Consider the following 57671-nt stretch of genomic DNA (forward strand, 5'->3'; position numbering starts at 1 on the left):
GTTCATTCGCGGCAAACCCACCGAAGACAACCGAGTGCACAGCTCCGATGCGGGCACATGCCAACATGGCAAATATTGCTTGCGGAATCATGGGCAAGTAAATAATGACGCGGTCTCCTGCCGTTACACCCTGATCGCGGAGTACTCCGGCAAATGTGGACACTTCGTGCAGGAGCTCTGCGTAGGTGAAGCGGTCTTTCATTCCCGTCATGGCCGAGTCATAGATCACCGCGGTTTGGTCACCGCGACCAGCGAGAACGTGACGATCTACCGCGTTGTAGCAGGTATTGAGTTCGGCACCAGGGAACCATCGGTATACAGGTGCTGCAGAATTATCGAGGGCCACTGTGGGTGGAGTAATCCAGTCCACCGCAGTGGCAGCTTCCAGCCAGAATTTTTCGGGGTCCTCTGTGCACTGAGTGTAGGTACGGCGGTATGCACCGGCTTCTGCAGTCATATCTCGCCTCCTCATTGAGTACAGCTCTCACCGTTGAGAGCTGTGTAGAGCTGTGCTGCGAGGACCGTGTTGGGGAAATAACTTCCTCAAATCGGAACCTTAGAGATGACTGTATACACAAATAGGTAAATCACGCAATATTTCGGGAAGTATTGCGTGTTGAAACACCTGTGTGTATACATAGACAGAACGGTCTGTATACAATGAAGTCACGGATCACAGTCAAGGAGGCATCGTGAGAGCTAGCGATAAGGCGTACAACAAGCTTTTTCACGACATCGTTGACGGCGATCTCGCACCGGGAACAATTCTTGCCGAGGTCGAGCAATCTACCCGCCTCGGTGTCTCCCGGACACCGCTTCGTGAAGCATTGTCTCGACTCATTGCTGATGGACTAGTCGAATCGGCACCAGGGCGCGGTGTCATTGTGACAGAGGTTTCTCTCGAGAACATTACAGAGCTGTATGAGGTTCGTGAAGCGCTCGAAGAGCAGGCTGCCCGACTCGCTGCACAACGTCGAGATCCGAAAGTATTCATTCGCATCGCTGAAGAATTTACTCACGCAGATGAGTTGATCGCTGCGGGTGAAGAAGGTGTTCGTCACTACTACGAGCTCAATGAAAAGTTCGACATAGCGGTCGATGACGCCATCAACAACGCATATTTGGTTTCAGCCCTGCAAAACGCCCGCGTTCACCTTTCCCGCATTCGCCGCATTGCCAAGGGCAATCCAGAGCGACTCCATGAAAGCGCTGTTGAAACGCTGCTGATTATCGAGGCCATTATCGATGGCGATGCCGCATTGGCAGCCCACGCAACCCACGTGCACCTCCACAAAAGCTTGACCAACATTCGCGCCTCTGTGAAGGGGCATCTCACTCACGTCAACGTGGCATAGCTGCAGAGACACCCCTGAAGGGAAATCCCATGAAGCTTCACCACGTGCGCGTCTATAAGAGCGAAGAAACTCTCGAGCGCAAAGACCAGCTGGCGTGGAAGATTGCTGAGGTCGCAACCGATCCTGTTGCCGTGACTGCCGAAGTCACCGACATGGTGATTAACCGCATCATTGACAATGCTTCTGTCGCGGTGGCATCCCTCACGCGCAAGCCTGTCGTGTCTGCACGATCTCAGGCATTGGCACATCCCTCATCGGCAGGTGGCAACGGCGCCAACCTGTTCGGTGAGCCTCAGGAATTGCGCGTGTCTCCCGAGTGGGCAGCCTGGGCAAACGGTGTTGCCGTGCGTGAACTGGACTATCACGACACTTTCTTAGCTGCCGAATACTCCCACCCCGGCGACAACATTCCTCCCATCCTGGCGGTTGCGCAGCATGTTGGGGTGACGGGGGCAGACCTTATTCGGGGGATCGCCACCGGCTATGAGATTCAGGTGGATCTGGTGAAATCGATTTGTCTTCACAAGCACAAGATTGACCACGTGGCTCACCTCGGCCCCTCGGCGGCAGCAGGTATCGGGACCATGTTGGGGCTGTCTACCGAGACGATTTATCAAGCAATCGGCCAGGCACTCCACACCACGACGGCAACTCGTCAGTCGCGTAAGGGTGAGATTTCTTCCTGGAAGGCACACGCACCCGCATTCGCAGGGAAGATGGCAGTTGAAGCTGTAGACCGTGCCATGCGGGGGGAAACCAGTCCCACCCCAATCTATGAAGGCGAAGACGGTGTCATTGCGTGGATGCTTGATGGCCCTACCGCGGCATATGAAGTGCCACTTCCGGAAAAGGGCGAAGCCAAGCGCGGCATTCTGGATACGTATACGAAGGAACACTCGGCTGAGTATCAAGCCCAAGCACTTATTGACCTCGCCCGTAAACTCCATACGGAGCACCCAGAGGTGACGAACCCTGAGAATGTGAAGTCTGTCGTTATCCACACGTCGCATCACACGCACTACGTCATTGGTTCGGGAGCAAACGATCCCCAGAAGTATGACCCCACAGCAAGTCGGGAAACTCTGGATCACTCAATTCCTTACATCTTTACTGTCGCATTGCAAGATGGGTCGTGGCATCACGTGGATAGTTATGCGCCATCGCGTGCAGGTCGAGCAGACACTATTGCGCTCTGGAACAAGACCACCACTCTGGAAGATGCCGAGTGGACACGTCGTTATCACTCCGATGATCCTGCAGTGAAAGCTTTTGGTGGACGGGTAGAGATCACCTTGAACGATGGGACCATCATCGTGGATGAACTTGCCGTGGCAGATGCGCACCCGCTCGGTGCTCGCCCCTTCGCGCGTGCGCAGTACATCAACAAATTCCGGATTCTTGCCACCGGCGTTGTGGACGAGGCAGAAATCGAGCGCTTCCTGGCTCTTGTGCAACGACTTCCTGAGCTCGCCGCGGATGAGATTGGCGGCCTGACCGTCACGGCTAAGCCGGGTCTGTTGGCGACTGCACCGATTCCTCAGGGCTTGTTTTAATGCTGTATTCAACCATCACTCCAGCTGAAAAGCGCCGGCTTTTCCGAGAGCGTTTAGCTACGGGGGAGTTGCTTCAGTTCCCTGGTGCGTTTAATCCCCTCTCGGCCAAGCTCATTCAATCCACAGGGTTTGATGGTGTTTATATATCCGGTGCCGTAATAGCTGCCGATTTGGGTCTTCCCGATATTGGCCTCACTACGTTGACCGAAGTGGCAGGTCGGGGACAACAGATTTCTCGGATGACAGATCTTCCATCCCTGATTGATGCAGACACTGGCTTTGGTGAACCCATGAACCTTGCTCGCACTGTGCAAACGCTCGAGGATGCGGGCGTCGCAGGTATTCATATTGAAGACCAGGTCAACCCCAAGCGTTGTGGGCACCTTGACGGCAAGGCTGTCGTGGACAACGACACAGCCATGAAGCGCATCAAGGCGGCAGTTGATGCGCGCCGTGATGAGAACTTGCTCATTATGGCCCGCACCGATATTCGGGCAGCAGACGGCCTCGATGTGGCCATTGACCGCGCTAAAATGTTGGTTGATGCGGGTGCAGACGCTATTTTTCCCGAGGCCATGAAAGACCTCGGTGAATTTGAAGCTATGCGAGCCGCGCTCGATGTTCCCGTTCTGGCTAACATGACTGAGTTTGGCAAGAGTGAACTGTTTACGAAACAGCAGTTAGCCGACATCGGAATAAACATCGTGATATATCCGGTGTCACTCCTGCGTCTTGCGATGGGTGCCGCCATGCGTGGACTGGATTCGCTGCAGGAAACAGGCTCTCTGCAGGCTGTCGTCCCTGAGATGCAAACACGTGCAGAACTCTACGAGACTCTGGATTACGAGGCCTACAACCACTTCGATTCTGGAATCTTCAACTTCGATCTCACTACCCACACGAAGCACTAGCGCAGGCCACAAGCCGGCTCTCAATGGCGAGGACACACTCATGACGGTACAACCACAGATATTCAAGGGGCTGGCAGGCGTTGTGGTGGATGCCACGGCCATTTCAAAAGTCAACCCTGACACCAACTCGTTGCTGTATCGCGGCTATCCTGTGCAGGAGTTGGCCGCCCAGAAAAGCTTTGAAGAAGTCGCCTGGCTACTCTGGCACGGTGAACTTCCCACACCTGCGGAGTTGTCCTCTTTTGAGCAGTCTGAGCGCGCTCAACGCTCTCTTGATGCACATGTGAAGCGCGTCATTGACGAGTTGCCGTTGACCGCACACCCCATGGATGTTGTGCGCACGGCAGTGAGTGTCATCGGAGCGTCAGACCCCCACGCAGATGATTCTTCTGCTACTGGAAACCTTGCCAAGAGCATCACGCTGTTTGCCAAACTTCCGGCCATTGTTTCGTATGATCAGCGTCGTCGTCGCGGCGAAGGGGTTATTGAACCCCGAGCAGATCTGGACTACTCAGCAAACTTCTTGTGGATGACCTTTGGCGAAATTCCCGATGACGTTGTGGTCACGGCATTCCGCGTTTCACTGATTTTGTATGCAGAGCATTCCTTCAATGCCTCCACCTTCACAGCGCGAGTAATCACGTCCACTCTTTCCGACCTCTATTCGGCCGTGACCGGGGCGATCGGTGCACTCAAGGGCCCATTGCACGGAGGAGCGAACGAAGCTGTTCTTCATATTTTTAATGAAATCGGGTTTGGCCCCGAGGCGGCGCAACGCTCTGAGGCTTGGCTCGAGCAGGCACTTGCGGAGAAGCGCAAAATTATGGGCTTTGGGCATCGTGTGTATAAAAAGGGGGACTCTCGAGTTCCCACAATGCGAGCATCGATGGTGGAGCTCATTGAGTATTACAACCGCCCAGATGTTCTCGACCTCTATGAGGGGCTGGAAGTGGCCATGACGCAACGAAAGGGAATTCTTCCTAATCTTGATTACCCGTCAGGTCCTGCGTATCACCTGATGGGCTTTGACACCCTGACCTTCACCCCAATTTTCGTGGCAGCACGAATCACGGGCTGGACTGCTCACATTATGGAGCAACTCCAGGCCAACGCTTTGATCCGTCCGTTGTCGGCCTACAACGGCGTGGATGAGCGCCACCTCTAAATCTGCTGGGGGTAAAAGCACGGCAGCGCGATGACGTCTCCATCGCGCAGCCGTGCTTTCTGGCTGTTGACCAACGGATAGAGTCAAAGGGAAATGACCTCTCCTATTCCTGCACCTTCTCGAGCAATTCGCGCGTGGAGACTCTTTGTTCTCGGTTCGTTGACGATGTTTGGTGCCGTCTGTATTGATCTCTATCTGCCGGCATTTCCTCACATTGCAGATGCGCTCGGGGTTGAAGTCAATGACATGGGGCTCACGCTGACCTCATTCTTACTCGGTATGGGGATAGGCCAGTTGTTCTATGGGCCGGTGAGTGATCGGTTTGGTCGCAAGCGACCACTGTTGGTTGGCATCATTGTGTTCGTCATCGCCAGCGTGATGTGTGCAACCTCAACCACGTTGATGTCCCTGATTATGTGGCGGTTTATTCAGGCATTAGGCGCCTCTGCTGGCATCGTGATTTCACGTGCGATCGTGCGAGACCTCTATTCCGGGATTGAGATGGCAAAAGTCATGACCATTCTGGGAATGGTTTTTGCACTGGGTCCTGCACTTGCCCCGAGCATTGGCGCACTCGTGCTTCTGTCAGGTGTGTGGCAGTGGGCTTTTTATTCGCTCGCAATTTTTGGGGCCTTCATGCTGATTGGCGTCATGACATTGCCCGAGACGCACCATTCTGAATCGCGGAATAATCACGGTTTCATTAAAGCGACGACCTCTTATGGTGAAATCTTGACGAATAAGGTTTTCCTCACTTCTGCGTTGTTGTTTGGCGCAGATTTTGCCGGATTCTTCAGCTATGTGTCATCCTCGCCCGACATCATGATGGGTGTCTACGGGCTGAACTCAACGGTGTATGCACTGGTGTTTGGAGTCATTTCGCTGTCATTGCTGGTTGGTTCCCAGATCAATCTGCGTATCCTGCCCCGTTTTGGCAATGTGAAGCTGCTCAAGGTGTACACCAGCATTCAGATTGTTGGTTCGATTCTTGTGCTGACGGCCGCGTTAGTCCATGCTCCGTTGTTTGTGGTGCTGGTTCCCCTGCTTTTGGTGTCCTCTGTGGCCAGTTCCATTGCGGGTCTGAGTATGACGGCCAGCATGACGCCCTTTGCACATTTGGCCGGTTCTGCCTCTGCCATGAATGGCATGATCCAAATGGCGTCTGCGGGAATCATTACCGCAGTGCTGGCCGTTTTGCCTTTCGATCCGGTTATCCAGATGGCGGCAGTCATGGTTATTGCTATTACAGCTGCCTTCTTCTTAGCTCGATCCAGGGCCATTCCCGACCTGGCCGCTGCAAGAAAGTAAGATTGGGACGTGACCATTTCTGAAAACTCCACTGCGGACGGTGAGCTTGTCTCTGCCTTGTCCGTAGTAGAGGGTCAACCCCTCGAAACTCGAGCTGAGGGATATGCCAAGCTCTATGACGACCTCCGAGCGCAGCTCGAAGGTGGCGACCTTCCTGCGCGTGACTAACTGGTGACCGTGCAACGTCTTGATGCCGCACTTCCTGAACGAGGTTTAGCTCGTTCGCGTACCCACGCGGCCACTCTCATCGCTGAAGGTTTTGTGCGCGTCGGCGGAAAAGTGGTGAACAAACCCGCAACGAAGGTTTCTGAATCAGATGAGATCAGCGTTGATGGGGCAGATCACTACGTCTCCCGCGCCGCACACAAACTGATTGCAGGTCTCGATGGCTTTGGAATTGATGTTGACGGCCGCCGAGCCTTTGATGTGGGGGCCAGTACGGGTGGATTCACGCAGGTGTTGTTAGAACGCGGTGCGAGCCAGGTCGTGGCGTTGGATGTGGGGCACGGTCAACTCTCTCCCCGTATCCGTTCGGATGAACGTGTACTGGTCGTTGAGGGTGTGAATGCGAAATCACTGGATCATTCGCAACTTTCTGGTTTGGTCAAACAGGATTTTGTTGCCGACATTGTCGTTGCAGATCTCTCCTTCATCTCGTTAACCCATGTGATGGCAGCCTTTAAAGCCTGCGCAACAGCAGAGGCAGACTATGTTTTGTTGGTCAAGCCACAGTTTGAAGTTGGTCGCACGGGCGTCAAAGAAGGCATCGTGACCAACCCCGCATTGCGTGAAGATGCAGTCATGAAAGTACTTTGGTCGGCCTTTGACAACGGCTTGGGCGTCTGTGGCTTCCTGTCGTCCCCAATACTCGGAGGCGCGGGTAATCACGAGTATGTTCTGTGGCTCCGCGCGGATAGTCAATCGAATCCGTCAGAATGGACTCAACAGGTCCACACCGTGACGGGAGCATGAGCATGAGTGCAGTAGTACAGCGCTACATCCTTGTTGTCTCTCACGCTGCCCAGCAGGCCACCTTAGAAGCAGCTGTTGAGGTGTGCCAGCAAATACAAGCACAAGGTGCTACTCCCGTTCTTCGCGACTTAGAAGTCGCCGCGGTTATTTCGCATGCTCCTGAACTTGCCAACCTCCTGGTGCTGGATAAAGACGTGTCTGTTTCGAAAATTGAGTGCGCCATCGTTGTCGGTGGAGACGGCACAATTCTTCGAGCAGCGGAACTCCTTCGTGGCGCCGCCGTCCCTATGTTGGGGGTAAACCTCGGGCATGTGGGCTTCTTGGCAGAAACTGAACGCGACACTATTACGGACACGGTCGCACGTGTGCTGGCCAAAGATTACGACGTCGAAGAACGCAGTACGTTAGCTGTTCGCGTCAAAGTGGGCACCGAAGTGGTTTTTGAAACCTGGGCTCTCAACGAAGCAACTGTGGAAAAAGCTAGCCGTGAGCGCATGCTTGAAGTCATCATTGAAGTTGACCGCAGGCCATTGTCGTCCTTTGGGTGTGATGGTGTGGTGATGAGCACTCCTACCGGCTCCACTGCGTACAGCTTCTCCGCTGGGGGCCCCGTTGTGTGGCCCACCGTTGATGCCATGATTCTTGTTCCCCTTTCTGCACATGCTCTGTTTGCGCGTCCTTTGGTCGTGGGGCCTGACTCGATCTTTGCGGTAGAGATTCTCGAACGTCGCAGTGGGCATGGTGTGCTGTGGTGTGATGGTCGTCGCACGCGTAACCTGCCCCCCGGTGCGCGCGTTGTCGTGAACAAGTCAGATACCTCGGTACTTCTGGCTCGTCTGCACCCCGAGGCGTTCACCGATCGCTTGGTGGAGAAGTTTGACCTTCCCGTTACTGGATGGCGGGGACCTGCAGCGTGATAGAAGAGATTCGCATCCGAGACCTCGGAGTGATCTCTGAGGCTGTCTTGCCTTTAGGGCCTGGTTTTACAGCAATCACCGGTGAAACTGGCGCGGGTAAAACCATGGTGGTCACCGCGCTGGGTTTGCTCCGGGGTGAGCGAGCAGATTCTTCTGCTGTGCGCAACGGCAGTGATACGGCGTGGGTGGAGGGGCGCTGGATTCTGGCCGTGCCTGAAACCATCACCGAGACAGTGACCGATGCTGGGGGGCTCATCGAAGGAGATGAGTTGCTTCTGGGGCGATCTGTTTCAGTGGAGGGACGTTCGCGCGCTGTTGTCGGCGGCCGCAGCACCCCTGTCGCCGTCTTGGGGGAGTTGGGGGAACTCCTTGTTGCTGTTCACGGTCAATCTGATCAAGTGCGCCTCCGGTCACCTGCTGCCCAACGAGAGGCCCTAGATCGCTTTGCGGGAGGTCATTTTGGAGAAATTCTCGGCGAGTATGCCCATGCATTCAAGCGCTGGAAAGCAAATGCTGCGGAACTTGCCAGCATCACGGCGGCCCGTGATGCGCGCGTTCGCGAAGCAGAAGAACTTCGTGCCTCTATCTCGGAAATTGAAGCATTAGCTCCACAGCCAGGAGAAGATGAACAGCTCCGAGCGCTGGCAGAACGTTTGACGCACACGGAAGACCTGCGCATTGCTACAGCTCTGGCTCGCGAAGCACTCTCGTCCGAAGTGGGCGATGGGGCTGATGCGCTTGCGCGCGTTGATGCTGCCAAGCGTCAGGTTGAGAAAATGGCCGATGTTGATCCCGTCCTTGCCGTGATTTCAGACACGTTGACCCAGCTCTCACTCCAGTTACATGAGGTTACCGGCCAGCTATCCAGTCATTTGGCCAATCTTGAAGCTGAAGATGAGCGAGACCTGAACACCATTCAGGAACGTCGAGCAGAACTCACCACACTCATGCGCAAGTATGGTCCCAGCCTCGAGGAGGTGATTGCTCTCCTGGATTCCGGAAGTGCACGCCTGTTCGAGTTGGATAACGATGGCGAACGCATCACCGAGCTCGCAGAAGAAGTGGCAGCCGATCACGCCCTCGTCATTCGCGGAGCTGATGCGCTGCATGAACTGCGCGTAGCAGCCGCCGAGCGACTTTCTGGAGCAGTAACGCAGGAGCTTGCCGCATTGGCGATGCCCGATGCGCAGCTGTTTGTGAAGGTCACGCACGGGGAGGACCTCGCTCTCCACGGGCGTGACACTGTGGAGCTTTTACTCCGGCCACACCCGGGTTCAGATCCTCGCCCCATCTCCAAGAGCGCTTCAGGCGGTGAACTTTCACGCATCATGCTTGCGTTGGAGGTTGTCATCGCTGGAGAAGATTCTGTACCCACGTATGTTTTCGATGAAGTTGACTCTGGTGTCGGTGGTGCGTCGGCGATAGAAATCGGACGACGCCTTGCCCGCTTGGCAGAAAAGTCCCAAGTAATTGTGGTGACCCACTTGGCCCAGGTCGCAGCATTTGCGACTAATCATCTCCGCGTAGTCAAGGACACATCCGGAGATGTAACAGAAAGTAGTGTCCAAGTTCTGCGCGGAGAAGCCCGGGAAGCAGAGATGGCCAGATTGCTCTCTGGTCTGCCAGATTCAGAAAATGCTTTAGCTCACGCCCGCGAGTTGATTCAGCTGGCCTCTGGTCGCTGATAAGCTCTAATTCCGTGGTGAATACTTCGGGATTAAACGTAACCAAGCACATTTTTGTCACCGGGGGCGTCGTCTCGTCACTCGGTAAAGGCCTGACGGCGGCTAGCCTCGGCAATCTTCTCACCGCACGCGGTCTTCGCGTTGTGATGCAGAAGTTAGACCCGTATCTCAACGTGGATCCGGGCACCATGAACCCGTTCCAACACGGTGAAGTCTTCGTCACTGATGACGGAGCAGAGACTGACCTTGACATCGGTCACTACGAGCGCTTTCTGGACATCAATCTTTCCCAGGCAGCGAACGTGACCACGGGGCAGATTTATTCCCAGGTCATCGCCAAGGAGCGTCGAGGTGAGTACCTGGGAGACACCGTCCAGGTCATTCCCCACATCACGGACGAAATTAAGCGCCGTATGCGCCTTCAGGCCGAGGATATTCCTCAGCCAGACGTCATTATTACTGAAATTGGTGGCACCGTCGGTGACATCGAATCACAGCCCTTCATCGAGTCTGCACGTCAGGTTCGTCACGAACTCGGACGAAAGAACGTCTTCTTTGTCCACGTTTCCCTCGTTCCATTTATGGGTGCCTCGGGTGAGCAAAAGACCAAGCCCACTCAACATTCTGTTGCAGCTCTGCGCTCGATCGGTATCCAGCCGGATGCGCTCGTATTGCGCTCAGATCGGCCGGTGACTGAAAGCAACAAGCGCAAGATTGCACTGATGTGTGACGTGGATGAAGACGCCGTCGTCAACGCGGTCGATGTGCCCAGCATCTATGACATTCCGACCATGCTTCACAGCCAGGGCCTGGATGCCTACATTGTCGAGCAACTGGGACTGGACTGCAGTGACGTGGACTGGTCACACTGGTCGCCCCTGCTTGAAGCTGTCCATGATCCTGCACACGAAGTCACTATCGGACTCGTGGGTAAGTACATCGACTTGCCTGACGCCTACCTCTCGGTTACCGAAGCATTGCGTGCTGGTGGTTTCCAGAACCGCACCAAAGTCAACCTGCGCTGGATTCCCTCGGACGATTGCGAAACACACGACGGTGCTGCTGAAAACCTCTCCGACCTCGATGGCATTTGTGTCCCGGGTGGTTTCGGCATTCGCGGCATCGAAGGCAAGCTTGGCGCCTTGAAGTTTGCTCGTGAGAACGGTATACCCACACTGGGGCTGTGCTTGGGTCTGCAGTGCATGGTGATTGAATACGCTCGTAACCTTGCGGGACTCCCGGATGCATCTTCCTCAGAGTTTGACCCAGCAACAAAGACTCCTGTGATTGCCACCATGGCTGAGCAGGTCGACATCATTAACGCCGGTGACATGGGCGGAACCATGCGTTTGGGCCTCTACAAGGCCGCACTCGCACCCGGTTCTTTGGCCGCTACTGTCTATGGTTCAGAGCTGATTGAGGAACGTCACCGTCACCGTTACGAAGTGAACAACACCTATCGTCAGCAGATTGCTGATGCAGGTCTGTCTTTCTCGGGAACATCACCTGACGGTCAGTTGGTGGAATTCGTTGAACTTCCTCGTGACGTTCACCCTTATTACATCGCTACTCAGGCTCACCCTGAACTGCGCTCTCGTCCCAACAACGCACACCCTCTGTTCGCAGGTTTGGTGGAAGCCGCCCTGGAACGCCAGAAGGCAACACGCCTGTTCGATCTCGAAAAGGCATAGTCATGACCCCCACCCCACGGGACGGTATTGCTGACCAGCCCACTGAGGTGACGATCACCGAACGATCAACGGTGTTCACCGGACGTGTCTGGAACATCGAGCACGAGCGTTTTGAATACAACGGTCACGAAATTGCCCGTGATTATGTTGATCACACCGGGGCAGTTGCGGTGCTGGCGCTGGATGACAATGATCGGTTTATTGCGATCCAGCAATACCGTCATCCCATTCGAACCCGCGAATGGGAAATTCCGGCAGGGCTGTTGGATATCGCAGGTGAAAGTGCACTTCTGGCTGCCCAGCGTGAACTCGCAGAAGAAGTTGACCTGCACGCAGACTCGTGGTCGGTTCTCACCGATTACTTCACCTCACCGGGCGGGTCGAATGAGATCGTCCGTATTTTCCTTGCTCGAGATCTGCACACCACTCCCGTTCCTTTTGACCGTAGTGACGAAGAAGCGGACATGGAGCTGCGCTGGGTGAGCCTGGACGATGCACACGAGAGTGTGCTGACAGGTAAGGTCAGTAACTCGATTTTCCAGATTGCCGTGTTGAACGCCCATGCTTCACGTGCTCGCGGCTGGGACACGTTGCGCCCTGGTGACGCACCCTGGTCCATGCGGGAATGGCGGGATGCTTCTGGTAGCGGAGCGTCCTGGCAGGCCTAGGTCACGATGAATCTGCAACGCGCCCGCGATCAGTATCTGAGGTTTGTCGCTATCGAGCGCGGATTATCCCTCAACACGGTAGCTGCGTATACGCGCGATATTGATGCCTACCTTGCATGGCTGGGTGAGCGTGGCACGACCGATGCTGCGAATATTTCACTGCAGGATGTCAGTGCGTATGTTCAATGGCTCGCAACCCGCGCTGACAGTCCGTTGACGAGCTCCAGTCAGTCCCGAACACTGAGTTCCATCAAGGGCTTTCACAAGTTTTTAGTAGAAGAACAAATCATCGAGAACAACGTGACGGTGGATGTAAACCCACCTAAACTTCCCAAAAGACTGCCCAAAGCAATCAGCGTGGAACAGATGTCTGCTTTGCTCGCCGCCACGGATGGTGACGAAGAAGTGCGGGTTCGAGACAAAGCGTTACTCGAATTGCTCTATGCCACCGGTGCGCGCATCTCGGAGGCAGTGAGTTTGAACGTGGATGACGTTACCGTGGGCGACGGCATGATTCGCGTCCGGGGGAAAGGGGGTAAGCAGCGCATTGTTCCTGTCGGTTCGTATGCTCAAGCTGCACTCGATGCTTACCTTGTCCGAGTGCGTCCTATTTTTTCAGCTCGGGGTGCATCAACTCCCGCCCTGTTCCTAGGGCCGCGGGGTGCTCGGGTATCTCGGCAAATGGCGTGGCTCATCATTCGTGAAGCTGGGGAGAGGGCACAGCTTGACATAGAGCTTTCCCCGCACACTTTTCGGCACACTTTTGCAACTCATTTGTTAGCAGGCGGAGCGGATGTTCGAGTAGTACAAGAGCTTCTGGGGCATGCTTCGGTTGCTACGACACAGATTTACACCCTGGTGACCGCGGACACGTTACGTGAAACCTACGTCACGGCGCACCCCCGAGCACAGCATTCTGGCCCCAATTCTAGCTAGAATGGGCATCACTACCGGGGAAGGAAATTCTCTGAACCTGGTGGACTTTTTGCTCAATCTCACAGTGGGGACACTCGAGTGGTTACGTACAAAAACGGCGTGAAAGTCGGCCCAACTGGACGTCCCCTCAAGGATTTCCCCGTTCCAGCACCCTTGACTGCTCACGGTCCAGCACGCATCATTTCGATGTCCAACCAAAAAGGTGGCGTGGGTAAAACAACCACGAGTATTAATCTGGCTGCAGCCCTTGCGGAATACGGCCGTAAGGTACTGGCAGTGGACTTTGATCCACAGGGCGCACTCTCTGCCGGTCTGGGCATTCAAACCCACGATGTGCCGAACATTTATGACCTCATGCGTGGCTCGGTCAAAGACACCAAGGCAGCGATCCAGCACTCCAAAGTCCCTAACCTCGATGTCATCCCCGCCAACATCGACCTTTCGGCTGCAGAAGTCCACTTGGTCAACGAGGTTGCACGTGAGCAGATACTTGCCGGCGTATTGCGTCAAGTAAAGAACGACTACGACGTTATTTTCATTGACTGCCAGCCCTCCCTGGGTTTACTCACGGTGAACGCGCTCACGGCGGCGCACGGCGTCATCATCCCTTTGGCAACCGAATTCTTTGCCCTCCGCGGTGTTGCACTCCTCATCGAGACCATCGACAAGGTGAAAGAACGACTCAACCCCGCGATCGAACTCGACGCCATCGTGCCCACGATGTATGACCCGCGCACGCTGCACTCGCAGGAAGTCATGGAACGTGTGGTTGAAACTTTCGGTGACAAGGTCACCGATACCGTCATCGGTCGCACAATCAAGTTCCCCGATGCGTCTGTTGCGGGTGTCCCCATTACCGAGTTTGCGCCTGACCATGCATCGGCTCATGCCTACCGCCAGCTCGCTCGTGAACTGATCGAACGTGGTGTCGTCGCTTAGCGACCCCACCACCGACGCTGTCGATACTCCTGAAGAGGTTATCGACGGCGGTTTCCGTGTTGCCGTAGGCGTATTTGAGGGGCCTTTTGACCTCCTTCTCAACCTCATTTCCAAACATGAACTCGACATCACCGAGATTTCCCTCAGCGTCGTCACTGATGAGTTCATTCAGTACCTCAAGACACTCGATCTGGATAAGGAGCTTGACGCAGCGACCGAATTTCTCGTGATCGCTGCCACACTCCTTGACCTCAAGGTCGCAGGCTTGTTGCCACAGGGTGAAGTGGTCGATGCCGAAGATGCCGCATTGTTTGAAGCGCGAGATCTGCTCTTTGCACGGCTTTTGCAATACCGTGCTTTCAAAGATGTTGCTCTGTGGTTTGCGGAACATCTGGAAGCTGAATCAACCCGTCATGCCCGCACTGTTCGTTTGGAGGATCGTTTCAGGAGGCAGGTTCCTGAACTGATCTGGAACACCAATGTGGACGACTTTGCGGCGTTGGCCATGTTGGCCATGGCGCCGCGTGAGATCCCCGTTGTGGGACTTGATCACTTGCATGCCCCGCTGGTGAGTATTCGTGAACAAGCGGCGCAGGTTGTGACCAAGCTTCGATCCGGCAAACCCATGACCTTTAGAGAACTCGTAGCGGATGCGGCAGTAGCTGGCGTGATCGTGGCACGATTCTTGGCTGTACTGGAGCTCTACCGTCATGCAGCGATTACTTTTGCCCAGGACGAACCCCTGGGAGATTTGACCATCGAGTGGACTGCCACCAACTGGTCGGATGACAACCTTGCCAATCTAGGGGCTGACTATGACCGATAACACCGACAACATCACCGTCGACGAGGTGATCGACACCACCGTTGCAGAACACGCGACTGCGGTGGATGTGGAACGCGCCATTGAGGCGATTTTGATGATCGCTGACGAGCCACAGTCCATGGTGTCGATTGCGACCGCTATGAGTGTCCCCTTCAAGGCGGTTAAAGCTGCCATTGAGAACCTGGTCACTGACTACAACGGAGCTCACGGGGGAGTCGAGCGCGGTTTCGAACTGCGTGAAGTCGGTGGCGGATGGCGTATTTATGTCCGCGAAACGTACGACCACGTCGTCGCGGACTTTGTTCTCACACAAAACCCCACCAAGTTGTCCCAAGCTGCCCTGGAAACCCTGGCTGTTATTGCCTACAAACAGCCCATCAGCCGTGGCCAGATTGCGCAAATTCGTGCAGTGAACGTTGACTCTGTCGTGCGCACGCTTCTCAGCCGTGGTCTCATTACAGAAGTATCAAGTGATGCGGAGACTGGAGCCATTCTCTATGGCACGAGTGATCTCCTGCTCCAGCAGCTGGGTATCAACACCTTGGATGAGCTTCCCTTGATTTCACCTTTGCTCTCTGACGGCCAGGAAGGCTTCGATGTCGACGCTTCGTAGTGGTGACCCACTTCCCGAGGGTATAAAAAACGCTGACCGTCCTCCTATCGAGGACTGGGATGCTGCTGCAGCTCCTGAGGGGATACGTATTCAGAAGGTGATGGCCGCTGCGGGTGTGGCCTCTCGTCGCGTTGCTGAGAACATGATTGCAGCCGGGCGTGTGGCCGTGAACGGCCAGCTCGTCACCGAGCCAGGGCTGCGCGTCGATCCAGAAGTGGATGAGGTCACCGTAGATGGTGTTCCCGTACAAGTGGACACCTCAAAGCGCTACATCATTTTGAATAAGCCTGTCGGTGTTGTCAGTTCAATGGCAGATGATCGTGGACGTCCAGACCTCTCTGATTACACCAGGGACTACGAAGAACGTTTGTTCTATGTGGGGCGCCTAGACCAAGACACGAGCGGTTTACTCATTCTGACCAATGATGGTGATCTGGCGCATGTGCTGGCACACCCTTCATTTGGCGTGCAGAAAACCTATATCGCGAAGGTGCGGGGTAAAGTGACACCCCAGACCCTCTCTAAGCTCACCACGGGATTTGACCTCAGCGACGGTTACATTCAGGCCGACAAAGCACGTCTTCTCTCTGCCTCTGCAAATGGGGAATCCTCATTAGTGGAAATCACCTTGCACTCGGGTCGTAACCGCATCGTTCGTCGCATGCTCAAAGAAGTGGGTCACCCCGTCGTAGAGCTCGTTCGTCGTGCATTTGGCCCCCTCCATCTCGGCACCCTCCCGGTCGGTCATCTGCGCGACCTCACTAAAATTGAACTCGGTGAAGTGCTCCAGCTTTCCCGCTCCAATACTCAAGACCTCCCTGCCTATGTTGAGCAGGACAACGACGATAACGAGGGAGAGGACTAATGTCTGATACTCACCCCGTTCGTTTGAATGCCCAAGTCCGGATAGTGGGCACCGGTCTCCTCGGCGCAAGTATTGGCCTCGCTCTGCGCTCGCAGGGTGTGGATGTTGTGTTGGCGGACTCTTCACCCAGCTCGGTGCGGCTAGCCGCTGATCTGGGTGCAGGTCGTCCTGCAAGTGCAACAGATGTTCCTCAGGTCATCGTGGTGTGTGTTCCCCCCGATGTCACCTCTGATGTCATTGAGGCCGAACTTCGTGCATACCCTTCGGCCGTCGTCACTGATGTCGCCAGTGTGAAACTTGCACCACTGAATCAACTCCGTGAGCGCGGTGTCGACATCACCCGGTACATCGGTAGTCATCCATTGGCCGGTCGGGAACGCGGGGGAGCGATTAGTGCCCGTGGCGATCTTTTTATCGGACGTCCTTGGGTTGTCTGCCGTGTGGAAGAGACACCTCCGTGGGCATTAGCACTTGTGGAAGACCTGGCACTTGATGTGGGTGCCGTACCCATCGAAATGACACCTCAAGCACATGATCAAGCTGTGGGTCTTGTTTCCCATGTTCCCCAGATTGTGTCCAGCTTGATGGCTAAACAACTTGAAGGTGCCTCGGATGACGCAGTCCGGCTCGCAGGGCAGGGTGTGCGCGATGTAACTCGTATCGCTGCAAGCTCACCTGAGCTGTGGATTCAGATTCTGGGTGCAAATAAAGACTCCATCGTAGGTGTGCTTGAAAACCTCCAGAAAGACCTTCAGAACGTCACTGACGCCCTCCGAGATGTCGATGCTCCTGGGGCGCGCACAATTATTGCTGAGGAAATGTCTGCCGGGAACGCAGGAGTGGCCCGACTTCCTGGAAAACACGGTCAGAACCGACGCTTTGCTCAAATCGTGGTTCTCGTTGATGACCGCCCCGGACAGCTTGCGCAACTCCTGACCGAATTAGGGGAACTCAACATTAATGTGGAAGATCTGCGGCTCGAACACGCGGAAGGCGCCCAAATGGGCATGGTCGAATTCTCGGTCATTCCAGAGGTGCGCGATTCCTTGCTGAAAGATCTTGAAAAAAGAAACTGGAGAGTGGCCTAATGAGCGCCCCCGTTGTTGTCGCAATTGATGGCCCCGCTGGCAGTGGCAAGTCCAGTGTTTCCAAAGCAGCTGCACGGCAGTTGGGTTTTGCATACCTCGACACCGGTGCGGCGTACCGTGCCGTGGCCTGGCATGTTCTCAACCAGGGTGTCGACCCTGCTGTTGAACAAGCCGTCGTCGAGTCGCTGGATGAATTCGGGTATGTCATCAGCACTGATCCAGATGACTACTACGTCCATGTGAACGAGCAAGACATCACCGACGCAATTCGTGAGACGCGCATCACCGATGTGGTGAGCAAAGTTGCGAAGGTCCCGGTAGTCCGCCAATATCTCAGTGATCTCTTCCGTCACATCATGGCGACGACAGATAAACCTGGAATTATTGCGGAAGGCCGTGACATCACCACAGTTGTTGCACCCGATGCCCAGGCTCGAATCCTACTCACAGCCAGTGAAGAAGCTAGAATGACTAGGCGGTCTGCGGAACTTCCACAGCACTCGCAAGATCAAACGGCGTCTGCACTGCGTGCCAGGGATGCAGCCGACTCGCGTGTATCTGACTTCATGACCGCCGCAGATGGCGTTGTGACCGTGGATTCAACTGATCTGGACTATGCCCAGACGATTGATGCGGTTGTAGGAGTCATTCGCTCACGCATGTCGTAATGCCGCGCGAAGGAGAAAATCATGGCTGATAACAAGCCCACCGACGAAGAATTCTTTGACGACGAATTAGACCAAGACGGACTATCAGAGCGCCTCGAAGTCCTCGATGAAGAACTAGCTATCGCTCGGGCAGCCTCGCTGCGAGCTGGCCTCGAGGACTACGACCTCGACGACGAAGACTTCGAGCTACTCGACACGGTCACCGAAGACCCTGACAAGATTACGTTCCTCCCTGCACTACCTGTGTTGGCAGTCGTCGGTCGCCCCAACGTGGGCAAGTCTGCACTCGTAAACCGAATTATTGGTCGCCGCGAAGCAGTTGTGGAAGACACCCCGGGTGTCACCCGTGACCGTGTGAACTACAAGGCCGAGTGGATGGAACGTCAGTTCACACTCGTCGACACCGGTGGCTGGGAGCCAGATGCTAAGGGAATTAATGCGTCTGTCGCCGCGCAGGCAGAGGTCGCCATCGACCTGGCAGATGCTGTTCTGTTCGTCGTGGACGGTAACGTCGGCGCCACCGCAACTGACGAGCATGTCGTCAAGTTGCTGCGCAAGACAAAAATCCCTGTCTACCTCCTCGCAAACAAGGTTGATGACGCCCGTCAAGAACCCAACATTGCATCACTGTGGTCCTTGGGCCTCGGTGAGCCCTACCCTGTGTCCGCGCTTCACGGCCGTGGTGTTGCCGATCTTCTTGACATGGTAATTCCCAAACTCCCCGCGGTTTCCGCGGTAGCTAAGCAGGAAGTGGGTGGCCCCCGACGCGTTGCTATCCTCGGCCGACCAAACGTAGGAAAGTCTTCGCTTCTCAACAAGGCGGCTGGTGAAGAACGTGTCGTTGTCAATGAGCTAGCTGGAACCACCCGTGATCCCGTAGACGAGCAGGTAGAGATTGCCGGCAAGATCTGGCGTTTCGTTGATACCGCCGGTATTCGTCGACGTGTTCACCTTCAGCAGGGCGCAGACTTCTACGCCACCTTGCGCACCAGTGCGGCATTGGAAAAGGCTGAAGTCGCCGTTGTCATGATTGACGTGACCGAAGCCATCTCCGAGCAGGACGTGCGCATCATTGACTTGGTGCTGGAGTCTGGCCGCGCTCTTGTTCTCGCTTTCAATAAGTGGGACATGCTGGATGATGACCGTCGTCGCTACCTCGAGCGTGAAATTGAACAGGATCTTGCCCACGTGGCGTGGGCTCCTCGTGTGAACATTTCTGCTCGTACCGGTCGCCACATGGAAAAGCTTGTGCCAGCTCTCGAACGTGCTCTGGAGTCATGGGATACCCGAATTCCTACCGGAAAGTTCAATGCCTTCTTGGCAGAACTCACCGCGGCACACCCACACCCTCTACGTGGTGGAAAGCAGCCTCGCATACTCTTTGGAACGCAGTCCTCGACTCGTCCTCCCACATTCGTTCTCTTCACGACCGGGTTCTTGGATCCCGGCTACCGTCGTTACATTCAGCGTCGCCTGCGTGAGATTTATGGCTTTGAGGGTTCGCCCATCAATGTCAACATGCGTGTGCGCGAAAAGCGCAAGCGTTAGTCTTCTGTCATGGGCAAAATACCCCCGCAGCTTCCGCCGCCTCACCTTCGTGATCCCGGGGATGCGTGGGTACAAGGTCCTGATGGCACGAAATACTGGGGCACTTTCGGTGCTGCTGGTCTTCTCGTCTATCACCCCACTGCGGGGATCCTTCTGCAGCACCGTGCCGAGTGGTCACACCACGGAGGAACATGGGGAATCCCGGGGGGAGCCATCCGTATGGGGGAGGACGCCGTCTCTGGTGCGCTTCGCGAAGCTCACGAAGAAGCAGGTGTTCCTGCAGATTTGGTAACCGTAATCTTTACGCAAGTATTTGATTTAGAGTTCTGGAGCTACACCACCGTCGTCGTAGAGACTTCGGAAGTCTTTGAACCTGTGATGGGGGATACAGAAAGCGAAGCACTCGCCTGGATCGCATTCAGTGAAGTGGACTCTTTCCCCCTCCACCCCGGTTTCGCAGCTTCTTGGCCTGGCTTGCGAGGCCGAATCGAAGCACATGTGGAGGCACATCGTGGCGAGTAGTCGTGGTTTTGACCGCCTGGTCAACTTTTCAGATGCCGTGGTGGCCATCGCGATCACTATTCTTGTCCTGCCTCTGGTCGACGAAGCAAGCAATCTTGGGACTCAAAACATCAACGCGTTTCTGGAATCCGTCGCAACCCAGTTCTACGTCTTCTTGTTTAGTTTTGCTGTCATTGCGTATTACTGGTTCCTCCACCACAGTTTTTTCGATCAGTTGAAGCAAGTTGATATGCCGATCATGATGCTCAACATGTTCTGGTTACTCGGCATCGTATTCATTCCGTTCCCCACAGTGTTGATTGTTGACTCAAAAGGTCCTGCGGGATGGGCGAACCTGATCTATCTCGCAACCATGATGCTCCTGGCTCTGACACAATTATTCATGAAGCTCCACGTCAGGAAACATCCCGAGTTGCTTGGTTCTCATGTGACCAGGCTCAAGGGGCTCATTGGCTCCGAGGTCGTTGCTGTTTTGTTAGCTATCTCCATCGTGATAGCCGTAACTTTCCCCTCCATCGGCCTGTATGCATTGTTGTTGTTATGGCTCACTCCGTTTGTCGCTTCTTTCATCTCCAAGAGGAAGTACGGAAAGAGTTCTGCGCACAAAACTTCCTCCAATAACCGATAAGATAAACAAGTTGTCTTCGTGAGAAATCACAGAGACGACGGGCTGTGGCGCAGCTTGGTAGCGCACTTGACTGGGGGTCAAGGGGTCGCAGGTTCAAATCCTGTCAGCCCGACCAAAGAGAAAAAGACCGGCATAAAGCCGGTCTTTTTTGTTTGTAGGGAAACAAGAAAGTGGGCCAGGATTTCTCCTGGCCCACTTGTGTGTGATGTCTTAGAAAACAACCACTGGCTTGATCGTCACACCGGTGTGTGAGTCGTGGAAGCCCTGGTTGATGTCCTTGAGATCGTAGTTCTTCATCAGCTTGTCGATGGGGAAACGGCCTTCCTTCCAGAGCTGAATCAGCTTAGGAATGAATACCTGTGGAACTGAGCTTCCCTGGATGATGGTCTTGAATGTCCAACCCTTGACCAAAGAAAGGCCAATTTCGAAGGAAACTTCAGTACCAGGCTTTGCAACACCCACGAGAGCGAGGGTGCCACGAAGGCCCAGAGAGTCAGCTGCTTCACGCAATACCTCGGGACGACCAGTGGTGTCCAGAATGTAGTTTGCGCCAGCACCGTTGGTCAGTCGCATGATTTCGCGGTTGAGATCCAGCTTGGTGGTGTTGATTGTTGCTGTTGCACCAATCTCCTTAGCAAGCGAGAGACGAGAGTCGTGAATGTCAACTGCAATCACGTTCTCGCAACCAGCGATGATACCGGCCATGATTGCACCAAAACCGACGGCGCCGGTTCCGATGATAACCAGGGTGCTTCCCAGTTCAGGCTTGAGCTCGTTCAGGATCGAACCAGCACCGGTCTGAATACCGCAACCCAGAGGGGCAACGATTTCCAGGGGGATGTCCTTATCGATCTTGATGAGGCTTTCCTGTACGACGTTCGAGTAGGACGCGAACGAGGACTGTCCGAAGAAGTGAGAGGAAATGACCTCACCCTTCTTGCTGAAAGCGGTGGTGCCGTCGGAACGACGTCCAGCGAAGTCAGCAGCCCATAGGTTCTCGCAGTAGGCCACGAGGCCAGAACGACACTTGTTGCAGTAGCCACAGAATGCAGCGTTCATGACCACGTGGTCACCTACGGCGTAGTTCACAACCTCTTCGCCCACAGCTTCGATTACGCCAGCACCCTCGTGTCCGAGGACAGCGGGGAGTGGGGTGGGGTACACCTGGTCACGGACAATAGCGTCCGTGTGGCATACGCCCGAAGCGACCATACGTACGCGAACTTCATTGGGGCGAAGTGCGTCAAGGTCAATGTCCTCAATGACGAGGTCTTTGCCTGCCTTGCGGGCAACAGCTGCTGTGATTTTCATGGTTTTCTTTCAGTCCTATCGTCTCTGATTAGAAGGGGTAAGGCTGGTCGGAAGGCTCAACGGTGATCCACTTGAGGTCAGTGAATTCGTTGATGACGCCACGGCCGTCGAAGCGTCCGTAACCGCTGCTCTTCATACCACCGTAGGGTGCCTGTGCCTCGTTCTGAACGGTTGCACCGTTGACGTGAACGTGACCTGCATCGATCTGCAGAGCAACCTGGAGAGCACGAGTGCTGTCCTTACCGAATACTGCTGCGGCCAGACCGTAGTCAGTGTCGTTTGCGACGCGGATAGCTTCGTCAACACCCTTGACACGAACAATCGTGGTGATGGGGCCGAAGGTCTCGAGGTCGTAGATGTCCATACCGGGCTTGACCTTGTCCACGATGGTTGCAGGCATTGCAGCACCGAGAGCAGGACCACCGGCGATAACTTCTGCACCCTTAGCGAGAGCGTCAGTGATCATCTTGTTGATACGGTCACCGGACTCGGGACGGATCATGGGTCCAACGATAACGTTGGGGTCGGTCATGGGGTCACCAGCGGGCAGGGTGCGAGCACGCTCGGCGAACTTCTTGACGAACTCATCAGCGATGGACTCATCAACCACGAAGCGTTCGGTCGACATGCAGATCTGGCCCTGGTACATGAAGGCACCGAATACCGCAGCGTTGACTGCGCCGTCGATGTCTGCATCGTCCAGAACGACCTGAGGTGCCTTGCCACCAAGTTCGAGGAGAACGGGCTTGAGGTGCTTTGCTGCCTTCTGAGCAATGATGCGACCAACGTTGGTCGATCCGGTGAAGTTGATACGGCGAACCATGGGGTGAGCCACGATTGCTTCAACAACCGAGTCTGCGTCTTCTGGAGTGGTGCTGATGAAGTTCAGCACACCTTCGGGAAGACCAGCTTCGATCAGGACCTCAGAGATGATCTGGTGAGTCATGGGGCTGAACTCGGATGCGCGGAAGACAACGGTGTTACCGCATACGAGGGGGTATGCAATCGCACGAGCTGCGAGAACGCCAGTACCGTTCCAGGGCGCCATGCTGAAAACAACACCAGCAGGGGTACGGAAGGTGAAGGAGAAGGCACCAGGCTTGTCGGTGGGGATGGTCTCACCCTGGATCTGGGTAGCCAGACCAGCAGCCTCACGGAAGAGCTGAGCGGTCAGGAAGACATTGAAGCCAGCCCACAGCTGAACAGCACCAACTTCGGCCATCATGGAGCCGATGAAGTCACCTGCACGCTGTTCGATGAGGTCTGCAGCCTTGAGGAGTACTGCGCGACGCTGAGTTGGGCCGGTCTTGGACCAGGTCTTGAATGCTTCAGCAGCAGATTCAACGGCCTGCAGGGCGTCCTTAACGGTACCTGCGGCACCGGTGCTGGCAACCTCGTTGGTGAGTGCGTTACGACGCTCGAAAGTCTTGCCGCCCTGAGCGTCGCGAGACTTGTTGTTGATGATGAGCTGTGACTTCAGTGACATGTTTTGTCTCCATTGACTTGTATGTGATTTCGTCCACTTCGACGAAAGTTAAGTTACATTATCACGCCAGCAGACGAAATAATGTTAAATATTTATTTGGTGCTGATTGTTAGCAAAACGTTGCCGTCCCGTTAGTTTTTAGCACTTAAACACACCAAAAACTAGAGGATGGCAGGTTTTACTACTCCGGATAGACCGATGATCCAGGAGCGATGGGACCTCGACGAGCGAGGTCTTCCCGAAGTGCTTTCTTGTCGATCTTCCCCACTTTGGTGAGGGGCATTTTTTCGGTCACGACAAGGACCTCTGGAAGTTTGTATGCGGCGACGTTGGCTTCTTTCATCAGATCGCGCAATTCTTCGAGAGTGGTGTGCACTCCCTCGCGCAATGTGACGTAGACGCACACACGTTCCCCGAGTTTTGCATCTGGAATGGCAACAGCAGCAACCATCTCGATGCCTGGGTGGCGGTAGATGAGGTTTTCTACCTCTTCACCTGAAATCTTTTCCCCTGCCCGGTTGATAAGGTCCTTATCGCGACCCTCGACCACGATGTTGCCATCAGGTCGAATGATGACGATGTCACCGGTGATGTACCAGCCATCCGAGGAAAACGCACGCTTGTTGTGTTCTTCTGCACGGTAGTAGCCACGAAGTGTGTAGGGGCCTTGAGTGTGGAGTACGCCACGACCGCCGGTGGGCAGAATGTTACCGTCCTCGTCCACCACACGAACCTCGTCGCCGGGGGAGACGGGGCGACCCTGAGTTCCAATAATGACTTCTTCGGGGTCACCCGAGAGCGTGGTGTTAATGAGACCCTCAGCCATGCCGAATACTTGCTGCAATTCACAGCCCAGTACTGGGGTGACACGAGCAGCAAGCTCGTCCACGAGACGTGAGCCACCAACCTGGAGGACCTTCAAACTGCCGAGCTGGCCCGTGTTTTCGGCCACTTCGAAGTCAATCCACTGTTGTACAACAGCAGGAACTGCTGCGGTGTGCGTGACCTTCTCCCGCGAAATTGCGTCAAATGCCTTTCGTGGCTCCGGGGTGCGCAGCATAACGACGGTTCCCCCGACCAAGAAAGTACCCAGGAAACCAGGACATGCCAAGGGGAAGTTGTGACCGGCGGGCAATGCAACCAAGTACACGGTCTCAGCATCGAGGTTGGCCGCAGCTGCGGTTACCTTGAGGTTGTACAAGTAATCGTTGTGGGAGCGAGGAATCAGCTTGGGCAGACCGGTGGTTCCCCCGGAAAGCAGGAACACGGCAATGTCATCAGGAGAAATCTGGAGGCCCTCGAGAGTACTGAGGTCATCGCTGTATTCGGCGCACAAGGCGCCAAGGTCAACATTTCCTTCGTGAATATCGCTACCCAAAATGATGAGGTGCTTCACGCTGGGGACAACGTCCCGGATAACTTCCGCAAGTTCCTGGTGATCAAAGTCGCGCAGTACGTCAGGAACGATGATGGCGACTGCTTCAGAATGCTCGGCGAGGTACTCCAGTTCGTGCCGGCGGTGTGCGGGCAGAGCCATCACAGGGATGACGCCAATTCGCAGACAGGCCAACGTCAGAACAACGAATTCCCAACAGTTGGGGAGCTGAACAACGACCCGGTCATCCACGTCGAGTCCCAGCTTGCGCAGGTTTACGGCGAGTGCGTCTGCACGTTCAAAGAGTTGGGCATAGCTCAGGCGAACGTCGCCGTCCACGAGTGCAATTTTGTGAGGGTCACGCAGGGCGCTGATGCGCAGGGCGTCAACCATGAGGTCGTCCGTCCAGTAACCGAGCTCACGGTACTGAGTAGCAAGGTCAGCGGGCCAGGGAACGATTCCTGCGCTTGTGGGTGTGGACGTCATTGTCCTTCTCCTCGTGTGATGAGTACGGAATCAAGAGCAATCAGACCCTGATCAGTGATGCGAAGAGGATTGATTTCCACTTCTTCAATCCAGTCATTAGTGGCAACAATGCCACCAAGAGTGGAGAGTACGGAACCCAATGATGCCGGGTCAACTGTGGGGCCACCACGCCAACCGAAGAGCAACTGGGATGCGGCCAGATCGTCAATCATGGCAGCGGCTGTTTCTGGAGACAGCGGCGCGGAGCGAATGGCGACATCGCCCACTGCTTCCGCAGTTGTTCCACCGAGCCCGAGGAGGACAATGGGGCCGAAGACGGGATCACGACGTGCACCGACTATGAGGTCAACCCCACCGGGTGCCATCTGTTCCAACAGAACTTGCTCTGCTCCGATTTTCTCGAGTGCATCCCATGCCACGTCGAGCATTTCCGGTGTGGACACGTTGAGGTGAACGCCTCCCACGTCGGTCTTGTGGAGCACTACGGGGAACAAGATCTTCACAGCGAGGGGGCCAGAAAGATCAGTAAGTGCCTGATGTGCCTCTTCGCGAGAGTGAGCAATACAACGACGGGGAGTTGGAATACCGAGGGCTCCCACAGCGTCCTTGGTGGAATTTTCATCCCAAGTGCGATCGTTTGCAATGACGAGTTTGTCTGACACTGCAAAGTTCGCTGCACGTGGGCGCACCTTGCGGTCCTGAATGAGTGCAGAAAGTGCATCAGCAAGGGCATGTGGGCCAGTAACGAAAGGAACTCCCGCAGCTACAGCTTGGGCCTGAATTCCTGCGATGTCTGCAGGGGGACCGTCCATGGCGACCACAATGCGCGCATCGTTATGCGCAAGAGCGGGGCGGACACTGGCCACCATATCGAGTACAGGTTCCGTTAAGCCATAGATTCCCACCACATCGATGGCCTGATCGGCCGCCACGGTGCTAATTACTTCAGGGAAGGTTTCGCTGGGGCGACCAGTGTCGACAGGATTTGCCTGGAACGTAATGGGAGGAAGCAAAGTTCCTAAAGTGTCTTGAGTGGACTGTGCCAGGGGAGGTAGGTCAACCTCTGCAGAAGCCAGCGCATCTGCTATGAGGAGGCCGGGTCCTGCTTGGCCCGTAATGAGGGCCGCGCTTCCGTGAGATTCAGCGTGGAGGCGACCTGAGCGTAAACCGATGACAGCAGAGATGAGCTGTTCTTCGGAATCAACGATGACCGCACCTGCCTGAGCGAGCACAGAACGGGTCGTGCGCCACGATGTTGCCAAAGCGCCGGTGTGGGACTGAGCAAATTCAGAAACGTTGTTTTCCCCAACGACGAGCGCTACAACAGGCTTACGTTCAGCAGCTGCTCGCACTGCAGAGAGCAATCGCGGACCGTCATCGACGTTTTCAATATGAAGAGCAATGACATCCGTATTCTCATCTGTTGCGAGATAGTTGAGGACATCCGTGTGGTCAACATCAATGCCGGTACCAATACCCACACCAAGACTTAGGCCAATGCCGTGCGCGGCAAAGCGGAAAGCCAACATGTGGTTTACTCCACCGCTGGCTGCAACTAAAGCCACATTTCCGGCAGTGAGCTGGTGCGCGCCGGGGACAAAACTGGCAATGAGCTTGCTGCCAGGGGAGAAGTAGCCAGAAGTGTTGGGGCCAAGCAAGCGCATACCGGTGCGGTCGAGTTCTTGCTTGACCGCAGCTTCAATGGCGATGCCTGCAGGTCCAGCTTCAGAAAAACCACCAGAGCAGACCAATGCTGCCGTCACGCCTGCTGCAGCGCACTCAGCGATAGCGAGTGCAGTTGCAGGTGCAGGAACGCAAATAACAGCGAGGTCTGGCTGTCCCCCCATCGCGACAATGGCCTCAGCTGCTTCAGCTGCTGAGGCTACGAAGCCATCTTCGGTTGCTCGAGGGTTGACTCGAGCAACCGGCAGGCCACTGCTGTCCAAAGATGTGGCCATGACGGCACCCAGCTTCTCTGGAGAAGCTGAAGCACCGATAACCATGACCCCACGAGGGGCAAAGAATGACTTCATTGTTGTAAAACCCTAGTTGCTGACAACAGCGTCGGCACGTCCGGAGAGCACTAACGTTTCAGCCAGGTCTTCGGAAGCATTGGCGATCTCGATGACGACGGGGATGTCATTGTAGAGAGCCTGCATTTCAGATTCGGAGATACGATCTTCTTCGTCGCCACCGGTCACGATGATCACATCGGCATCTGCAGGAACGGCAGTTTTCTGGTCAACACTGATATCTACCACGTGGGCGTGATTGATTTCTAGAGGTGTACCGGTTGATCCGTGGAGGAGTCGACCGTCGGAGGACCAGCCGAGGAGACGTCCAGGGACACTCTGGCCGGCAACAGTGATGGGGGTCTCGAGAACAGCAGTGCCGTATTGAGCGGCCCACGAGTCCTGCGACTTTTTAGCGAATGCTGCATCGCGCTTGGCAATTTTGCCCAAGGTGATGCTGCGGGAGAAGAAGTGGAAGGTGAACTGCCAGGGCTCAAACGCCTTGTAGTACTCACCAAAGTGTTCCCACCATCGCAAGCTGGGGCGAGCCTGGCGCTGAACTTTAGCGACCTGGGGCTGTGCAACAGATTCATACTCGGTGAATGCTGCCTCGAGGTCATCGGGATGGGCATCCAGGGCATCGGCGAGGGCGATGGCATCTTCCATCGCCATCTTGGTGCCCGAACCAACGCTGAAGTGGGCGGTGTGAACTGCGTCCCCCAAGAACACAATGTTGCCCGAGTGCCAGTGCTTCGTGGTGCGTCCGCGGAAGTTACCCCAGCGAGAGTTGTTGATCAGCAGCTGACCGCCCTGCAACTCATCTGCAAAGAGTTCTTCAATGTATGCCTTCGACTTCATATCAGAAGGACCGGGAGGGGATGTGACGTCAAACTCATCAAGGCCGGCAGCGCGCCACGTTGGTTCATCTGCTTCCACGATGAAAGTACTGACATCTTCGCTAATGGGGTAGGCGTGAACAGCCCAGTTACCGTGCTCGTTAGCACGATGTAGGAATGTCAGTCCGTCATACATGTGGTCGGTGCCGAACCAAATGAACTTTGCGGTGGCCTGAACGACCTTGTGATCGAGCTTGTCTTCGCCCACAAAGCGGCGGAATTCAGAGTTCATTCCATCCGCAGCGACGATGACATCAAAGTCACCGATTTCTTTCAGCTGCTCAGGGGTGGGGATGAACTGGTTGAACTGGGTGACCACGCCGTGGGACTCTGCCTTTTCCATGAGCATGGGGAGAAGAGTTTTACGGTGAATGGCAGACATGCCGTTCCCTGAGAATGAGTGCTTCTCGCCCTTGAGGACGACGTCAATGGTGTCCCAACGTGCGCCGTGCTCACGTAGACCGTCGCTGAGGATGGTGTCAGCTTCGTCAATTCCCTTGAGCGTGGCGTCAGAGAAGACCACACCGAAACCGAATGCATCTTTAGCGCCGTTGCGCTCGAAAACTGTGATATCCCAATCGGGACGACGCTTCTTCATCAGAATCGAGAAGAAGAAACCACCGGGGCCACCGCCAACTACTGCGATTTTTTTCGACATTGAAATTGCCACCTCTGCGTTGAGTGAAAGATGAGAATCATTATGTAACAAAAATTCGATGTATGTCAATTATTCGTTACTTATCGCGCGTCGATTACGAAGTAGAGCTATCGCGTAGCCCTAACAGAAGGCAGTTTCGGGGAAAAACCTATTTTTGTGGTGCGCTGAGATCTGCGCTGCCGAGGACAGGCATGCCCGTGATCTGCTCGATGGCTGCTTCTGCTTCGATTCGCAGTCGGGAGTGTACGGAAGTAAAAACCTCGTGTGCGCGACGGCCGGTCCACCCCGCAGGGAGCAGTTCGCGGGGGAGATCTGGGTCTCGGAAAGGAAAGTGGCGGTAATCGTCGGTGAGTTCGATCCGTCGCTTCAGGGCGTCAATGCCGGTGAGGTTAGGTGTCACGGAAAATTCATCGATGAAGTTCGTGTAATCGCGCTGGACATCTGAGAGGTCCCAGCATCTGCTGGCGATATCACGATCATGCGTCAAACCTTGAGAATTACATCTCAACAAGTCGAGGTTGATGAGGGGAAGTTTCGAGAGTGCGTTCTCTGCGGCATCTAAGTTGTCGTGGGGGCTCATCCACGTGGAGGTACTGAGTTGACCAAAACCTTCCCAGATCAGTCGGCGTCTGGCGTCATCTCGAGCTGCTCGCTGTGTTTCGGAGAATTTCACGAGAACCATGGACCATTGACGGTCCCATTCTGTGTCCCAACGCTTGAAAATACGGCCCAAGCCTTCGTTCAGAAGATTCCAGCCCTTATTGCTCAGAACGTAACTTACTTCTCGACCCTGGCGGCGGGTATCAAACCAACCTTCCTTTTTAAGGCGGGTCATGACCACTCGTGTAGTACCAGGTTCAATACCAAACATGCCCAGGATCTGAGATAGGGCAGCAAGGGGGGCTTCTCCCTCTCCGCAATATCTCAAGTAGTCACCGAACACGGTGAACACAATGGAGCGGGGGCTACTCATGGAGACAGTATTCCATGCGGTTGCTCACGGGGTAAACAGCACGTGTAGACCTAAGCATCCAATTGAACGGTGGCACGTTCACTTCTCCGGTCGGTCAGAAGGCGAGTGAGAAGTCCGATCACAGCGCCAAAAATAGCAAACGGTGCAATGGCTGCCCCAGTGCCAGCAATAAGGAGTGCACCCAGGAGGGCAGAAGTTGCGGGAAGTTTGGTGAAGGCGGCAGCTGAGGCTGCAATACCTGCTGCAGCAAGCGCACTCACATTAGCGTCGGGGAGGAGGAGTGAACCGAGAACTCCAACAGCCACACCGAGGAATGTGGCAGGGAAGATGGGACCACCGCGGAAACCGCCACCCAACGCGGCGGCAAAAGCAATGCTCTTACCGGTGAGAATGAAAATAACGGCGGCGAGTGACGTCTGGGCAATGAGCTCTGGCATGCCATCGTTGCCACTAAACAAAATCTGATTCGGGTTGAGATGGAAAACGGTTTCCCCCACAAGCAGCACAATGGTAGTGATGAGTGCCGCACCAAAAAGCATCAGAGTGGGCCACTTTTTCGCAATGCGATCGACACCCAGGCCACCTTTGCGAGTAAGTACAGCCACTACAGCAGCAACGAGCGCAATGAGGAGACCCGCTAGCAAGTCTCCAGCTTGGATAGATGCATACGCCGGAAGCCCGGGGACGGTAAGGGAATGAACACCGAGGCCGGGGATCTGCCAGATTCCGATGGAAACGATGTAGCTACTTGCCAGAGCAGTGAATACCGGAAGTAAGAGTGCGGCAGGTGCAGCTCCGAGGGCAGCGAATTCAAGAATCATGAACCCTGTGATGAAAGGGTTTCCGAAAACTGCTCCGATTGCTGCGGCGCCACCGATGAACATCATTGCTTTCCGTGAGTTCTCGGGCTTCCCAATCGTGAACAGTGCCCCGAGTGTTGTGCCCAGAACAATCAACGGTGCTTCAGGGCCGAGAGCGACACCACCGATCAGTGATGCAAGAGCAGCAAGAATGACAGCGGGTACGAATTTCAGCGGAGTATCAAAATGGAAGCCGGTGAGCGGGCCCTTGCCGGTATTTCCAGGGAGTGTTCTGGCAAATACAACAATGACGGCTGCTATCCCAAGAATGATCCCTGCCCACCACCATGGAGCACCTTCAAGACCCATCGCATGGGGCATGTCGTGGTAGAGGAATTCCTGAGATTTTTCGACCACAAGCAAGAAAAGTGATGCCACTATTGCGGAGAGTATTCCCATGAGGACAGAGGCCATCAGCACAGTCATGAGTTGCTGAGGTGCCACAGCCGTGGGGGTGGTGGAAGTTTCAGTGCTCATGCATGCCCTTGGGAGAATTCTGTAAGACGCTGTCTTCAGACTAGTAAAACGAACAACAATGTGGAGAAATGCTGAATTTTCCGTTGTTGAACAATCTTTGACCGAAGGCCGAACTCTGTGGTGGATTCAATGGATTCTGGGCACGCAGTGGCATACAGTGAGGTGTTCGCATTAGACGTTTAGTTCAACTGAACATTCGCGAAATGAAACACTTAAAAGGAGAGTACTTATGGCCGCTGATCTCATTATCAAGGCATCAAGCATCATCACTATGGACCCAGCTGTTCCCCGTGCGGAGGCTGTTGCGGTTGACAGTGCAGCGGGCACCATCGTTGCAGTGGGCTCCTTGGCAGAGGTTCAGGCTGCGAATGCTGGTGTCAGTGTCCAGGACTTGGGTGACACGGTTTTGATGCCGGGTCTCATTGATCCACACAGCCACCCTGCGCTGAGTGGTATGTCGACACAATCTCCGGCCTATTGGATTGCTCCCTATGTCGGGTTTCCAACCTATGCAGATGTCACCGCATTTTTTCAGAAGCTAGACAAAGAAGTTCCAGCAGGACAGCCCCTCATGTTCAACGGCCTAGACCGTATTTTGCATGGTGCTCCCGAGCTGACCAACCTTGATTTGGATGTCTTTTTCCCCTCTCGCCCTGTCGTCGTGATGGATAACTCGGGACACGAAGCATATTTCAACTCTGCAAACATCACCGCGCTGGGGTGGATCGATAACAAGCCACCAGCTGATCCTGTTGGTGCGAGCTTCGGGAGAAATGCTGACGGAACATCGAACGGGCGTGCATACGAAGTTGCAGCCCTGTTTATTGCGGGTGCACCTGTTCTTGCGAACCTTGCACAACACCCGCTGAAGCCCATCGCGGAGTGGTACAAGTTGATGGGTGTCAACGGCATCACCTCAACATCCGAGCACACCTACCAGGGCAATCAGTTGAAGGCTTATATCGCGATGGCGATGGCACCTGATAGCCCCCTTCGTATTTCTCTGTATCACATGAGTATTGAAGCCGATTGTGACCAGCCCATTCAGTCGCCCATCCCTGAAAGTAAGTTGAAAAAACAGGGAATAAAGTTGTGGGCCGACGGTTCCCCGTGGGTTGGAACTATTGCTGCATCTTTCCCTTACATCGACAATGACACCACGCGTAACGCCAACATCACACTCGGCCCCGGCGGCGAGGGCATGATGAACTACAACCGTGCCGAGCTGGACCAGATCCTGGACAAATTGACGCCCAGCGGTTACCAGATGGCCTTCCACTGCAATGGGGACGTAGGGATGGACATCGTGCTTGACGCATACGAACATGCACTCGCAACGCATGGTTTGTTGGGTACTGATCACCGTTGGCGCATCGAGCACATGGGTGCATGTCGTGGAGATCAGTTCGAGCGCGCCGCTCGTTTGGGCGTCAGCTTGTCCCTGAGTCCATTCCAGTTCATTTATTGGGGTGACGTCCTCGACGGCGAGATGTTCCCGAGCGATATTGGTTCTCAGTGGCAACGTGTCGGTGATGCATTCCGTTCCGGTGCTGTGGTCACCTTCCACAACGATGGGTCCGTCAGCCCCCCTATCCCGCTGCTCAATTGGCAGGCAACCACGACCCGTCAGACGGCCTCCGGAAAGGTGCATGGCGCAAATCAGGCCATCAGTCTGGATGACGCCATCAAGGCCCACACCGTAAACGCTGCATTCCAGCTCGGCCGAGAACACGAGATTGGCTCGATCCAAGTAGGCAAGCTCGCGGACTTTGTGGAACTTTCTCTTGACCCTTACCTCGCAGATCTCCACAAGCTCACTGAACAGGTCAAAGTTCAAGGCACATGGGTAGGCGGCAAAAAGATCAACCTTGATGCGTTCCTCTCCCAGGTAGAAGCGATGGATCCCACCGAACACAAGGATCTCGCACAGCACGTCCACTCTGGAAAGAAGTGTTGCTAGTACTGAGTTTGTTATGAAAGAAAGAGCCTGCTGGTCAGGCTCTTTCTTTTGTTACGCATGAACGGGGTCTCGTAACAAAGAGAGAAATATCTGACTTATTTCTTCGCATAACGACACATACTCGACGTGAAGAATCCTCAATATTACGTTGGATCCGCAGCCAATATTGGCCTGAATTCGCAACGATGAAAAGGATTTTCAATGTCTGTACTGAACGAAGTACTTGCCGCTAATGATGCGTATGCTGCTGATTTTGGGGCAAAGTCTGAACTTGCGCTTCCTCCTGCACGTGGTTTTGCGATACTCACCTGCATGGATGCCCGTCTTGATCCAGCAAAATACGCCGGTTTGAGCGAGGGTGATGCGCACGTTATTCGAAATGCTGGTGGTCGCGCCTCTAATGACGCTATCCGTTCGCTTGTAATTTCTTACAAGCTCCTGGGAACCAAGGAATGGTTTGTCATTCATCACACCAATTGCGGAATGGAATTCTTCAACGACGAAGTAATGCGTGGGCTCCTTGCGCACAGCCTCGAAACTGCTGCCCTGGGTGCTGACGGTTTCTATGACGTAGGAAGCGGTCCAGGTTCCGCTGAGGCTAATTACATTAATTGGCTCACTATCTCTAATCAGTCACAGTCTGTCACTGAGGATGTAGTCCGAATCAAGAACCACCCACTGGTTCCTGCAGGCATTCCTATCTATGGCTACATCTACGACGTGACCACAGGCCGGCTCGTGGAAGTTCCTTCAGCTACTGCTGCGGGTGCAGCAAAGAAATAAATTTCAATAAAGTCCCTCCTCTTGAGATGAGAGGAGGGACTTTCTTCGTCCCTCGCAGGCAGGGAAAAACCCCTGATCGCCTCTGTATTTATGGGATTTCTTGTATTTCTTGGAACTACCATGAAAGAAGTATTTGGGAATTGGTGGCGCGAGGAGTATCTGTGTTTCGTCGAATAATGACGGCCGCTTTAGCAGTAGTGGTTGTCCTTGCAGGCATGTTCTTCCTCAACACAACGGCTTTGGCAGTTGCCCCAAATACTGGATACGCAACCTACACAGCCGCTGTACCCAACGGTGCTGATGGGGTAGTCAGCATGACTGCTGGCTTTGGGAACATTGCTTTTGCTTCAACAGGTTCTTCAGGCATCACAATTCCTGGGGGAAGCTCCGCTATTCAACCACTCACAACGCCATTTGCTGCCTTTATTGGTTTGAGTAGTTCTGGACAGCAGTACATCAATACACGTCTAAACAATGGCGCCACCGCAACAAACACCTACCATTTCCTCACCAACACTCCCAACAATGGAAAATGGGCCGTAAGTTTCGGTGACGTTGATGCGGAACGACTGACTATTACGGCGACGAAATCAAACGGCTCTCCTGCAACCGCTGCGGAGTTAGGTTTTCAGTCCCAATACAACTACAACGATCCAACTGATAGCACAGCACATCTGACCGTTACGCAATCTGGAAATAGCGTGGTAGTGGAAGATCCGCTCTGCCCGAGTGCCTGTGACACTGTGGGTATTTCGCTGTGGTTGAAACCAACTGTTTCACTCAGTTATCTCAGTATTTCTGCTTTCGGAAAATCTGGCTTCCCGGTGTATCAAACATGGTTTGCCACTCAGTACAAAGCCGTCACTGGAGATATTGACCCCTTTCAAGGAACGCCGGCAGTCAACCCCACGCCAGTCCCACCTGTGACTTTAGAGCTCATAGATATAGCATCTAACGAAGTTGTAGCTGCGACAACCTCGGACAGCAGCGGTAATTATTCATTCCCCGCTGTATATCCTGAAGCATCGGGTGCGTATGAAATTGATGCAACGGGACCCTACGGTGAAGACATCGTTGGTCCTAATGCGCACGGAAACTTTGATGTTCCAGCCACAGATGGTGTTGGTGCAGTCACAATTCCTCCCATCATTGCTCCTGCCGAATATGAAGTTAGTGGCACAATAACCAATGGTCAGGGAGATCCCGCTGCATTTGATGTTGCAGTACTTGATTCAAACGGTTCGGTGATTACTCACACCGAAGTTCAATCCGATGGAACCTTCAATCTTCCGTTTGTTCCCCCTGCACATAACCTCCAACTCGTCGTACTAGGTCCGAGCGGTGAAGCTTCCACGGGAACAACATTGAATACAACGGTGGGAAATGTTTCCTCCGTTCAGCTCATTGCGCCTTCGCGTCTAGCAAACACGGCTGCACCTCAATGGCAGGTTCCTGCGGTCGTGGCTTTTATGCTTCTTGTTGGTGGTGCAACAGTTGTGGTTGCGCGTCGCCGAACAGCGAACTAAGGATTCTTCATGGCACTGTCTAGAGACCAGCAGGAAGCACGCTGGGAGAAAGCCACAGCAACACCGCTCTTAATCTTGTCCCTTGTCTTTCTGTTCGACTATGCCATGCCCATTATTAATCCCAATTTGGAACCAGGGTTCTTGCTGTTCTTGGGGATTTCTAACGCCGTTATTTGGCTCGTTTTCGCTGTTGATCTCGCGGGTCGATTCATTTTGGCGGAGCACAAAAAACCATTTGTTAAGCGCAACATCATCATGATTATTTCTGTGGTCTTCCCCTTCTTGCGTTTGCTTCGACTTATTTCTGTGTTGACGATGGGAATGTCGCGCTATGGCGGCAGTACCAGGAACAAGTTCGGTTTCTACGTGCTGGGTGGATCTCTTTTGCTGTGGTTCATCACTGGATTGGCCGTTACGCAGGCAGAACGGGGGACGGAAGGTTCCAACATTGCCGATGTGGGGGATGGCTGGTGGTGGTCGTTGATAACTCTGGCCACGGTTGGATATGGTGACCGTTTCCCGGTGACCCCTGAAGGCCGATTTATTGGTGCGGTCATCGTGATTACAGGTATTGCCCTCCTGGGAACCATCAGCGCGTTCCTGGCTTCGTTCTTGATGGACCCTTCCGGTAAACGTGATGCTGCGATCTTGGAAGACACCGAAAAGTCCAACGCAACAATTTACGACCTCCTCTCTGAAGTGAAAGCACTTCGCGCCGAGGTTCAAGCGCTCTCAGGCTCATCTGGGCCCAAAGAAGCTTCGTCCTCGAAGCCAGCGGCGGTCAAGAAAATTTCCTCCGCAAAGAAACCAGTTTCGAAGAAATAGTTCCTGCTCGCTATCGTTGTCCTATGACATACGAGCGCACTCTCATTTCTTCTGGTTCCGTCTATGAGCCTGTTGTGGGTTACTCCCGCGCCGTGCGCGCGGGGGACTTCGTTTTCATCGCCGGAACCACTGCCGGATCTCCCGATGGCGCCATTGGTGGGAATGACCCTGCGGCTCAGACGCGAGAAATCTTCTCACGGCTTGCCCTCGCACTCGAGCAGGCTGGCGCCACGTTCGGTGACGTCGTTCGCACCCGTATCTATCTGACCAACATCGCTGATTTTGATGCAGTGGGTCGGGTTCATGGCGAATTTTTTGGCGATATTCGCCCAGCCGCAACAGCCGTTGAGGTCAGTGCACTCGCGGCTCCAGACATGCTCGTAGAGATTGATGTTGACGCCATTATTGGCTCAGCTGCGAAGTAACGGTTTCGCAGTGATTGCTGTCTCTTCGTGAGGTAGGAAGATAGGGTGAAACCATGTTTCTTGGTCAACCTGAACTCATTGCAGATATTGCGGTACTGGAAGAGCAGCTAGCGCAGCTTCGTTTTACTTCGCTCAGCCATGAGCAAGCTCTTTCCATTGGGATGGATATTGCAGCCCGTGCAGAAGAACGGGAACTCCCGATCCAGGTTTCGGTGTATCTGGGCGAGCATCACATCTTCCGATACGCATGCGTGGGAACCAACGAAGGAAATGACCAATGGGTGGCTCGGAAGAAAGCCACGGTCTATAAATTCCATGAGCCCACATTCCTTGTCGGCCAGCGCTTTGCGGCACGCGGTGAGGACTTTTATGTCGAGACAGGGCTGCCAGAAGAAATTTATGCCGTTCACGGTGGAGGATTCCCCCTGTTCGTGCAGGATGAATTCGTTGGTGCTGTGTTTGTAAGTGGTATTCCCCACGAAGAGGACCACGCAATGTTGGTTGAGGCACTTTCTTCAGCACTCGAAGACTAAAGCAGTGATGTTCGATCTGTCGGTGCTTCCGGCTTTTCTTGTTGCTGCACTCGTCATTATTTTTTCCCCAGGCGCAGACACTTTTCTGTTGTTGCGTTCGACCGTGCGCGGGGGAATTAAAGACGGTGTGTTGACCATGTTCGGTATATACACGGGAATCGCAGTCCTTTCACTCTTCCTTATCTCGGGAGTAGGACTCGTGATAGCACGAGCTCCCGGAGCGCTGTTTTGGCTCAAGATAGTCGGAGCTCTCTACCTGCTTTTTCTAGCCTTGATGAGCTTCCGCTCAGGCGTGAAGCTTGTACGTCAATTCAACCGGGATGAACTGACCCCCATAGATATCGATGCATCGACAAACAAACGTTCAGCGGGGCCATATCTCCTCGGGTTTCTTACGAACGTGACGAACCCGAAGGTGCTGATCTTTTTTCTCGCATTTTTCCCTCAATTCCTGGGTAAGAGTCAGAACCCTGCACTGCAACTCACGATGTTGTGTGTGGTGTTCGTGGTGGCTTCGGCCTTGTGGCTCATCACCCTCATGTTTGCTGCCTCAGCAATGAGAAAAGTGATGGCCACTACTGGATTCACCATCGCCATGGAATTCGTTGTGGCAATTGTGTTTGCAGTATTGGCCATCACTTTGCTGGTGTCTGGCTTGAGTGTGCACTAGCTCAGATGTAGTGCACAAGAGTTACTCTTTGTAGTTTGCCTTTGCAGAGGCCTTGTCCTTCTTATCTGCGCGCTTCTCTTTCAGAGACTTCGCTGGAGCTGTCTTGCCGCTGCTTTTCTTAATATTCTTTTCGGCCATGATGTTCCCTCCCAGGCAGTCAAGGTGACTGATGTTCGTGAGCCTACGCCTCCCTGCTGTGAACAGAGTGAACGCGCCCAAGACGCCTAGAGTGAAGAGGTGAACTTCCTTCGCCGCAATAACGCTGACATTCTGCTCCTGGGTGTCGCGGCAGTCTGGGGAAGCAGCTATCTCGCGACCAAAGTTCTCACTGTCCATGGAACAGTGTTTGCGATACTTGCTGCACGTTTTCTCATTGCCAGCGTGATTATGGTGATTGTCTGGGGAATTCGCCGAGAGAAGTTTCTCGATCGTCGCGGGCTGCTTATCGCCGTTATCTTCGGCTTCACACAAGCGGCAATTCTGAGTCTTGAAACCTGGGGGGTCGCACTCACGAGCGCGACGAATGCTGGGCTGATTATTTCGATGACAATTGTCTTTACTCCGATTCTTGAATCGGTGTGGATGAAGAAGTGGTTACCCCGGAGCTATTTCGTTGCCGCCACCGTTGCTGTCGTCGGCGTGTTGTTGCTTGTCTCCGCCAACGGTTTACGCGAACTGAACTGGGGTGATGCCCTCATGCTCGCTGCTGCGCTCGTCCGATCGCTCCACGTCACTGCACTGGGACGACTCACCACAGGATTTCAGTATGGATCTGTCAGCATCACGTTGGTTCAAACCGTGGTGTGTGCAGTGTTGTTTGTTGTACTTGATCTGCCTGGGTTAGGAACAAGTTTCCAGAATTTCACCCCGATGGACTGGTTAGATTTGTTCTATCTCGCTGCAGCATGCACAGTTTTTGCATTTTTAGTTCAGCTCTGGGCTGTTCGAAAGACCTCGGCAGCGAGAGTGAGTCTTTTGTTGGGAACCGAACCCATCTGGGCTGTCCTCATTGGGGTCAGTCTGGGATCTGAAACGCTGGGCTGGTTGGGAATCGCGGGAGCCATACTGATTATTGTCGCGAGCTATCGTGCGCAGACCATAGAGCTCAAACATAGAATAGTCCCTGTTCTTTCGTCAGGTCCTGCATAAGCGTCACTTTCTAGAAACTTTCGGAACATAGAAGGTCATGAGTGAGATTCCGGTCCTTTCTCAATTAGGCTTGAGCTACTCCCTCCCCGGATGGCGCAGTTGCCTCTGGAACAAACTCAATAACTGACCTGGTTGCCCGAGACTGCTGCTAGGTTTTCATAAAAAGTTTCAAGGGAGAATCTTCTTTCATGGCACCACACAATGACGCCACCTGGACAGACCGTCAGGCTGTTGCAGAGCAACTCATTCCCCTGATTGGCGGGCTCTACCGTGACAACGGTATTGTCACCTCCATCCACGGTCGTCGCCTCATCAATTCTTCTCCTTTGCAGATTGTCAAAGCTCATCGCTACGCTCGCCACGTGGACGGCCACGAGCTCGACATCAACAAGACCCTCGAGCTGGTACAGGCCATTGTTGCCCTGAACCCAGGTCCCGCATCTATCAATGTTGCTGCAGTCATCGCAGAGCAAGAGGCGTCCGGTAAGTCCATTGCGGACTACACAGCGGAACTCCTCACTCCCGTTGCGGGCAAGGGGCGTCCTGCAACAGCAGAGGACGCCAAGGATGTTGTTCTCTACGGATTTGGCCGTATCGGTCGACTGCTTGCCCGCATCCTTCTGGGTAATGCAGAAAACGGGCGCGGCCCCGTCCTCAAAGCAATTGTGGTGCGCAAGGGTGGCGACCAAGACTTGGTCAAGCGTGCCAGCCTCCTGCGCCGCGACTCGGTTCACGGTCCTTTCAACGGGACTATCACCATCGATGAAGAGAACAACCTGATTATCGCCAACGGCAAGCCCATTCAGGTGATTTACTCCAATGACCCCACCACCGTGGATTACACCGCGTATGGCATCAGCAACGCCATTCTGGTTGATAACACCGGTCGCTGGCGAGATGAACCTGGTCTGGCCCAGCACCTTCAGGCTCAGGGGATTTCTCGTGTCCTGTTGACGGCACCGGGGAAGAGTCCCCTGAAGAATGTGGTCTACGGAATAAACCACGACACCATTACAGCTGAAGACTCGATTATCACCGCGGCCTCCTGCACAACGAACGCCATTACCCCTGTGCTCAAAGTGATCAACGACGCCTACGGTGTGGAATACGGTCACGTGGAAACGGTTCACTCGTACACCAACGACCAGAACCTCATTGATAACTTTCACAAGGGTGATCGCCGAGGCCGCTCAGCAGCCATGAATATGGTCATTACGGAGACGGGTGCTGCAAAGGCTGTAGCGAAGGCACTTCCGGAGTTAGAAGGCAAACTCTCCGGTAACGCCATCCGTGTTCCCACTCCTGATGTCTCCATGGCGATCTTGAACCTCACACTCAGCAAGCCAGTAGAGCGCGACGCGATGAACACCCTGTTGCGTGACGCGTCGTTGAAGTCGAACCTGCGCAACCAGATTGACTACATCGAAAGCCCCGAGGTCGTCTCAACTGACTTTGTGGGATCGAACCGTGCAGGAATCGTTGATGGCCTGGCCACTATTGCTAATGGCAAAAATGTCATCCTCTATGTCTGGTATGACAACGAATATGGCTACAGCCACCAGGTTGTGCGCGTGATTCAAGAACTGGCTGGACTCCACCCACCCAAGTTCCCCACTCGCTAGTCTGAGAACTATGACAACGACACCTCGCGCCAGTTATGGCGGGGGTGTTGTTGCATTGTTGGTTGCCTGCACGCTGTGGGGAACCACAGGGATGGCGGCCAGTTTTATTCCGGGTATCAGCCCCATTGCCATCGGTGCATCCACGATGGGAATCGGTGGACTCATCCTGGGCCTCACTGCACTTTCTGGCGTCTGGGTCGTCTCCAAAAGCATCGGAACGTTACCGCTTGTGCTGTTGGGTTCACTGGGCCTCGTTGCCTACAGCACGGTGTTTTATATCGGAATGAGCTGGTCGGGTGTTGCGTTGGGTAACGTCATTGCGTTGGGCTCTGCTCCACTTTTTGCAGGTCTCATCGAATGGCTCGTTGATAAGCAACGTCCAAGTTGGCGTTGGCTTGTTGCAACGGCCATCACTGTTGCCGGCGGGGTGATGTTGGTTGCTGGGCGAAGCTTCGGTGCGGACGATCACAAAATAGTTGGAGATGCCACCCGCATTGACCGAGACCCCATGATCATCGGTTGGGGAATTGTTCTGGCTTTGGTTGCTGGCCTCTCCTATGCGCTCTATACCTTCATGGCGAACAAGCTCATGAAACCCCATGCAGATCGTCCACAAGGGCTGGGTCATCGACCTGTTATTTCAACCATTCAATTGGTATCTGCAGCCCCACTGGGTGTTCTGCTGGTGATTGTGATTCTTCTCAATCCGCACGCTTTTACGCAGCAAACCCTGGCCATTCCTGTCATGCTCTATCTCGCCTTGTTTCCCACGGCAGTGGGGCATCTGCTGCTTGCAGTTGGGCTGGGCGCCATGCCTGCCTCCCGGGCAGCTGTCTATACATTGTTTGAACCTGTTGTCGCCGTTGTTCTCGCCGTATTAGTCGTCGGCGAAGTGATTGCACCTATTGGCTGGGCGGGACTTGTAGTAGTTCTGGTTGGTCTTGCAGTTTTGACGCAAGAGAAAAGGTCGCCATGAGATGGTTGATGGCCGATCAATTGGGGCCACATTTCGACGACGGAGGCGATGTGCTTCTTATTGAAGCCAAGGCTGTCCTTGCTCGTCGCCCCTATCACTGGGCTAAGGCACATCTCATTCTTTCTGCGCTGAGACATCGTGCGGCAGAACTTGGTGAACGTGCGCGCTATGTTCGGGCAGATCATTACCGTGATGTGTTGCGTCCCCTTCTGGACTCCGGCGAAACTCTCGACGTCATCAACCCCACAAGTTGGGGGAGTCGCGCTTTGGTTCAGGAGTTCAACATCCCCACGGTTCCCAGCCGCGGATTTGTCAGTTCAGAAGAGTTTTTTCAGAACTGGGCTGCAGGGAAAAAAGCAGGAACCCTCAAGCTAGAAAATTACTATCGACATTGGCGTGACACCACCGGCATCTTGATGGAGGGCTTTCAGCCGGCCGGTGGGCAATACAACTACGACCACGACAATCGTCAACCTCCCCCCAAAGGAGCCTCAAACTTAGGGCTTCCTGCACCGTGGTCTCCCCAGGAAGATGACATTGATGCCCAAGTTCGTCAGGATCTTCGTGAGTGGGTTGATTCTGGAGAGATTACTCTTTTAGGCCGAGAGGGCCCTCGCCGTTGTGCCGTCACGCATGCTGAAGCTCGTGAGGCCTTGAGCGATTTCATCGAAACACGTTTGATGGACTTCGGGCCTTTTGAGGATGCGAGTTTGCTCGGCGACGATGTTATGGCGCATTCGATGCTCAGCGTTCCCCTGAATTTAGGACTTCTTGATCCCCGCGAAGTTATCGATGAATGTGTTGCTGCTTACCACCGCGGGGATGCGCCCTTAGGCAGTGTGGAAGCAGTCGTGCGACAAATTGCGGGGTGGCGAGACTGGGTGTGGCACTTGTATTGGCATCTGGGGCCAGAGTATGTCGAGAGCAGCAATTACCTCAGTGCACATGAACCGCTTCCTCCACAGTTCTGGGAGTTGTCGGGAGAAAATGTATCCGCTGCCTGCATGAAACACGTTCTCGCTACCGTTGGTGACACCGGCTATGCCCACCATATACAGCGCCTTATGATCCTGGGTAACTGGTCTCTTCAGCGTGGTTATAACCCACAAGAATTGAACGAGTGGTTTACAGATGCCTTTGTTGACGGCACCCCGTGGGTGATGCCCGCCAATGTTATTGGAATGAGCCAACATGCAGACGGTGGACTTGTCGCGACTAAACCGTATTCCTCAGGTGGTGCCTACATCAACTCAATGTCCGACTTCTGTGTTGCGTGTCCGTTCAACCCTAAAGTGCGGCTCGGAGAAAACGCCTGTCCGTTTACAGCGGGATATTGGAGTTTTTTGCACCGCGTAGAACCTCTTATTCGAGGTAATCACCGGATGGCGCAACCGCTCGCAGGAATGCGAAAACTTGCCGATCTTGACGCAGTGGTGGAACAAGAAAAGCTTCGAACCCACTGGTGAGTTCGAAGCTTTTCTTCTGATTGTTATCTGCCCTGAGGGCGTCCAGCGCGTTGGCGCTGTCCGCCACCTGCTGCAGTGCCGTAAGAGCGTGAGCCACTATTTGTACTGGGCTTATTGGCGCCAGTGCGACGTGTGCCGTTCTCGTTCGCGGGGGGACGACCTGAACGGTCACGAGCAGGCTGACCTTCACGGGTTACGCGTTGAGGGCGACCTCCTTGAGCCTCTCGGAGTGCACGTTTGCGCTGCGCATTCTTTCCGTTGGAGTTTCCGTTACCGCCCTGAGGTTTTACATCTCGGGGAGAGGGCTTGACGTAGGGAGCGATGTCACCGGTCAGCTCGAGAACCTCTGGAGATTCAGCGTTGACTTTTTGAGGTACTACATCGATAGCTGCCTTTTTGAGAAGTGCCGCAACATCTTTTTGCTGTGTAGGGAGACAAATGGTGACAACGTCACCTTCTGCACCTGCGCGGGCCGTGCGTCCAGAGCGGTGGAGGTATGCCTTATGTTCCATCGGTGGGTCAACGTGAATCACGAGATCAACGTTGTCGACGTGGACACCGCGGGCTGCGACATCTGTTGCGACGAGAACTTTGACAGAGCCTTCGCTAAATGCTGCCAGGTTACGGTCACGTGCGGGCTGTGAAAGATTACCGTGCAGATCAACCGCAGGAATCCCTGCGTCTGTTAATGCCTTGGCAAGCTTCTTGGCGTGGTGCTTGGTGCGCATGAACAAGATGCGACGGCCAGTACCAGATGCCAGCTTGTAGACGAGATCTTTTTTGGCGTCGTTTCCGCTTGTTTCAAAAACGTGATGTGTCATCGCAGCAACGGGGGAGTTGGCCTCATCGACAGAGTGCAGAACTTCATTGTGGAGGAATTGTGTGACCAGTTTGTCAACGCCGTTGTCGAGAGTTGCGGAAAAGAGCAAGCGCTGACCACCGGATGGGGTTGCTTTGAGGATTTTCGTCACTACGGGCAGGAAGCCGAGGTCTGCCATGTGGTCGGCCTCATCAAGCACAGTGATTTCGATGGCGTCGAGGTGGAGCAAACCCTGCTTCATGAGATCTTCAAGTCGACCAGGTGTTGCCACCACAATGTCCACTCCTTCTTTGAGCGCTGCCACCTGACGACTCTGAGAGACACCGCCAAAAATGGTGGTGACCCGTAGGTCATACGCATCAGCCAGGGGAGCCATGGTGTTGGTGATCTGCGTGGCCAGTTCGCGGGTCGGCGCGAGGACAAGTCCAAGTGGTCGGCCGGCACGGCGACGGCCACCGGCTAGGGTTCCGCCCAGACGCGCGACCATAGGGATGCTGAAGGCGAGGGTCTTGCCCGAACCCGTCTTCCCACGACCCAGGACGTCTCGTCCTGCAAGCGTGTCAGGAAGAGTGTCAACCTGAATGGGGAAGGGGGAATCGATTCCAGAAGAAGTCAGCACAGTAACGAGGGGTGTAGGTACACCCAGGGTGGAAAAAGTCTGAGTAGACATAAATATTTACCTTTGAAAAAATCCAGGCGCTGCGCACAGCATGAAACTTGTCGCAGGCATGCAACGCACTGACGTCAAGTTAAACCGGGATAACTGGCGAAGGCATCAGGTGATGCATCCGTTCGCCGATGAAAAATATCAACCGATTTCGGTGAGGGAAGCGTTCTATCGACGCAGGGAACGAAACATGTCGTTCACAAGATGTGTCTAGTCTACCGCAAGAGTTGATGGGAATATCCAGGGTGCTTCTTATAGCTCATCTTCAGTGCATTGCGCGATGAACTTCCACCAGCTGGTCATATTTCTTTGCGTATTTTGCGCAGGGAAAAAGTCCACTAATGTGGTGAAGTACGAAAGGGGAAAAGTGAACAATTCACACCAAGGCGACGGCGCCACATCGGCCCCCTCCTCGACCCCCTCACCCGATCAGACCGCAACGTTTTCGCAGGCATTTATTGATCAGGTTCGTTCTCTCGAAGCAGTAGATGTTTCACCTGAAGAACAAGAAGCGATTGCTGCTCTTCCCGGTGGTCATGCACTTCTTATCGTTCGTCGCGGTCCAAGCCAAGGCTCTCGTTTCCTTTTGGATGTTGACGTGACAACCTGCGGTCGTCACCCTGATTCTGATATTTTCCTCGACGACGTCACTGTTTCGCGTCGTCACGCAGAATTCCGTCGCAACGGATCTGTTTTTGAGGTCCGTGACCTCGGTTCTCTCAATGGTACGTATTTCGAGGGTGAGCGCATCGAGCGTCATACTCTCAAAGACGGGCAAGAAGTTCAGGTAGGAAAATTCCACCTCACCTTCTTTGCATCCCGTGTTGACCTGGCTCGAGGTGTGATCTAAACAATGGCAACAGCAGCACGTAAAGCGTCTCCCGCGCGCGGACTTCTCAGCATTGGCCAGGTCTTGGCCAAGATATCTCCGGATTTCCCAGACCTGACCCCGTCAAAGCTTCGCTTCCTCGAAGAGCAGGGTTTAATTACCCCCGAGCGCACCCCTTCCGGTTATCGCAAGTTCTCTGTTGAACACGTCGATCGTCTTCGCTTGATTTTGACCATGCAGCGAGATCACTATCTTCCTCTCAAGGTGATTCGTCAGCACCTCGATGAAATTGATGCGGGCAACACCCCTGCGCTCCCGAACGCACAAAGCTTGTCCGCAGACTCTCTGCTTTCCACCCCCACTCGGTACACGCGGGAAGAATTCGTTCGAGCGTGTGGCGCTAGTTTGAATCTTCTTCAAGATGCAGTTTCGGCGGGGATGCTCGAGCCTGCTGATTCCTACGCAGAGGAACACCTCGTGGTTTTTTCTGCGCTTGTCGAACTCCAGCGCTCGGGTATTGAACCTCGCCACTTGCGCACCATGCGCGCAGCTGCGGAACGTGAGTATTCACTGATTGAACGTGCGTTGGTTCCTGTGAGCCACCGTCAGGATGCTGCGAGTCAGGCCCGTTCTATCGAGCGTGCACACGAGATTTCACGCCATATTGAAGTGATTCGTTCGCAGATGTTGCGCCACGTCATCACTCAGCAATCGCGGTAAACACGCTATTGCGACACGCCGAATAGCGTGTGAAGCTTTAAATCCCCGACACGATTAACAACTGTCGATAAGTTGGGGGATACAAACTCTCAATAACAACTTGAGACTTAGGTTGTTGATCACTAGTAAGGGCCGGACATGAACGAATTGAACCGCAGCGCCGATGAGCGCTACGAGCTCGACGTATTGTTCAGCGACGGCATGCCTGAACGCGATGAGAATGCCGGCTACCGCGGTGCCGAGGCAGCCAAGGCTGCTGGAATCACCTACCGCCAGCTTGACTACTGGGCTCGCACCGAATTGGTTGTTCCTACCGTTCGTGACGCTGCTGGTTCGGGATCACAGCGACTCTATGGGTTCCGCGACATTTTGGTGTTGAAGCTTGTTAAGCGTTTGCTGGACACAGGTATCTCCCTGCAGCAGATCCGTGCTGCCGTTGAACAGCTTCGTTCTGCGGGTATCTATGACCTCGCACAGACCACTCTGATGAGTGATGGCGCCAGCATCTATCTCTGCACCACCAATGATGAGGTCATCGACCTCGTCAGCCGCGGCCAGGGTGTATTTGGCATTGCTATTGGCAAAGTTCTGCGTGAAGTGGAGACCAGCTTGGTTGAGATTACTTCGGCAGCGTCTGATGCATCTGATGAGCTTGCTGCTCGTCGTGCACGCAAAGTCAGCTAGAGCTACCTTTCATTGACGTCACCCCAGGACGTCAACATTTCAGCATCTCTAACTAGCTGTGTGGTGCGTATTCGCCGATTTTTCCCGCGCGGGAGACGCGGTTAAGGAGCTGATCAAAGTTTCTGGCCATGTCGGCTGCCGCCTCACCGGGCCACGCATGCACGGGACGTGCGGCTCCTTGCGCCTGTTGGAGCGAGGTGCGTTCAGGCAGCTGAGGTTGAAGAACGAGTGGGCCAAACATGTCTCGCAGTTCTTGAATACGGAACTGATGTTCAAGCGATTGTGACCGCACACGGTTGATAATCAGTCCGAGTGGCTGAAGTCGTGGACTGAGACCACGACGCACTTCTTCAATAGCTCGCAAGGCACGGTCAGCTGCAGCGACAGAGAACAGACCAGGCTCAGTCACAACCACAACGCGGTCAGAAGCGGCCCAGGCGGTTCGTGTGAGGGCGTTCAGGCTTGGTGCACAGTCAATCAGCACGAGGTCATATTCTGTCTCGACAGTGGCCAATGCTTCTTCCAAGCGCCACACCTCACGAGCGGTGGGGTGGGGGCCATCGAAGTTCACCGCAGAGGGGCTTCCGATCATGACGTCAATCGGGGCATGACCAGGGGCAGACCAGCCGGCAGGCGCGATAGCTTGACGAACGGTCTTGAGATTGGGGTGTGCGAGGACATCTGCGACGCTGAGGTGGTTACGCGTGTCCACCCCGAGGCCAGTGGACACATCAGACTGAGGGTCAAAATCCACCACGAGGGTTCGAAGATTTGCTGCAAAAGCAGCTGATGCCAGACCGAGGGTGACCGTTGTTTTACCAACGCCACCCTTAAGGGAGCTAATACTGAGCACGTGCACGAGCACAAGGTTACCTTCACTAAGCTGGGAGTACCTAACTGCGAACCGATGCTGGCGGCATTCGAAGGGGTCATATGTTCAAGAAAATATTGGTTGCTAACCGTGGCGAAATCGCCATCCGTGCCTTTCGTGCGGCTGTGGAGCTTGGCGCTAAAACCGTAGCTGTCTTCCCCGAAGAGGATAGAAGCTCACTTCATCGGCAAAAAGCCGACGAGGCCTATCAAATCGGCGAACCTGGTCATCCTGTTCGTGCCTATCTTGATGTCTCGGAAATTATTCGTGTTGCGAAACTATCCGGTGCGGATGCAATCTACCCGGGCTATGGTTTCCTCTCCGAGAATCCTGAGTTAGCACAGGCTGCTGCCGACAACGGCATTACATTCATCGGTCCACCGGCACATGTGTTGGAGATGGCCGGTAACAAGGTGACGGCAAAAGAACACGCTATTGCAGCCGGTGTTCCCGTGCTCAAGTCAACTCCTGCAACGACGGATATAGACGCTTTGCTTGCAGGTGCGGATGCAATCGGATTCCCGATCTTTGCCAAGGCAGTAGCTGGCGGGGGCGGGCGCGGTATGCGTCGCGTGGAGACGATGGAAGAACTCCGTCCCGCTCTCGAAGCTGCTATGCGTGAGGCTGAAAGTGCCTTTGGAGACGGCCGAATGTTCCTTGAGCAAGCCGTCCTGCGACCTCGCCACATTGAAGTTCAAATCTTGGCAGATAGCCAAGGGGAGACCATCCACCTTTTCGAACGTGACTGCTCTGTTCAGCGTCGACACCAAAAAGTTGTGGAGATTGCTCCTGCGCCCAACATCTCTGACGAGTTGCGTGCTGCTTTGCACCGTGATGCGGTCGCTTTTGCGCGCTCGATCGGCTACCAGAACGCGGGAACTGTGGAGTTCCTTGTTGACACGGCCGGTGAACGTGCCGGTGAACATGTCTTTATCGAGATGAACCCACGCATCCAGGTGGAACACACCGTCACCGAAGAAGTTACCGATGTCGACCTCGTCCAGTCCCAGATGCGTATCGCTTCGGGGGAGTCACTCGATGACCTCGGGCTTCACCAAGAAGATGTCCACGTGCGTGGTTACGCCCTGCAGTGTCGCATCACAACGGAAGATCCGGCACAGGGATTCCGCCCCGACACGGGCAAGATCACGACCTACCGTTCACCCGGTGGTGCCGGCATTCGTCTCGACGGTGGAACTGTGAGCCCAGGCGCACAAATCAGTCCTCACTTCGACTCTATGCTGACCAAGCTCACCTGCCGCGGACGCACATACAAAGCCGCTGTGGACCGTTCTCGTCGTGCGCTGGCGGAGTTCCGAATTCGCGGTGTCTCTACGAACATTCCCTTCTTGCAGGGTGTGCTCGATGACGCCGAGTTCCAAGCTGGTGATCTTTCCACCAGCTTCATTGATGAACGGCCCCATTTGCTCACTGGCCGTGAATCTAAAGACCGTGGAACAAAGATCCTCAACTGGGTTACTGACGTCACGGTCAACAAGCCCAATGGTCCTCGCCCAGTGGGCGCCGATCCTGTGAGCAAACTCCCGCGTATTGACCTGTCTGAACCGGCACCTGCAGGAAGCCGTCAGGCACTCTTAGAACTTGGTCCTGCCGGTTTCGCTGCTGCCCTGCGGCAGCAGAAAGCCGTCGCAGTGACGGAAACCACGTTCCGTGATGCGCACCAGTCCCTTTTGGCAACCCGTGTGCGTACGAAGGACTTGGTCAATGTTGCCCCATACGTTGCCCGCATGACCCCTCAACTCCTCTCCGTGGAGGCATGGGGCGGGGCAACCTATGATGTTGCGCTTCGTTTCTTGGGTGAAGATCCCTGGGAGCGTTTGGCTAAATTGCGTGCGGCATTGCCGAACATCGCCATCCAGATGCTTCTTCGAGGCCGAAACACTGTCGGCTACACGCCCTACCCAGAAGAAGTCACGAAAGCCTTCATTCAAGAAGCTGCAGCAACGGGTGTTGATATCTTCCGCATCTTTGATGCTCTCAATGACGTGAACCAGATGCGTCCCGCTATTGAAGCGGTACGAGAAACAGGGACCACCATTGCCGAAGTAGCGGTCTGCTACACCGGCAACCTGCTGGACCCTGCCGAGGATAAGTACACCCTTGAGTACTACCTTGGTCTCGCTGATGAGATAGTCGCAGCAGGTGCACACATTCTCGCGATCAAGGACATGGCGGGCCTGTTGCGTCCGGCAGCTGCCGCCAAGCTTGTCACAGCTTTCCGTCAGCGCTATGACCTTCCCGTTCACGTGCACACCCACGACACCGCTGGCGGCCAGCTGGCCACACTTTTGGCTGCAGCTGCGGCTGGTGCCGACGCCGTGGACGTCGCGTCTGCACCGATGTCTGGGACAACCAGTCAGCCCAGTGCTTCGGCGCTTGTCGCTGCACTGGCCAACACAGAGCGAGACACCGGATTAGACCTCAACGCGATTTGTGACCTAGAGCCGTATTGGGAAGCAGTCCGCAATATCTATAAGCCCTTCGAGTCGGGACTTCCTGCGCCCACCGGTCGTGTCTACCATCACGAAATTCCTGGAGGCCAGCTGTCCAACCTGCGCCAGCAGGCCATTGCGCTGGGCCTTGCGGATGATTTCGAGCTGGTTGAAGACATGTATGCCGCGGCCAATAAGATCCTGGGTCGTGTCCCTAAGGTGACCCCATCCTCCAAGGTTGTTGGCGACTTAGCGCTTCACTTGGCTGCGGTTAAAGCAGATCCAGCCGATTTTGAAGCCAATCCTCAGAAGTACGACATCCCTGATTCAGTCATTGGCTTCATGGCTGGAGAACTCGGCGATATCCCCGGTGGTTGGCCCGAGCCCTTCCGCAGCAAAGTGCTGGAAGGAAAGACCATCAACATTGAAGTCACTGCGTTGACCGAGGAAGAACGTGCTGGTTTGAATGCCGGTTCAGCGTCGCGTCGTGCCACGTTGAACCGTTTACTCTTCCCGGTTCCGACGAGGACGTTTGAGCAAACTCAAGAAAAGTTTGGAGATCTTTCCGTACTCGACACGGTTGACTATCTGTATGGGCTTGATCAACATGGTGAACATGTTGTCGACCTGGGTGCGGGTGTTCGCCTCTATGTTGGCCTGGAGGCTATTGGTGGAGTCGACCCCAAGGGTATGAGAACTGTGATGACCACACTCAACGGTCAACTCCGTCCGGTCTTCGTTCGTGACCGCTCTGTAGAAGTCAGCACGAAGAGTGCAGAAAAAGCAGTTCTTACCGAAGCTGGACATGTTGCGGCCCCGTTTGCTGGCGTTGTCACCATCAAGGTGGAAGCAGGTCAGACTGTTGCTGCGGGTGATCCTGTTGCGTCCATTGAGGCGATGAAAATGGAGGCAGCCATTACTGCCACTATTACCGGTCGAGTGGAGCGGGTGTCTTTCCAGAAGTCACAACAGGTTGAAGCAGGAGATTTGATTGCGGTAATCACCCCAATTACCCCCGCAAATTAGTGAGTGATTCCCTCCTGTAACTGGGGAGGTTAACGGCCTGCAGGTAGACTCTGTGAGTTAGCCAAGTAGCCGAAGGATTTATACGTGAGCACGGACACCCCAAAAACGCCTGCTAAAAAAACCGCAACGAAGAAACCAGCGACGAAGGTGACGGCGGGTACGAAGGCGGCAACTTCCAAAAAAGCAGATTCTCAGACCGTGGAACCACAGCGTATCGATGAAGTTGGCGAGAATAGTGAACGTGTTGTCGAACAGGCTCCAGAGGTTTCAAACATCAGCCTCCCCGCGATTCCGGTGTCCCTAACATCATCATCTGTATCAGAAGCTTCTATGCGTGCAGTGCTTAGCGGGGGTGTTGAAGCTCTCGCAAGCCCCGGCACTGGTGAGATACTTATCGCAGATATTGAGGAAGTGGATGACGTTATCGTCGTCGAAGAATTTGAGAACGTGGACACTGGTTCACTTCCCTCCCGTCGGGACAGAAACAGCGGGGAGACAGCTTCCCGGCCTGAACCGGTCACGATGCTCACACCTGAACGAGTCCTTGATGGTAATAAAAAGAGGGATGCACCTTCAGAAGGGTGGCGCAAGGCTGTATACGCAGCCAGCTTCCACGCCATCAACTTGGGCGACTCACCTGCTGCCCGTGAACGCAAGGCAATTGATCAGAGCATCGGTCGAATGTTGACCGGTGGAACAAAGTTTGTTCCCGTCCTCACTCGCAAGGGCGGCGTCGGTAAAACAACGACAACCACGCTCATTGGTATGGCAATGTCCTTGGTCCGTGAGGACCGGGTTCTCGCGATTGATGCCAACCCAGACCGCGGAACATTGGCAGAACGCTTCGAACGCACCAATGACTGCACTGTGCGTGATTTGGTTGCAAATGCTGCAAAGATTCTGACTTTCAATGATTTTTCGCAGTATGTCAGCCGTGACCGCTCACGTCTCGACGTACTTGCTTCGGATACTGACCCTTTCCTTTCCGAAGCGTTCGGAGCCAATGACTATAACGTCGTTGCTGATCTTGCAAGCCGCTACTACACCGTGGCTCTGACGGACTGTGGCACGGGAATTGTGCACTCTGTCATGGGTGCAACCTTGCAGCGTGCAGACCAGATTGTGATTGTCTCTGGTGGCTCATTCGATGAGGCGCGTTTGGCTTCTGAAACCCTCACCTGGCTTGAATCCAACGGATATGGTCACTTGGTAAAGAACGCCATTGTCGCCATCAACACTGCAACACAAGGGACAAACCTGATTAAGCTGCGCGAAATTGAAGATCACTTCAAGTCCCGCGTACGTGACACCGTCCGAGTTCCTTACGACGCCATGCTCGCGGCGGGGTCATACATTGACTTTAAGAAACTCAAGCCAGAAACCCAGGAAGCTGCTCGTCAGTTGGCTTCTTTGGTCGTTGACGGCCTCAAGTAAGTATCTTTACTCTCCTCGAACGGTTCATTCGTGACTGAACGCCCCATCCGCATATTCGGAGACCCTGTCCTGAAAACCAAGACGGACGAGATTCTGGTTATTGACGACAAAATCCGTGCTTTGGTAGAAGATTTGCTTGACTCGGTCACACTCCCTGGTCGGGCGGGTGTTGCAGCCACACAAATTGGTGTTGGCTTACGAGCCTTTAGCTACAACGTGCACGGTGAGATCGGATACATCCTCAACCCTCACATTGTGGAAACGAGGGGTGAGGTGGAACTCGTCGAAGAGGGATGCCTCAGCGTCCCGAATTTATGGTTCAAAACGCCTCGCTTCCCCTTTGCTCGTGTTGAAGGAATAGATCTCGCCGGTAATGCAGTGGAGCTGGAAGGCGAAGGCCTCATGGCGCAGGCATTGCAACACGAATGCGACCACCTCGACGGACTGGTGTATCTCGATCGGCTTGATCAGCAAACGAGAAAAGAAGCCATGCGCCAGGTGCGCGAAAGTGAATGGTTCTAAACCTCTTTAGTCGACCGAGCCTGAAGCGCCGGCATACATTGCCTCAATTTCTGCGGCGAAATCTTTTGTAATGATGTTGCGCTTGATGCTCATCTTGGGGGTGAGGTGCCCTGAGAGCTCCGTGAATTCCAAAGGCAAAATAGTGAATTTGCGGATAGATTCTGCGCGGGAAACACGAGCATTCGCCCGGTCTACAGCTGCCTGTACTTCAGCGATGACAGCAGGGTTCTTAGCGGCCTCTTCAATCGACATTGTGGAGTCCATTTTGTTGTTCGTCAGCCACATCGGGAGCATTTCAGGATCCAGTGTGATCAAAGCTGAAATAAAGGGTTTTGCATCACCGACAGCAACGACCTGACTAATGACCGGATTCGCTCGGATGGGGTCTTCGAGGAATGCCGGTGCGACATTTTTTCCACCTGCGGTGACCAGGATTTCTTTCTTGCGGCCCGTAATGGTGATGTAGCCATCAGCATCGATGGTTCCGATATCTCCGGTTTTGAACCAGCCGTCATGAAAAGTATCTGCTGTGGCCTGAGGGTTTTTCCAATATTCCTGGAAAACATTGACACCAGCAGCTTCGATTTCACCATCTTCACCTAAACGAACGGAGCAGCCTGGTAAGGCAGGTCCTACGGTTCCGATTTTGAACTTGGAAGGAAGATTGATGGAGATTGGTGCTGTTGTTTCGGTGAGGCCATATCCCTCGAGAACGACAAGACCTAGTGCGTGGAAGAAGTGAGCCAAGCGGTCACCTAGGGGCGCTGAGCCACTAATGGCGTAGGTGCAATTACCGCCCAAAGCAGCACGGAGTTTAGAAAGCACGAGTTTATCCAGGAGCGCGAACTTAATTTTCAGGCCCAGAGGGATGTGGCCAGCCATCTCTGCTTTGGAATAAGCAATCGCGGTCGATGCAGCTTCGCGGAAAATTTTGCCTTTGCCGCCAGCTTCAGCCTTTTGTTCTGCAGAGTTGTAGACCTTCTCGAAAACGCGAGGCACTGCGAGAAGGAAGCTGGGCTTAAAGGATTGCATAGCCGGAAGCAGTTGAGAGGTATCGCCTTGATGCCCTACTTTCACTCCACCTTCGACAGCGAGAATCGAAATGAATCTTGCAAAAATATGAGCTGTCGTGATGAAAAGCAATGTAGAGGCTTGGGGGTTAACCACCTCGGGGACGGCAGCCCGGGCATTGCGTGCAAGCTCCAAAAAATTAGAGTGAGTCAAGACGCAGCCCTTGGGCTTACCGGTCGAACCCGAGGTGTAAATCAATGTAGCGAGGTCGCTTCCATGAAGTGAACTCCGTCGTTCTTCTACTTCCTCGTCTGAAATCTTTGCCCCGGAAATCACGAGAGCATCCAGATCACCTTCATCGATCTGCCACACAGAATGTACGAAGGGAGCATCGGAACGGATTTCTTCAAATCTGTTGAGGTGCTCTGGTGTTTCCACAATCAGAGCGACAGCCTCAGAATCTTCAAGAATCCATTGGATTTGGCTGGCTGCGCTTGTTTCGTAGATGGGAACAAGTGCAGCGCCTGCGAACCACATGGCGAAATCTACGAGAGTCCATTCGTACCGCGTCTTGCACATCAGGCCAACACGGTCACCCTTGCGAATGCCGGAGGCGATAAAGCCTTTGGCAAGAGCAATCACTTGCTCGAGGAATTCAGTGGAGGTCACATCTTCCCAGCCACCACTTACAGGGAGCGAAAAGAGAGGGGAGTGTGGGGTTTCTTTCACACGATCCAGGAGCACCTGAGTTGTATTTGCTACGGGTTCCGCAGGAACAAGAGCCGGTGTATCGAACTGAACTGTCTGTTTAACCATGGCAACTCCTTTGGTGTTAACTACACTTTAGTAGTCCCTCCTTTCCCTCCGATATCCCTCCAGGAGAGTTCTTTCGTGTATTCCATAGGCATCGATATTGGCGGGACAAAAATCGCAGGAGCACTAGTTGACTCTGAAGGCGTAATCCACGCGCAAACTCAAGTGCCTTCTCCAGCTGAGAGCCCGGACGCTATGGAGAAAGCAATTGTGGGCCTCATTTCAGAGCTCTCTGAAGGAAATACCGTCGTTGCGGCGGGTGTCGCAGCCGCAGGTTTTATTGACGCAGCACAATCAAAGGTTTACTACGCACCAAATATCGCCTGGCGAAACGAGCCGTTAAAAGAAAAACTTGAAAAGCAGGTTGAACTACCCATCGTGATCGAGAACGATGCCAACGCGGCAGGTTGGGCTGAGTATCGTTTCGGTGCTGGCAAGAACTACTCTCATATGACTATGTTGACCATTGGCACGGGAGTCGGTGGCGCGATTATCGCTAACGGTGAGCTGTTTACAGGTGGTTTTGGTGCGGGTGCAGAACTTGGGCATCTGCGGGTTCAACCCGGCGGTCTTGAATGTGGCTGTGGTCAGAAGGGGTGCATAGAGCAGTATGCCTCTGGGCGTGCACTACTTCGATATATGAGAGAAGAAACAGGTAATCCTGACCTCACTGCTGAGCAAGGAAAGCACCTCCTCGAAGGGGGAGACAGAGCAGGCTGGCGAGCGGTAACCACACTCGGGACTTGGTTAGGAACAGCCTGTGCAAGTATCTCCGCCGTGTTAGATCCTGAGGTGTATGTCATCGGTGGGGGCGTTGCGGCGGCGGGAGATCGTCTCCTCGAACCAATCCGTGAAGCTTTCCGTGAGAATCTTTCTGCCCGGGGTTTCCACCCAGAGCCTGAGTTCCGCATTGCTGAGCTTGTCAATGATGCAGGTGTCGTAGGAGCGGCGGATTTGGCGCGGCGTTTTGCTCTGCGCCGTCACTGACGGTTGACGCCGTACTCAATATTCCTGCGTTGGAATACTTTCACGGAAGAGCAGCTATATAGAGATAAAGCACATCCACGGTAAACAGGTCAAAAGGGTAAGCTGACATCACTATGTTTTATTGGCTGATGAAGAACGTCATCGCCGGACCGTTGCTCAGGGGCATCTTCCGTCCGTGGGTCAGTGGCGCAGAAAACATCCCCCTATCTGGACCTGTGATCCTGGCCTCCAATCACCTCAGTGTTGTTGACTCGGTTTTCCTGCCGCTGTGTATAGAACGTGACATGGTTTTCCTCGCCAAAAGCGAATACTTCACTGGTCGTGGCTTTAAAGGTTGGATTACAAAGTGGTTCATGAAGGGCACCGGAATGCTACCCATCGACCGCTCTGGTGGAAAAGCCTCCGAGGCAAGCTTGAATACAGGTCTTCGCGTTCTCGCGGAAGGTCGTGTCCTCGGAATTTATCCTGAAGGAACCCGATCTCCAGATGCCAAGCTCTACCGTGGCCGTACAGGTATAGCCCGAATGGTGTTGGAATCAGGAGCACCCGTTGTTCCTGTGGCGATGATAGACACTGAGAAAGTCATGCCAATTGGATCGAAGTGGCCCAAACTTCGTCGTCCTGGAATCATTATTGGCAAGCCGCTCGATTTTGCTCGCTTCCAAGGCATGGAAGGTGATCGCTTCATCCTTCGGTCTGTTACCGACGAAATTATTTATGAACTCGCTGGACTTTCAGGTCAACAGTATGAGGATGTTTATGCCTCCTCAGTGCGCGAAAAGCGCCCTGTCAACGCAAGATAAGCTTGTACGGTTGTCTTTCTTGTTGAAAGACAGCATTTCAATTCACCCACCAACTTATAGGGGAGTGCCTCCGTGGCTAGCCAATCTGAGCCCAATATCGTCGCTGACAAGTCCGTCATCGAGGGTTTGGACTATTGGCGCACTCTTCCAATCAAGCAGCAGCCACAGTGGCCTAGTGCTGAGGCAGTCAAGGAAGCAAGTTCACGTCTTGCCTCCTACCCGCCACTCGTTTTTGCAGGTGAAGTAGACACTCTGCGTGAGCGCCTTGCACAGGCGGCTCAAGGAAAGGCGTTCCTGCTGCAGGGTGGCGACTGCGCTGAGACCTTCGCCGGCGCAACTGCCGACAAGATTCGAAACCGCATCAAGACGGTTCTCCAGATGGCGGTTGTTCTGACATACGCTGCTGAGATGCCCGTTATCAAAATGGGCCGCATGGCAGGGCAATTTGCCAAGCCCCGCTCGAGCGATACCGAAACGCGCGGCGACGTCACGTTGCCGGCTTACCGCGGAGACATTGTTAATGGATACGACTTCACCCCTGAAAGCCGTGAGGCTAACCCTGAACGCTTGGTCCAGGGATACAACACAGCCGTCGCCACTCTGAACCTCATCCGTGCATTTACAACAGGTGGCTTTGCAGATCTTCGTGAGGTGCATTCGTGGAACAAGGGCTTCGCCAAAAACCCCGCCAACGCTCAATATGA

General features: G+C 54.3%; 52 protein-coding genes and 1 tRNA gene (2 of these 53 cut by a window edge). 42 read left to right on the forward strand and 11 right to left on the reverse strand.

Annotated elements, in window-relative coordinates:
• Positions 1 to 457, reverse strand: partial view of a propionyl-CoA synthetase gene (locus M2119_RS05245; protein WP_280803891.1) — the 5' portion only. 1478 nt of this gene lie to the left of the window's left edge; only the first 457 of its 1935 coding nucleotides appear in the window; it begins with the start codon at positions 455 to 457; its stop codon lies off the left edge, out of view.
• A gap of 235 nt (positions 458 to 692) precedes the next feature.
• On the opposite strand from M2119_RS05245, the gene M2119_RS05250 reads away from it, so the two are divergent.
• The 22 genes from M2119_RS05250 (at position 693) to M2119_RS05355 (ending at position 20973) form a co-directional block, all read left to right on the forward strand.
• The gene (locus M2119_RS05250; RefSeq protein ID WP_280803892.1) at positions 693 to 1355 is read left to right on the forward strand and encodes a GntR family transcriptional regulator; all 663 of its coding nucleotides are present in this window, start codon (positions 693 to 695) and stop codon (positions 1353 to 1355) included.
• 29 nt (positions 1356 to 1384) lie between these two features.
• On the forward strand, positions 1385 to 2908 hold the full coding sequence (locus M2119_RS05255; RefSeq protein ID WP_280803893.1) for an MmgE/PrpD family protein: 1524 nt from the start codon (positions 1385 to 1387) through the stop codon (positions 2906 to 2908).
• Positions 2908 to 3819, forward strand: coding sequence for a methylisocitrate lyase (gene prpB / locus M2119_RS05260; RefSeq protein WP_280803894.1), 912 nt, complete (start codon positions 2908 to 2910; stop codon positions 3817 to 3819). Before M2119_RS05255 ends, prpB begins: the two co-directional genes overlap by 1 nt.
• 40 nt (positions 3820 to 3859) lie before the next feature.
• Positions 3860 to 4984, forward strand: a complete 1125-nt coding sequence (locus tag M2119_RS05265; protein WP_280803895.1) for a bifunctional 2-methylcitrate synthase/citrate synthase — start codon at positions 3860 to 3862, stop codon at positions 4982 to 4984.
• A gap of 93 nt (positions 4985 to 5077) precedes the next feature.
• Positions 5078 to 6292 (forward strand): multidrug effflux MFS transporter, encoded by a 1215-nt coding sequence (locus M2119_RS05270; RefSeq protein WP_280803896.1) that lies wholly within the window; start codon positions 5078 to 5080, stop codon positions 6290 to 6292.
• Between the two features lie 9 nt (positions 6293 to 6301).
• Positions 6302 to 6460 (forward strand): hypothetical protein, encoded by a 159-nt coding sequence (locus tag M2119_RS05275; RefSeq protein WP_280804485.1) that lies wholly within the window; start codon positions 6302 to 6304, stop codon positions 6458 to 6460.
• A gap of 9 nt (positions 6461 to 6469) precedes the next feature.
• Positions 6470 to 7264, forward strand: a complete 795-nt coding sequence (locus M2119_RS05280; RefSeq protein ID WP_280803897.1) for a TlyA family RNA methyltransferase — start codon at positions 6470 to 6472, stop codon at positions 7262 to 7264.
• Positions 7261 to 8181: an NAD kinase gene (locus tag M2119_RS05285; RefSeq protein WP_432418500.1), complete on the forward strand. Its 921-nt coding sequence runs from the start codon at positions 7261 to 7263 to the stop codon at positions 8179 to 8181. The genes M2119_RS05280 and M2119_RS05285 overlap by 4 nt, the downstream gene beginning before the upstream one ends.
• Positions 8178 to 9866, forward strand: a complete 1689-nt coding sequence (recN, locus tag M2119_RS05290) for a DNA repair protein RecN (protein WP_280803899.1) — start codon at positions 8178 to 8180, stop codon at positions 9864 to 9866. The genes M2119_RS05285 and recN overlap by 4 nt, the downstream gene beginning before the upstream one ends.
• A gap of 14 nt (positions 9867 to 9880) precedes the next feature.
• Entirely contained in the window at positions 9881 to 11557 is a 1677-nt protein-coding gene (locus M2119_RS05295) for a CTP synthase (RefSeq protein WP_280803900.1), read from the forward strand.
• A 2-nt stretch (positions 11558 to 11559) separates the two neighbouring features.
• Complete coding sequence (locus M2119_RS05300; RefSeq protein WP_280803901.1) at positions 11560 to 12225, forward strand: NUDIX hydrolase; 666 nt, start codon at positions 11560 to 11562, stop codon at positions 12223 to 12225.
• 6 nt (positions 12226 to 12231) lie between these two features.
• Positions 12232 to 13161 carry a site-specific tyrosine recombinase XerD gene (xerD, locus tag M2119_RS05305; protein WP_280803902.1) on the forward strand — a complete coding sequence of 310 codons (930 nt, stop codon included), beginning with the start codon at positions 12232 to 12234 and terminating at the stop codon, positions 13159 to 13161.
• Between the two features lie 78 nt (positions 13162 to 13239).
• Positions 13240 to 14100 carry a ParA family protein gene (locus tag M2119_RS05310; protein ID WP_280803903.1) on the forward strand — a complete coding sequence of 287 codons (861 nt, stop codon included), beginning with the start codon at positions 13240 to 13242 and terminating at the stop codon, positions 14098 to 14100.
• Positions 14084 to 14926, forward strand: a complete 843-nt coding sequence (locus M2119_RS05315; protein ID WP_432418501.1) for a segregation and condensation protein A — start codon at positions 14084 to 14086, stop codon at positions 14924 to 14926. The genes M2119_RS05310 and M2119_RS05315 overlap by 17 nt, the downstream gene beginning before the upstream one ends.
• Positions 14916 to 15539 carry an SMC-Scp complex subunit ScpB gene (gene scpB / locus M2119_RS05320; protein WP_280803904.1) on the forward strand — a complete coding sequence of 208 codons (624 nt, stop codon included), beginning with the start codon at positions 14916 to 14918 and terminating at the stop codon, positions 15537 to 15539. Before M2119_RS05315 ends, scpB begins: the two co-directional genes overlap by 11 nt.
• Positions 15523 to 16404, forward strand: coding sequence for a pseudouridine synthase (locus M2119_RS05325; RefSeq protein WP_280803905.1), 882 nt, complete (start codon positions 15523 to 15525; stop codon positions 16402 to 16404). Before scpB ends, M2119_RS05325 begins: the two co-directional genes overlap by 17 nt.
• Complete coding sequence (locus M2119_RS05330) at positions 16404 to 17492, forward strand: prephenate dehydrogenase (RefSeq protein WP_280803906.1); 1089 nt, start codon at positions 16404 to 16406, stop codon at positions 17490 to 17492. Before M2119_RS05325 ends, M2119_RS05330 begins: the two co-directional genes overlap by 1 nt.
• A complete protein-coding gene (cmk, locus tag M2119_RS05335; protein WP_280803907.1) occupies positions 17492 to 18160 on the forward strand; it encodes a (d)CMP kinase in 669 nt (222 codons plus the stop codon). Before M2119_RS05330 ends, cmk begins: the two co-directional genes overlap by 1 nt.
• 21 nt (positions 18161 to 18181) lie before the next feature.
• Positions 18182 to 19708, forward strand: coding sequence for a ribosome biogenesis GTPase Der (gene der / locus M2119_RS05340; protein WP_280803908.1), 1527 nt, complete (start codon positions 18182 to 18184; stop codon positions 19706 to 19708).
• A gap of 9 nt (positions 19709 to 19717) precedes the next feature.
• Positions 19718 to 20230, forward strand: a complete 513-nt coding sequence (locus M2119_RS05345; RefSeq protein ID WP_280803909.1) for an NUDIX domain-containing protein — start codon at positions 19718 to 19720, stop codon at positions 20228 to 20230.
• Positions 20220 to 20858 carry a TMEM175 family protein gene (locus tag M2119_RS05350; RefSeq protein WP_280803910.1) on the forward strand — a complete coding sequence of 213 codons (639 nt, stop codon included), beginning with the start codon at positions 20220 to 20222 and terminating at the stop codon, positions 20856 to 20858. The genes M2119_RS05345 and M2119_RS05350 overlap by 11 nt, the downstream gene beginning before the upstream one ends.
• Positions 20859 to 20896: 38 nt before the next feature.
• A tRNA-Pro gene (locus M2119_RS05355) sits at positions 20897 to 20973 on the forward strand.
• Between the two features lie 95 nt (positions 20974 to 21068).
• Here the strand turns inward: M2119_RS05355 and M2119_RS05360 are convergent.
• From M2119_RS05360 to M2119_RS05390, 7 genes are all read right to left on the reverse strand, one after another.
• Positions 21069 to 22169 (reverse strand): NAD(P)-dependent alcohol dehydrogenase, encoded by a 1101-nt coding sequence (locus M2119_RS05360; protein WP_280803911.1) that lies wholly within the window; start codon positions 22167 to 22169, stop codon positions 21069 to 21071.
• A gap of 28 nt (positions 22170 to 22197) precedes the next feature.
• Positions 22198 to 23655 carry an aldehyde dehydrogenase gene (locus M2119_RS05365; protein WP_280803912.1) on the reverse strand — a complete coding sequence of 486 codons (1458 nt, stop codon included), beginning with the start codon at positions 23653 to 23655 and terminating at the stop codon, positions 22198 to 22200.
• 181 nt (positions 23656 to 23836) lie between these two features.
• Positions 23837 to 25516, reverse strand: a complete 1680-nt coding sequence (locus tag M2119_RS05370; RefSeq protein WP_280803913.1) for a (2,3-dihydroxybenzoyl)adenylate synthase — start codon at positions 25514 to 25516, stop codon at positions 23837 to 23839.
• On the reverse strand, positions 25513 to 27549 hold the full coding sequence (locus M2119_RS05375; protein ID WP_280803914.1) for an acetate--CoA ligase family protein: 2037 nt from the start codon (positions 27547 to 27549) through the stop codon (positions 25513 to 25515). Before M2119_RS05375 ends, M2119_RS05370 begins: the two co-directional genes overlap by 4 nt.
• Before the next feature lie 12 nt (positions 27550 to 27561).
• Positions 27562 to 29082, reverse strand: a complete 1521-nt coding sequence (locus M2119_RS05380) for an FAD-dependent monooxygenase (RefSeq protein WP_280803915.1) — start codon at positions 29080 to 29082, stop codon at positions 27562 to 27564.
• A gap of 148 nt (positions 29083 to 29230) precedes the next feature.
• Complete coding sequence (locus M2119_RS05385; RefSeq protein WP_280803916.1) at positions 29231 to 30055, reverse strand: PaaX family transcriptional regulator; 825 nt, start codon at positions 30053 to 30055, stop codon at positions 29231 to 29233.
• 50 nt (positions 30056 to 30105) lie between these two features.
• Entirely contained in the window at positions 30106 to 31392 is a 1287-nt protein-coding gene (locus M2119_RS05390; protein ID WP_280803917.1) for a chloride channel protein, read from the reverse strand.
• A 229-nt stretch (positions 31393 to 31621) separates the two neighbouring features.
• Between M2119_RS05390 and M2119_RS05395 the strand changes: the two genes are divergently transcribed.
• The 11 genes from M2119_RS05395 to M2119_RS05445 all read left to right on the forward strand — a co-directional run bounded on the left by M2119_RS05395 (position 31622) and on the right by M2119_RS05445 (position 43327).
• The gene (locus M2119_RS05395; protein ID WP_280803918.1) at positions 31622 to 33352 is read left to right on the forward strand and encodes an amidohydrolase; all 1731 of its coding nucleotides are present in this window, start codon (positions 31622 to 31624) and stop codon (positions 33350 to 33352) included.
• Between the two features lie 201 nt (positions 33353 to 33553).
• Complete coding sequence (locus M2119_RS05400; RefSeq protein ID WP_280803919.1) at positions 33554 to 34135, forward strand: beta-class carbonic anhydrase; 582 nt, start codon at positions 33554 to 33556, stop codon at positions 34133 to 34135.
• Positions 34136 to 34296: 161 nt separating this feature from the next.
• Positions 34297 to 35661 (forward strand): hypothetical protein, encoded by a 1365-nt coding sequence (locus M2119_RS05405; RefSeq protein WP_280803920.1) that lies wholly within the window; start codon positions 34297 to 34299, stop codon positions 35659 to 35661.
• Positions 35662 to 35670: 9 nt separating this feature from the next.
• The gene (locus tag M2119_RS05410) at positions 35671 to 36486 is read left to right on the forward strand and encodes a potassium channel family protein (protein WP_280803921.1); all 816 of its coding nucleotides are present in this window, start codon (positions 35671 to 35673) and stop codon (positions 36484 to 36486) included.
• A gap of 23 nt (positions 36487 to 36509) precedes the next feature.
• Positions 36510 to 36911, forward strand: coding sequence for a RidA family protein (locus M2119_RS05415; protein WP_280803922.1), 402 nt, complete (start codon positions 36510 to 36512; stop codon positions 36909 to 36911).
• A gap of 53 nt (positions 36912 to 36964) precedes the next feature.
• Positions 36965 to 37444 (forward strand): heme-degrading domain-containing protein, encoded by a 480-nt coding sequence (locus M2119_RS05420; RefSeq protein WP_280803923.1) that lies wholly within the window; start codon positions 36965 to 36967, stop codon positions 37442 to 37444.
• A gap of 7 nt (positions 37445 to 37451) precedes the next feature.
• Entirely contained in the window at positions 37452 to 38114 is a 663-nt protein-coding gene (locus tag M2119_RS05425) for a LysE family translocator (RefSeq protein WP_280804461.1), read from the forward strand.
• 237 nt (positions 38115 to 38351) lie between these two features.
• Positions 38352 to 39263 (forward strand): DMT family transporter, encoded by a 912-nt coding sequence (locus M2119_RS05430; RefSeq protein WP_280803924.1) that lies wholly within the window; start codon positions 38352 to 38354, stop codon positions 39261 to 39263.
• A gap of 188 nt (positions 39264 to 39451) precedes the next feature.
• Complete coding sequence (locus tag M2119_RS05435) at positions 39452 to 40885, forward strand: glyceraldehyde-3-phosphate dehydrogenase (RefSeq protein WP_280803925.1); 1434 nt, start codon at positions 39452 to 39454, stop codon at positions 40883 to 40885.
• 10 nt (positions 40886 to 40895) lie between these two features.
• The gene (locus M2119_RS05440; RefSeq protein WP_280803926.1) at positions 40896 to 41861 is read left to right on the forward strand and encodes a DMT family transporter; all 966 of its coding nucleotides are present in this window, start codon (positions 40896 to 40898) and stop codon (positions 41859 to 41861) included.
• Positions 41862 to 41869: 8 nt separating this feature from the next.
• Entirely contained in the window at positions 41870 to 43327 is a 1458-nt protein-coding gene (locus tag M2119_RS05445) for a cryptochrome/photolyase family protein (RefSeq protein WP_280803927.1), read from the forward strand.
• Between the two features lie 23 nt (positions 43328 to 43350).
• Here M2119_RS05445 and M2119_RS05450 read toward each other — a convergent pair whose 3' ends face one another.
• Entirely contained in the window at positions 43351 to 44817 is a 1467-nt protein-coding gene (locus M2119_RS05450) for a DEAD/DEAH box helicase (protein WP_280803928.1), read from the reverse strand.
• 364 nt (positions 44818 to 45181) lie between these two features.
• Here M2119_RS05450 and M2119_RS05455 point away from each other — a divergent pair, with 364 nt between their 5' ends.
• From M2119_RS05455 to M2119_RS05465, 3 genes are all read left to right on the forward strand, one after another.
• On the forward strand, positions 45182 to 45664 hold the full coding sequence (locus M2119_RS05455) for an FHA domain-containing protein (protein WP_280803929.1): 483 nt from the start codon (positions 45182 to 45184) through the stop codon (positions 45662 to 45664).
• A 3-nt stretch (positions 45665 to 45667) separates the two neighbouring features.
• Complete coding sequence (ftsR, locus tag M2119_RS05460; protein ID WP_280803930.1) at positions 45668 to 46363, forward strand: transcriptional regulator FtsR; 696 nt, start codon at positions 45668 to 45670, stop codon at positions 46361 to 46363.
• Positions 46364 to 46501: 138 nt separating this feature from the next.
• Positions 46502 to 47047 carry a MerR family transcriptional regulator gene (locus M2119_RS05465; protein WP_280803931.1) on the forward strand — a complete coding sequence of 182 codons (546 nt, stop codon included), beginning with the start codon at positions 46502 to 46504 and terminating at the stop codon, positions 47045 to 47047.
• A 52-nt stretch (positions 47048 to 47099) separates the two neighbouring features.
• Here the strand turns inward: M2119_RS05465 and M2119_RS05470 are convergent, their stop codons facing one another.
• Positions 47100 to 47906, reverse strand: a complete 807-nt coding sequence (locus M2119_RS05470; RefSeq protein WP_280803932.1) for a ParA family protein — start codon at positions 47904 to 47906, stop codon at positions 47100 to 47102.
• Between the two features lie 74 nt (positions 47907 to 47980).
• On the opposite strand from M2119_RS05470, the gene M2119_RS05475 reads away from it, so the two are divergent.
• From M2119_RS05475 to def, 3 genes are all read left to right on the forward strand, one after another.
• Entirely contained in the window at positions 47981 to 51397 is a 3417-nt protein-coding gene (locus tag M2119_RS05475) for a pyruvate carboxylase (protein WP_280803933.1), read from the forward strand.
• Between the two features lie 84 nt (positions 51398 to 51481).
• The gene (locus tag M2119_RS05480) at positions 51482 to 52831 is read left to right on the forward strand and encodes a MinD/ParA family ATP-binding protein (protein WP_280803935.1); all 1350 of its coding nucleotides are present in this window, start codon (positions 51482 to 51484) and stop codon (positions 52829 to 52831) included.
• A gap of 30 nt (positions 52832 to 52861) precedes the next feature.
• A complete protein-coding gene (gene def, locus M2119_RS05485; RefSeq protein ID WP_280803936.1) occupies positions 52862 to 53353 on the forward strand; it encodes a peptide deformylase in 492 nt (163 codons plus the stop codon).
• Between the two features lie 6 nt (positions 53354 to 53359).
• Here def and M2119_RS05490 read toward each other — a convergent pair whose 3' ends face one another.
• The gene (locus M2119_RS05490; protein WP_280803937.1) at positions 53360 to 55180 is read right to left on the reverse strand and encodes an AMP-dependent synthetase/ligase; all 1821 of its coding nucleotides are present in this window, start codon (positions 55178 to 55180) and stop codon (positions 53360 to 53362) included.
• 75 nt (positions 55181 to 55255) lie between these two features.
• Here M2119_RS05490 and M2119_RS05495 point away from each other — a divergent pair, with 75 nt between their 5' ends.
• The 3 genes from M2119_RS05495 to M2119_RS05505 all read left to right on the forward strand — a co-directional run.
• Positions 55256 to 56164 (forward strand): ROK family glucokinase, encoded by a 909-nt coding sequence (locus M2119_RS05495; RefSeq protein ID WP_280803938.1) that lies wholly within the window; start codon positions 55256 to 55258, stop codon positions 56162 to 56164.
• 113 nt (positions 56165 to 56277) lie between these two features.
• A complete protein-coding gene (locus M2119_RS05500; protein WP_280803939.1) occupies positions 56278 to 56967 on the forward strand; it encodes a lysophospholipid acyltransferase family protein in 690 nt (229 codons plus the stop codon).
• Between the two features lie 72 nt (positions 56968 to 57039).
• A protein-coding gene (locus tag M2119_RS05505; protein WP_280803940.1) for a class II 3-deoxy-7-phosphoheptulonate synthase crosses the window boundary here: on the forward strand, positions 57040 to 57671 show its 5' portion. The gene runs 739 nt beyond the window's last position; 632 of the gene's 1371 nt are visible here — the first part of the coding sequence; its start codon is at positions 57040 to 57042; its stop codon lies off the right edge, out of view.

The sequence above is a fragment of the Aurantimicrobium minutum genome (assembly GCF_029894165.1).
Classification (GTDB): Bacteria; Actinomycetota; Actinomycetes; order Actinomycetales; family Microbacteriaceae; genus Aurantimicrobium; species Aurantimicrobium minutum_A.

Excerpts from the sequence above, each read along its gene's own strand:
- M2119_RS05365 (WP_280803912.1), bottom strand. The coding sequence starts at position 23,655 with ATGTCACTGAAGTCACAGCTCATCATCAACAACAAGTCTCGCGACGCT.
- M2119_RS05390 (WP_280803917.1), bottom strand. The coding sequence starts at position 31,392 with ATGAGCACTGAAACTTCCACCACCCCCACGGCTGTGGCACCTCAGCAA.
- M2119_RS05360 (WP_280803911.1), bottom strand. The coding sequence starts at position 22,169 with ATGAAAATCACAGCAGCTGTTGCCCGCAAGGCAGGCAAAGACCTCGTC.
- M2119_RS05450 (WP_280803928.1), bottom strand. The coding sequence starts at position 44,817 with ATGTCTACTCAGACTTTTTCCACCCTGGGTGTACCTACACCCCTCGTT.
- M2119_RS05325 (WP_280803905.1), top strand. The coding sequence starts at position 15,523 with ATGTCGACGCTTCGTAGTGGTGACCCACTTCCCGAGGGTATAAAAAAC.
- M2119_RS05300 (WP_280803901.1), top strand. The coding sequence starts at position 11,560 with ATGACCCCCACCCCACGGGACGGTATTGCTGACCAGCCCACTGAGGTG.
- M2119_RS05490 (WP_280803937.1), bottom strand. The coding sequence starts at position 55,180 with ATGGTTAAACAGACAGTTCAGTTCGATACACCGGCTCTTGTTCCTGCG.
- M2119_RS05465 (WP_280803931.1), top strand. The coding sequence starts at position 46,502 with ATGAACGAATTGAACCGCAGCGCCGATGAGCGCTACGAGCTCGACGTA.
- M2119_RS05445 (WP_280803927.1), top strand. The coding sequence starts at position 41,870 with ATGGCCGATCAATTGGGGCCACATTTCGACGACGGAGGCGATGTGCTT.
- M2119_RS05400 (WP_280803919.1), top strand. The coding sequence starts at position 33,554 with ATGTCTGTACTGAACGAAGTACTTGCCGCTAATGATGCGTATGCTGCT.
- M2119_RS05330 (WP_280803906.1), top strand. The coding sequence starts at position 16,404 with ATGTCTGATACTCACCCCGTTCGTTTGAATGCCCAAGTCCGGATAGTG.
- M2119_RS05345 (WP_280803909.1), top strand. The coding sequence starts at position 19,718 with ATGGGCAAAATACCCCCGCAGCTTCCGCCGCCTCACCTTCGTGATCCC.
- M2119_RS05375 (WP_280803914.1), bottom strand. The coding sequence starts at position 27,549 with ATGAAGTCATTCTTTGCCCCTCGTGGGGTCATGGTTATCGGTGCTTCA.
- M2119_RS05370 (WP_280803913.1), bottom strand. The coding sequence starts at position 25,516 with ATGACGTCCACACCCACAAGCGCAGGAATCGTTCCCTGGCCCGCTGAC.
- M2119_RS05395 (WP_280803918.1), top strand. The coding sequence starts at position 31,622 with ATGGCCGCTGATCTCATTATCAAGGCATCAAGCATCATCACTATGGAC.
- M2119_RS05380 (WP_280803915.1), bottom strand. The coding sequence starts at position 29,082 with ATGTCGAAAAAAATCGCAGTAGTTGGCGGTGGCCCCGGTGGTTTCTTC.
- prpB (WP_280803894.1), top strand. The coding sequence starts at position 2,908 with ATGCTGTATTCAACCATCACTCCAGCTGAAAAGCGCCGGCTTTTCCGA.
- M2119_RS05425 (WP_280804461.1), top strand. The coding sequence starts at position 37,452 with ATGTTCGATCTGTCGGTGCTTCCGGCTTTTCTTGTTGCTGCACTCGTC.
- M2119_RS05270 (WP_280803896.1), top strand. The coding sequence starts at position 5,078 with ATGACCTCTCCTATTCCTGCACCTTCTCGAGCAATTCGCGCGTGGAGA.
- M2119_RS05500 (WP_280803939.1), top strand. The coding sequence starts at position 56,278 with ATGTTTTATTGGCTGATGAAGAACGTCATCGCCGGACCGTTGCTCAGG.
- M2119_RS05285 (WP_432418500.1), top strand. The coding sequence starts at position 7,261 with ATGAGCATGAGTGCAGTAGTACAGCGCTACATCCTTGTTGTCTCTCAC.
- M2119_RS05440 (WP_280803926.1), top strand. The coding sequence starts at position 40,896 with ATGACAACGACACCTCGCGCCAGTTATGGCGGGGGTGTTGTTGCATTG.
- M2119_RS05265 (WP_280803895.1), top strand. The coding sequence starts at position 3,860 with ATGACGGTACAACCACAGATATTCAAGGGGCTGGCAGGCGTTGTGGTG.
- M2119_RS05410 (WP_280803921.1), top strand. The coding sequence starts at position 35,671 with ATGGCACTGTCTAGAGACCAGCAGGAAGCACGCTGGGAGAAAGCCACA.
- xerD (WP_280803902.1), top strand. The coding sequence starts at position 12,232 with ATGAATCTGCAACGCGCCCGCGATCAGTATCTGAGGTTTGTCGCTATC.
- M2119_RS05255 (WP_280803893.1), top strand. The coding sequence starts at position 1,385 with ATGAAGCTTCACCACGTGCGCGTCTATAAGAGCGAAGAAACTCTCGAG.
- M2119_RS05475 (WP_280803933.1), top strand. The coding sequence starts at position 47,981 with ATGTTCAAGAAAATATTGGTTGCTAACCGTGGCGAAATCGCCATCCGT.
- ftsR (WP_280803930.1), top strand. The coding sequence starts at position 45,668 with ATGGCAACAGCAGCACGTAAAGCGTCTCCCGCGCGCGGACTTCTCAGC.
- M2119_RS05415 (WP_280803922.1), top strand. The coding sequence starts at position 36,510 with ATGACATACGAGCGCACTCTCATTTCTTCTGGTTCCGTCTATGAGCCT.
- cmk (WP_280803907.1), top strand. The coding sequence starts at position 17,492 with ATGAGCGCCCCCGTTGTTGTCGCAATTGATGGCCCCGCTGGCAGTGGC.
- der (WP_280803908.1), top strand. The coding sequence starts at position 18,182 with ATGGCTGATAACAAGCCCACCGACGAAGAATTCTTTGACGACGAATTA.
- scpB (WP_280803904.1), top strand. The coding sequence starts at position 14,916 with ATGACCGATAACACCGACAACATCACCGTCGACGAGGTGATCGACACC.
- M2119_RS05435 (WP_280803925.1), top strand. The coding sequence starts at position 39,452 with ATGGCACCACACAATGACGCCACCTGGACAGACCGTCAGGCTGTTGCA.
- M2119_RS05420 (WP_280803923.1), top strand. The coding sequence starts at position 36,965 with ATGTTTCTTGGTCAACCTGAACTCATTGCAGATATTGCGGTACTGGAA.
- M2119_RS05385 (WP_280803916.1), bottom strand. The coding sequence starts at position 30,055 with ATGAGTAGCCCCCGCTCCATTGTGTTCACCGTGTTCGGTGACTACTTG.